The following is a 57,671-nucleotide window of genomic DNA, read 5'->3' as shown; positions in this document are numbered from 1 at the left end:
AAGGCAACCTTTGGTATTTCTAAAGGTCAGTTCAAGAAAGCACTCGGTGGTTTAATGAAAGCTGGAAAAATTAAACAAGACCAGTTTGGTACTGAATTAATTTAGGGAGGCTTATGAGAAAATCATTTTATACTTGGCTGATGACCGAGCGCAATCCTAAAAGCAATAGTCCCAAGGCAATTTTAGCGGATCTTGCCTTTGAGGAATCCGCTTTTCCGAAACATACAGATGATTTCGATCAAGTGAGTCGTTTTTTAGAGGAACATGCTAGCTTTTCCTTTAATATGGGAGACTTCGATCGTATCTGGCAGGAATATTTAGAACATTAAGTCTACTAGATGAGGTTTGGGATAGTAATTTCTCAGCCTCTTTGCTATAATATAGTCATTCAGTTTAACTTTTACTAGCTTCTAATCGACTTTTTAACTACTAAAAGCAAACGAAACATTTTATAAAATTAAAAGAGTTAGAGAGGTTCTTTGTTTGAAGGAACATTCAATAGACATTCAGCTTAGTCATCCAGATGATTTGTTTCATCTTTTTGGTTCTAATGAGCGCCATCTTCGTTTGATGGAGGATGAGTTAGATGTCATCATCCATGCTCGTACAGAGATTGTACAAGTCTTGGGGGAGGAGTCGGCTTGTGAGGAAGCCCGTCAAGTTATCCAAGCCTTGATGGTCTTGGTCAATCGTGGAATGACCGTTGGAACTCCGGATGTGGTGACAGCCATTACAATGGTTAAGAATAATGAAATCGATAAGTTTGTCGCCCTTTATGAAGAAGAGATTATCAAGGATAATACAGGTAAGCCCATTCGTGTTAAAACCCTGGGTCAAAAGCTTTATGTGGATAGTGTCAAGCAACACGATGTGACCTTTGGTATTGGGCCGGCAGGAACAGGTAAGACCTTCTTAGCAGTGACTTTGGCCGTAACAGCCCTCAAGCGTGGACAAGTCAAGCGAATCATACTGACACGTCCAGCAGTAGAAGCAGGAGAGAGCCTAGGATTTCTACCTGGTGATTTGAAAGAAAAGGTTGATCCTTATCTTCGTCCAGTTTATGATGCCTTGTACCAGATTCTTGGTAAGGATCAAACAACCCGTCTCATGGAACGTGAAATCATCGAAATCGCGCCTCTTGCCTATATGCGTGGACGGACTTTGGATGATGCCTTTGTCATCTTGGACGAAGCGCAAAATACGACCATCATGCAGATGAAGATGTTTTTGACACGTTTAGGCTTCAACTCTAAAATGATTGTCAATGGGGATATTAGTCAGATTGACCTACCTCGGAACGTCAAGTCAGGTTTGATTGATGCTCAAGAAAAACTTAAGAACATTCACCAGATCGACTTTGTACACTTCTCAGCCAAGGATGTGGTTCGCCATCCAGTCGTTGCTCAGATTATCAGAGCCTATGAACCTCGACCTGTCAAAGCTGAAGAAAATCAAGAAGAAACAGAATAGTAAAAAAGAGCAGTGGAAGCGCTGCTCTTATTTTTGTAGTTTTATACTCATCGAAAATCTCTTCAAACCACGTCAGCTTCACCTTGCCGTACTCCAGTACAGCCTGCGGCTAGCTTCCTAGTTTGCTCTTTGATTTTCATTGAGTATTAATTTATAAATCATTTTAGACAAGTTCACTGATTGTAGTGAAGTCACGTTCCAAGCCTTCTGCAACAGGCTGGCTGGTGAGGTATCCTTGATAGGTTGTCACACCTTCAAGCAAGCCTGCGTCTTCTAGGATAGCTTTCTTAAATCCTTTTCCTGCCAAGGCTTCGATATATGGAAGAGTCACATTTGTAAGGGCGATCGTAGATGTGCGAGCAACTGCTCCAGGAATGTTAGCAACGGCATAGTGAAGAACACCGTGTTTTTCATAGACTGGTTCATCGTGAGTTGTCACACGGTCAGCTGTCGCTATAACACCACCTTGGTCAACAGCAACGTCAACAATGACAGAACCAGGACGCATTTGTTGTACCATTTCATCTGTCACTAATTTTGGAGCTTTGGCACCAGGAATCAAGACAGCACCGATAACAACGTCCGCTTCACGCACACTTGCTTCGATATTAAATGGGTTAGACATGAGTGTTTGGATTTGGTGACCAAAGACATCTTCTAGGACAGAGAGGCGTTTAGCACTGATATCAAGAATGGTTACTTGAGCTCCCAAACCAAGAGCAATGCGGGCTGCGTGTGTACCAACAACACCACCACCGATGATGGTTACTTTTCCTTTTGGAACACCAGGGACACCACCGAGTAGAACTCCTGAACCACCAGCTTGTTTCGTCAAGAAGTGGGCTCCGATTTGGACTGCCATACGACCAGCTACCTCACTCATTGGAACAAGAAGTGGGAGTTGTCCTTGAGTATCACGGACTGTCTCATAAGCAACACCAGTTGTTTTAGCTGCAAGCATAGCATCAGCTAATTCTGGGGCAGCTGCCATGTGTAAGTAGGTGAAAAGAAGTAAGTCCTCACGCAAGAACTGGTACTCACTAGCAAGGGGTTCTTTTACTTTAACAACTAATTCTGCAGCCCAGGCTTCAGTAGCAGTTGCGACAATTTCAGCTCCTTGCTTTTCATAGTCAGCATCAGCAAAACCAGAACCAAGTCCAGCATTTGTTTCGATGAGGACTCGGTGACCACGACCAACAAGACTCTGTACACCAGCAGGTGTCAAAGCAACACGATTTTCATTATTTTTAATTTCCTTTGGAATTCCAATTAACATAGGATAACTCACTTTCTATTAAGCTGTTTCAATTTATGTATCACATCATTCGTCAGAGTTTTTGTGATGACTTTATTGTATATGAAACCGTTTTAAATTGCAAGAAAAACTTGTAAACCTATTTTTTTTATGTTATTCTTTTAGAAATCTATTTTCGGAGGTGTAATCATGGAATCACTATTTATCAAACTAGCTAAGCATCCCGTTATCGAAACAGAACGCTTAGTACTTAGACCAGTAACACTTGATGATGCAGAAGCCATGTTTGAATATGCTTCAGACAAGGAAAATACACGATATACTTTCCCAACAAATCAAAGTTTGGAGGAAACCAAGAATAATATTGCCCAGTTTTATCTAGCAAATCCATTGGGCCGATGGGGAATTGAACTAAAAAGTACGGGAGAGTTTATCGGAACTATTGACCTGCACAAGATGGATACTGTTCTTAAGAAGGCAGCCATTGGTTATATTATCAATCAAAAATATTGGAATCAAGGTTTGACAACTGAAGCCAATCGTGCTGTAATTGAACTGGCTTTTGAAAAGATAGGAATGAATAAGTTAGATGCCTTTCATGATAAGGATAATCCCGCATCAGGAAAGGTCATGGAGAAATCAGGAATGCGTTTCTCTCACGAAGAACCATATGCTAGAATGGATAAAAATGAACCTGGAAGATTCGTAACAGATGTCCATTATGTCTTAACCAAGGAAGATTATTTTGCAAATAAGTAAGCAGTTGAAAAGTTTTTTCAGCTGTTTTTTCTTTCTCTTACGAATAAGCTAAGAGAGGAGAAAATATGGAAGAACTTATAGAAAAAATCAAAGAATATAAAATCATTGCTATCTGTGCTGGTTTGGGCTTGGTCTTAGGCGGATTCTTCCTCCTAAAGCCATTTTCTCAAACACCTGCTAAGGAAACACAAGTGCAAACAGAAGTTACAACTATACCAAAGGATTCGACGGATGAAAAGGAAGATAAAAATCAGAAAGAAGAAGTGGTGGAGCAGGATCTGATTACTGTCGATGTCAAAGGTGCTGTCAAATCACCTGGAATCTATGACTTGCCAGTTGGAAGTCGTATCAATGATGCTGTTCAAAAAGCTGGTGGATTGACAGATAATGCTGATAGCAAGTCTATCAATCTTGCTCAGAGAATTAGTGATGAAGCACTTGTTTATGTCCCGACTAAGGAAGAAGCTACTAGTCAAGAAATGCCATCAAGTACTTCCAACAGCAAGGAAAATAAGAAAGTCAATCTCAATAAAGCTAGTTTAGAGGAACTGAAACAAGTTAAAGGCTTAGGTGCTAAACGTGCTCAAGACATTATTGACCATCGTGATTCCAACGGTAAATTTAAGTCAGTAGATGAGCTCAAAAAGGTTTCTGGTATTGGTGCAAAAACGATAGAAAAGTTAAAAGAGTATGTCACAGTGGATTAGTCGCTTTCCAATTCCAAAAATCTATCTCAGTTTTCTTTTGCTATGGCTTTACTATGCAATCTTTTCAGCAAGTGTATTGGCACTTTTGGGCTTTGTCTTTTTACTGGTCTGCCTCTTTTTCCAATTTCCATGGAAAACTGTGACCAAGGTCCTCTTGATTTGTGGACTTTTCGGGAGTTGGTTTGCATTTCAAAAATGGCAGCAAGAAGCAGCTAGTCAAAACTTGCTTTCTTCTGTCGAAACTGTTCGAATATTACCTGACACCATCAAGGTAAATGGGGATAGTCTTTCTTTTCGTGGAAAGGCTGACGGTAGACTCTTTCAGGTCTATTACAAACTTCAATCAGAAGCAGAAAAAGAAGACTTTCAACAACTAACGGATATTTATGAAATTACTTTAGAAGGGAAATTAGCTAGTCCTCAAGGAGCCAGTAATTTTGCTGGCTTTGATTATCGCAATTATCTAAAAAGTCAAGGGATTTACCAAACCTTGACTATTTCGAAAATTTCAGATAAGACAGCCACGAGCAGTTGGGATATTGGAGAAAATTTATCTAGTTTGCGAAGAAAAGCAGTTGTCTGGATAAAAAGGAACTTTCCCGACCCCATGCGCAACTACATGACAGGTCTGTTATTAGGGCACTTGGACACAGACTTTGAGGAAATGAATGAACTCTATTCTAGCCTCGGAATTATTCACCTATTTGCTTTGTCAGGAATGCAAGTAGGATTCTTTATGAATGCTTTTAAAAAGTCACTCTTGCGTTTGGGTTTGACTCAAGAGAAGTTCAAATGGCTTGCTTATCCCTTTTCTTTGTTCTATGCAGGCATGACAGGATTTTCAGCCTCTGTGATTAGAAGTCTTCTACAAAAGATCTTGGCCCAGCATGGTTTTAAGGGTTTAGATAACTTCGCTATGACAGTCCTCCTTTTGTTTATAGTCATGCCAAATTTTTTCCTTACAGCTGGAGGAGTTCTTTCCTGCGCCTATGCCTTTATCCTAACTATGACAAGTAAAGAAGGTCAAGGCATAAAAGCTATTGCCAGAGAGAGTTTCATTATTTCCTTGGGAATCTTGCCAATTCTATCTTTTTATTTTTCTGAATTTCAACCGTGGTCCATTCTCTTGACATTTGTCTTTTCATTCTTGTTTGACATGGTCTTGTTACCACTCTTATCCATTCTCTTTTGTCTGTCATGCATCTATCCTATTACCCAGTTTAACTTTCTCTTTGAATGGCTAGAAAGTATCATACGCTTTGTTTCTAATCTATCAAGTCGTCCGATTATCTTTGGTCAGCCGAGTCTTTGGATATTAGTATTTCTTTTAATCTTTTTGGCACTCATCTATGATTATCGTAGAAATTTGAAAAAAATATCAATGCTTGTCATAGTTGCCATCTCATTCTTTTTAGTTACCAAACATCCACTGGAAAATGAACTAACGGTCTTAGATATGGAGCAGGGGAGAAGCATTTTCCTAAGAGACATGGCAGGAAAGACCATCCTACTGGATGTCGGAGAGAAGTCTGAAGTTGAAAAGAAAGAAGTCTGGCAGGAGAAAGTTAATACCAGTAATGCCAAACGTAGTTTAATTCCTTATCTGAAAAGTCGAGGAGTGGCCAAGATTGATCAGCTGGTTCTAACGACTAGTGATACTAAACAGTTAGATCATGTATTCGAAATCAGTAAAGCCGTCGAGCTTGGAGAGATTCTAGTAACTGAAGAAACTTTATCTAAGAGAGAATTTATGGATAAGCTGAAGGAGAGCAAAGTCAACCTACGTTCAATTAAAAAAGGAGACAGCTTATTTATTTTCGGGAGTAGTTTGGAAGCAATCACTAGCCAAAATAGCGATGAAAAGGACTTAATGGTCTTGTATGGAAAGTTACTAAACCAAACCTTTCTAGTTACTGGAAATATAGAGGAGAAGTTTTTAACGAGTCATTATCCAAAAATCCAAGCAGATGTAGTGATAACTCATCAGCAAGCATCGAAGAAAAAGACAGATAACGAAATCTTCAAAAATATACACCCTAAAATCACGGTCATTTCGGTAGACAAGAAAAAAACATTTAAAGTTAAAAATGGGGAGAATAACCAAGAAGATAAAGAACTTGAGAATTTGGTATTAAAAACTGACAAAAAGGGCGCCATTCGTTTCAAGGGCTGGACTACTTGGAATGTTGAAACTGTTCGATAACGTTTTCAGAGAAAACTAAACATTAAAATTGTCTAAACAATCATTCAAGGCTTGATTTTGAATCCTGTTTACTATAAAATAGTTAAGATTGGTGTCAAACTTTTATATTGCAAATAGGAGAAAAAATGACAAAAACTTTGAAACGTCCTGAGGTTCTATCACCTGCAGGAACACTAGAAAAACTAAAAGTAGCTGTTCAATACGGAGCAGATGCTGTCTTTATCGGTGGTCAGGCCTATGGTCTACGTAGCCGTGCGGGAAACTTCACTTTCGAACAAATGGAAGAAGGAGTTCAGTTTGCGGCTAAGTATGGCGCTAAAGTTTATGTGGCTGCTAATATGGTTATGCACGAAGGAAATGAAGAAGGTGCCGGAGAATGGTTCCGTAAGTTACGTGATATTGGAATTGCGGCTGTTATCGTTTCTGACCCTGCCTTAATCATGATTGCAGCAACAGAAGCACCAGGACTTGAAATCCACCTTTCAACACAAGCTAGTGCGACTAACTATGAAACTCTTGAATTCTGGAAAGAACTTGGATTGACTCGCGTCGTGTTGGCGCGTGAGGTTTCTATGGAAGAGTTGGCAGAAATCCGCAAACGTACAGATGTAGAAATTGAAGCCTTCGTACATGGTGCGATGTGTATTTCTTACTCTGGTCGTTGTACCCTTTCGAACCATATGAGTATGCGCGATGCCAACCGTGGTGGCTGTTCACAATCTTGCCGTTGGAAATATGACCTTTACGATATGCCATTTGGTAAAGAGCGTAAGAGTCTTAAGGGAGAAATTCCTGAAGAATTCTCCATGTCTGCGGTTGATATGTCTATGATTGACCATATTCCAGATATGATTGAAAATGGTGTGGACAGTCTTAAAATTGAAGGTCGTATGAAATCAATCCACTATGTTTCAACAGTGACAAACTGCTACAAGGCTGCTGTTGATGCCTACCTTGAGAGCCCTGAAAAGTTTGAAGCTATCAAGCAAGACTTGATTGATGAAATGTGGAAGGTAGCTCAACGTGAATTGGCTACAGGTTTCTACTATGGGACACCATCTGAAAACGAACAACTGTTCGGTGCTCGTCGTAAGATTCCAGAATACAAGTTTGTTGCTGAAGTAGTAGCTTATGATGATGCAACGCAAACAGCAACTATTCGCCAACGTAACGTTATCAACGAAGGAGACCAAGTTGAGTTTTATGGCCCAGGTTTCCGCCATTTTGAAACTTATATCGAAGACCTTCATGATGCCAAAGGTAACAAGATTGACCGTGCACCAAATCCAATGGAACTTTTAACCATCAAGGTTCCACAACCAGTACAAGTAGGTGATATGGTCCGTGCTTTGAAAGAAGGTTTGATTAATCTTTACAAAGAAGATGGAACCAGCGTCACAGTTCGTGCATAGATCAGGAAAGTCAATGGTTCAAGCTCATGGATTACTAGTAGATCATGAAAGCAGATGTGTTCATTACCATAGTGATAAAGATATCGTAGCGCTCCAGTGTTATGAGTGTCAGAAATACTATGCCTGTTATCAGTGCCACAATGCGCTGGAGGAGCACACATTTTCTCCCTACCCTTTAAGACTTAAACAGGATAAACCTATCTTATGTGGTTCCTGTAAGAAGACACTAACTTATGTGGAGTATAAAGAGAAGGGGAGCTGTTCTTATTGTGCAGCACTCTTTAATCCAGCTTGTCAGAGTCACCATTCTTATTATTTTAAATAAGAAACGATAAATCCAGGTTGTAAAACTTGGATTTTTCTTTTCAGAAAAATAGGAAAGATAAGGAAAATAACCTGAAAAGACATTAAAATTTTCTATACAATTGTCTTGAAAATCGTAAAAATAGAAATAAATGATTAGAAGCGCTTTCAACGTGAGTAAAAAGTTGACAAAAACAAATTTTAGGACTAAACTAAGTAAGTAAATTTTAAATAAAAGGAGAATTCGTCATGAATTTAACATTTTTCGGTCTATGTCTTGCCTGTATGGGTGTATCTCTTGCAGAAGGATTTTTGATGAACGGTTTGTTCAAATCTGCAGCACGCCAACCAGATATCATCCCTCAATTGCGTAGTTTGATGATCATGGGGATTGCCTTTATCGAAGGAACATTCTTTGTAACCCTAGCGATGTCATTTGTCATTAAATAGACAACTCTATTTAGAAATGGAGGTGTCAAACCATGGAAGAAAGTTTGAATCCAACCGTTAATATTGGACCAATATCCTTTGATTTGACCCTGCTTGCCATGTCTCTTGTAACTGTTTTGATGGTTTTTGCCTTTGTCTACTGGGCAAGTCGAAAAATGACCATCCGTCCAAAGGGCAAACAAAATGCTCTTGAGATGATTTATGACTTTGTGATTAGTTTTGTAAAACCAAACATTGGAGATTCATACATCAAGGACTATTCCTTGTTTCTATTTTCTCTTTTCTTGTTTATTTTGGTTGCCAACAATATTGGCTTAATGGCAAAAGTACAAACAACAAACGGTTATAACTTGTGGACTTCCCCAACAGCCAACCTTGGATACGATTTATCCCTCTCCTTATTGATCACTTTGATCGCTCATGTAGAAGGAGTTCGTCGTAGAGGCGTTAAAGAATATTTGAGAGCATTTGTTACACCTGGCTTTATGACTCCGATGAACATTTTAGAAGAGTTCACCAATTTTGCCTCTTTGGCGATTCGGATTTACGGAAATATCTTTGCCGGTGAGGTCTTAGCAGGATTGCTATTGGCCTTGTCACAATATGCCTTGTATTGGTATCCTTTTGCCTTTATTGCAAACATGTTATGGACAGCCTTTTCGATTTTCATTTCATGTATTCAAGCTTATGTATTTACCATGTTGTCATCTATGTACATTGGTAAAAAAATAAATGAAGGGGAAGAGTAAGTAGAGGAGGATTAGAAGATGGATTTAACTATTAGTACCATTATTGGTGACTTTATTCTGATCGCTGGTTCCTTCCTTTTATTGATCTTTTTAGTGAAGAAATATGCTTGGGGAAATATTACCAGTGTCTTAGATGAACGCGCTGAAAAGATTTCTTCAGATATTGATGGTGCCGAGGAAGCCCGTAAAAAGGCAGAGGAACTTGCTAGCAAACGCGAAGCTGAGTTAGCAGGTAGCCGTACCGAAGCTAAAACGATTATCGAGAATGCTAAGGAGACAGCTGAAAAGAGCAAATCAGATATTCTGGCTGAAGCGAAGCTAGAAGCTGGTCGCTTGAAAGAAAAAGCTAACCAAGAAATTGCGCAAAACAAAGCTGAGGCTTTACAAAGCGTTAAAGGTGAGGTAGCAGATTTGACAGTTAGTCTAGCTGGAAAAATTATCTCACAAAACCTTGACGGTCATGCCCATAAAGAACTCATTGATCAGTATATCGATCAGCTAGGAGAAGCTTAATGGACAAAAAGACAGTAAAGGTAATTGAAAAATACAGCATGCCTTTTGTCCAATTGGTGATTGAAAAAGGAGAAGAAGATTCTATCTTCTCAGACTTGACCCAGATTAAGCAAGTCGCTGAAGAAACAGACTTGCCTTCTTTTTTGGCTCAGGTAGATGTTGATGAGTCTGACAAGGAAAAAACAGTAAGTTTCTTCCAAGATTCAGCATCGCCATTATTACAAAACTTCATTCAAGTTCTGTTGTACAATCATCGTTCAAATCTTTTTTATGATGTGATTATAGATTGTTTAAACCGTCTTGAGAGAGAAACGAATCGTTTTGAAGTAACGATTATGTCTGCTCATCCCCTAACTGATGAACAGAAAGAACGTCTACTTCCTATTATAGAGAAAAAGATGTCTTTAAAAGTGCGTAGCATTAAAGAAGAAATCGACGATAGTTTAATCGGTGGTTTTGTTATTATCGCCAATCACAAGACAATTGATGTTAGTATTAAACAACAACTTAAAGTTGTTAAGGAAAATTTGAAATAGAAAGTGGTGTTCTTTTGGCAATTAACGCACAAGAAATCAGCGCTTTAATTAAGCAACAAATTGAAAATTTCAAACCCAATTTTGATGTGACTGAAACTGGTGTTGTAACCTACATCGGTGACGGAATTGCGCGTGCTCATGGCCTTGAAAATGCCATGAGTGGAGAGTTGTTGATTTTTGAAAACGGCTCTTATGGTATGGCGCAAAACTTAGAATCAACTGATGTTGGTATTATTATCCTTGGAGACTTTACAGATATCCGCGAAGGCGATACCATTCGTCGTACAGGGAAAATCATGGAAGTTCCAGTTGGTGATAGCTTAATTGGACGTGTCGTGGATCCACTTGGTCGTCCAGTAGACGGACTTGGTCCAATCGACACAAACAAGACTCGTCCAGTTGAAGCACCAGCACCTGGGGTAATGCAACGTAAATCAGTATCAGAACCATTGCAAACTGGTTTGAAAGCTATTGATGCCCTTGTTCCAATCGGACGTGGTCAACGTGAGTTGATTATCGGTGACCGTCAAACAGGGAAAACAACCATCGCTATTGATGCTATCTTGAACCAAAAAGGTCAAGATATGATTTGTATATATGTAGCGATTGGTCAAAAAGAATCAACAGTTCGTACACAAGTAGAAACACTTCGCCAGTACGGAGCTTTGGATTACACAATCGTTGTGACAGCTTCAGCTTCACAACCTTCACCATTGCTTTTCCTTGCTCCTTATGCAGGGGTTGCTATGGCAGAAGAGTTCATGTACCAAGGGAAGCATGTCTTGATTGTTTATGATGACCTTTCAAAACAAGCGGTAGCTTATCGTGAACTTTCTCTCTTGCTTCGCCGTCCACCAGGTCGTGAAGCCTTCCCAGGGGATGTCTTCTACCTTCACAGCCGTCTACTTGAGCGTTCTGCAAAAGTATCTGATGAGCTTGGTGGTGGATCTATTACAGCTCTACCATTTATCGAGACACAAGCAGGAGATATCTCAGCCTATATTGCGACCAACGTAATCTCTATTACGGATGGACAAATCTTCCTTGGAGATGGTCTCTTTAATGCAGGTATCCGTCCAGCTATCGATGCAGGTTCTTCTGTATCTCGTGTAGGTGGTTCTGCTCAAATTAAAGCGATGAAGAAGGTTGCTGGTACCCTTCGTATCGACCTTGCTTCATACCGTGAGTTGGAAGCCTTCACTAAATTTGGTTCAGACTTGGATGCTGCTACTCAGGCTAAATTGAACCGTGGTCGTCGTACTGTAGAAGTATTGAAACAACCAGTTCACAAACCATTACCTGTTGAGAAACAAGTTACTATTCTCTATGCTTTGACCCATGGTTTCTTGGATACAATTCCTGTAGACGATATCGTTCGTTTCGAAGAAGAGTTCCATATGTTCTTTGATTCTCAACATCCTGAGATTTTGGAAACCATTCGTGAAACAAAAGACTTGCCAGATGAAGCAGTCTTGGATGCTGCGATTACTGAGTTTCTCAATCAATCAAGCTTCCAATAAGAATAGAGGTGTCAGATGGCAGTATCTCTAAATGATATTAAAACAAAAATCGCCTCAACAAAAAATACTAGTCAAATCACTAACGCGATGCAGATGGTTTCTGCAGCTAAGTTAGGTCGTTCTGAAGAAGCAGCTCGTAACTTCCAAGTTTATGCACAAAAAGTGCGTAAGTTGGTTACAGATATCCTTCACGGAGATGGTGCCGGCGGATCAACAAATCCAATGTTGATTAGCCGCCCGGTCAAAAAAACAGGCTATATCGTCATTACATCTGACCGTGGTCTTGTTGGAGGATATAATTCTTCCATCTTGAAAGCAGTCATGGAAATTCAGCAAGAATACCATCCTTCAGGTGATGACTTTGAGGTTATCTGTATCGGTGGTATGGGAGCAGATTTCTTCAAATCACGCGGTATTCAACCAATCTATGAATTGCGTGGCCTTGCAAGTCAACCAAGCTTTGATGAAGTTCATAAGATTATCTCTAAAACGATTGAAATGTATCAAAATGAACTTTTTGATGAGCTCTACGTTTGCTACAACCACCACGTGAATACATTGACAAGTCAAATGCGTGTAGAACAGATGCTTCCAATCGTGGACTTGGATCCAAATGAAGCAGATGATAACTATAGCTTGACATTTGAGCTTGAAACAAGTCGTGAAGAAATCTTGGATCAACTATTGCCACAGTTTGCAGAAAGTATGATTTATGGTGCTATTATTGATGCCAAGACTGCTGAAAATGCTGCTGGTATGACAGCCATGCAAACAGCTACAGATAATGCTAAAAAGGTTATCAATGATTTGACTATCCAGTATAACCGTGCCAGACAGGCGGCGATTACACAAGAAATCACAGAAATTGTGGCAGGAGCTAGTGCTTTAGAATAAAGCCATCCTGCTCACATCAATGAACTTAGGACCTAGCAATACTAGGAACCGACAGTATCTTATATAGAATAGGAGAAGGAGATGAGTTCAGGTAAAATTGCTCAGGTTATCGGACCCGTTGTAGACGTTTTGTTTGCAGCAGGTGAAAAACTACCTGAGATTAACAATGCACTTGTCGTCTACAAAAATGACGAAAAGAAAACAAAAATCGTCCTTGAAGTAGCCTTAGAGTTGGGGGATGGTATGATTCGTACCATTGCCATGGAATCAACAGATGGTTTGACTCGTGGAATGGAAGTATTGGACACAGGTCGTCCAATCTCTGTACCAGTAGGTAAAGAAACCTTGGGACGTGTCTTCAACGTTTTGGGAGATACCATTGACTTGGAAGATCCTTTTGGAGAAGACGCAGAGCGCCAGCCAATTCATAAAAAAGCACCTACTTTTGATGAGTTGTCTACCTCTTCAGAAATTTTAGAAACAGGGATTAAGGTTATCGACCTTCTTGCCCCATATCTTAAAGGTGGTAAGGTCGGGCTCTTCGGTGGTGCCGGAGTTGGTAAGACTGTCTTGATTCAAGAGTTGATTCACAACATTGCCCAAGAACACGGTGGTATTTCAGTATTTACTGGTGTTGGAGAACGTACTCGTGAAGGGAACGACTTATATTGGGAAATGAAGGAATCAGGCGTTATCGAGAAAACAGCCATGGTATTTGGTCAGATGAATGAACCACCAGGAGCACGTATGCGTGTTGCCCTTACTGGTTTGACTATCGCTGAATACTTCCGTGATGTAGAAGGTCAAGACGTTCTTCTCTTCATTGACAACATTTTCCGTTTCACACAAGCTGGTTCAGAAGTATCTGCCCTTTTAGGTCGTATGCCATCAGCCGTTGGTTACCAACCAACCCTCGCAACAGAAATGGGTCAATTACAAGAACGTATCACTTCAACTAAGAAAGGTTCTGTAACCTCTATCCAGGCTATCTACGTGCCAGCGGATGACTATACTGACCCAGCGCCAGCAACAGCCTTCGCTCACTTGGATTCAACTACCAACTTGGAACGTAAATTGGTTCAATTGGGTATCTACCCAGCCGTTGACCCACTTGCTTCAAGTTCACGTGCCTTGGCACCTGAAATCGTTGGAGAAGAACACTACGCAGTTGCTGCTGAAGTTAAACGTGTTCTTCAACGTTACCATGAGTTGCAAGATATCATTGCGATCCTTGGTATGGATGAACTTTCTGATGAAGAAAAAACTTTGGTTGCTCGTGCCCGTCGTATTCAGTTCTTCCTTTCACAAAACTTCAACGTTGCGGAACAATTCACTGGTCAACCAGGTTCTTATGTTCCAGTAGCGGAAACAGTTCGTGGATTTAAGGAAATTCTTGATGGAAAACACGATCATCTCCCAGAAGATGCCTTCCGTGGAGTAGGTTCAATCGAAGATGTTATTGCTAAGGCTGAAAAAATGGGATTTTAAGAGGTGATCTATGGCTCAGTTAACTGTCCAGATCGTGACACCAGATGGCCTCGTCTATGATCACCATGCCAGCTTTGTATCAGTTCGAACTCTGGATGGTGAGATGGGGATCTTGCCACGACATCAAAATATGATTGCGGTATTAGCAGTTGATGAAGTTAAAGTCAAACGTATTGATGATGATTCTCATGTCAACTGGATAGCAGTAAATGGAGGAATCATCGAGATTGCAAATGATGTGATTACTATCATTGCAGACTCAGCTGAGCGTGCTCGTGATATCGATATTAGCCGTGCAGAACGTGCCAAACTTCGTGCAGAACGTGAAATTGAAGAAGCACAAGACAAACACTTGATTGACCAAGAGCGTCGTGCTAAGATTGCATTACAACGTGCTATTAACCGAATCAATGTCGGAAATAAACTATAAAAAAATGAGGTTGGGACAAAAAGATCCCGACCTCATTTTTATTAGCAATCAAACTTTGACGCGGTAGCTGATTGAACTTTTGTTCGTCTTTTAGACTCCAAAAAGCTCCTAATCATCCTCGCGGGGCTGGGACTACGAAATCGAGACTTTGTCTATTGATTTCTGTCCCACCTCCATTTTTCTATGTTTAAAAAGTGACGCAAACCGCTTCAGGTACGTGAAAGTCATTGGAAAGTTCTGCAAGACGACCAGTTTCTGGATTGCGTTTAAATACTGTTGCATTATCAGAATCCTGGTGAACGGCGATGAGAAATTCTTGGTCTGGTGAGAGAATAAAATCTCGAGGAGTTTTTCCATTTGTAGGAACGAATTCCAACAATTCTAAACTGCCATCAGCTAGAATTGTGTAGACTACAATAGAATCGTGACCACGGTTTGATGCGTAAAGATATTTTCCATCTTCTGAGAGACGAATTGCAGCAGTTCCATTAAAGTCATTAAATCCTTCAGGGAGTGTAGAAATAACTTGCATTTTTTCAAATGCGCCAACACCATCATAAATCAATACTTCAATTGAACTATTGAGTTCACAGATGAGATAAGCAATCTTGTAGTGGTTATGAAAAACAAGGTGACGTGCACCAGCACCAGGGCTACAGTTGTAAGTAGCTAGCTTATTTAGTTTTCCTTCTGGATTGACATCATAAGTAGTAACCTCATCAGTACCTAAATCGCAAGTGACTAAATACTGATCTGGTGTTAAATCTGTAAAGTGTACATGTGGAGAAGCTTGATTTTCATGAGGACCATGACCGCTGTGTTGAACTGTATCAGCCAATTCTAGACTACCATCTTCTTTACGTTTATAGACCAAAACTTGTCCCTTGTGATAGTTAGCACCATATACTAGGTTACGTTTCTCGTCAACTGCAACGAAGCAGTGAGGAGCACCTTCTGTCACAACATGATTTAGCAAAGTACCATCTGTTTGATAGGCAGCAATTCCCCCTTGTCCATCTTTGCTACCGACAGTGTAGAGGTGATTTTCTTGATCAAATGCAAGATAGGTAGGACTTGGCTCAGCAGCAAATAGTTTAAGATTGGATAGTTGCCCAGTTTCTGTATCAAAATCAGCTTGATAAATCCCTTGGGATAAACGACGTGTGTAGGTTCCGAAATAAATTTTTTCAATCATAGCTATACCTCTAAATAAAGATGTTTCTATTATATCATAAATTAGGAGACATGAAGAAAATAGTGAAAAAAGTATGAAACATCTAAGTATAAAATTAGTAAATGCAAGGTCGCTTTGTCAAAGTTTTCAATCGTCACCTCAACACTTTAAAAACAGTTTATTCCCTGTAAAAATGGTATAATGAAAAGACAAAGGAAAGGAAGTATATATGGAACAAAAAGAGAAACATTTTAATTTATCTTGGTTTTTTAAATGGTTTTTAGATAATAAGGCTGTTACTGTATTTTTGGTAGCCTTGTTACTAGGTCTCAATATTTTTATTTTAAGTAAGATTAGTTTTTTATTTATCCCTGTCGTTGATTTTTTATCAGTGGTCATGTTACCTGTTATTTTATCAGGATTGCTTTTTTATCTCTTAAACCCACTGGTGGATTTGATGGAGAAGTACAAGATAAATCGTGTCTTAGCCATTAGTATTATCTTTGTCATTATTGCTATACTTCTGATTATTGGTCTGGCCGTTGCGATTCCAAATCTTCAACGTCAAGTAGTTATTTTTGCGCAAAATGTACCAAATTATCTCGAAGATGCTGATAGAGTTATTGATGATCTTGTAACTAAGCGTTTGCCAGATGACTTTAGACCTCAACTGGAACAGGTTCTGGCTCAGTTTTCAACACAAGCAACTGCTTGGGCAAGTAATATATCTTCTAAGGCTGTGAACTGGGTGAGTGCTCTTATCAGTGGAACGTCTCAAGTCATTGTCGCTCTAATTATCATGCCCTTTATGCTCTTTTATCTCCTTAGAGATGGAAAAGGTTTGAGAGATCATATCACTCAATTCTTACCAAATAAATTGAGAGAACCAGTAGGTAAGGTTCTAACGGATGTGAACCAACAACTTTCTAACTATGTTAGAGGACAAATTACTGTTGCTATTATCGTGGCAATTATGTTTATCATCTTCTTTAAAATTATTGGTTTGAGATATGCGGTGACTCTTGGTATTACTGCTGGGGTCTTAAATCTTATCCCTTATCTTGGAAGTTTCCTTGCTATGATACCAGCTCTAGTCTTAGGGTTAATTGCTGGACCAGTTATGCTCTTGAAAGTTATTATCGTTTTTATCGTAGAGCAGACAATTGAAGGTCGTTTTGTGTCTCCATTGATTTTAGGTAGTCAGCTAAACATCCATCCAATCACTATTCTATTCGTTTTGTTGACGTCTGGTTCTATGTTTGGTGTTTGGGGAGTCCTATTGGGAATTCCTGTTTATGCTTCAGCCAAAGTTGTTATTTCAGCTATTTTTGAATGGTATAAAAAAGTTAGTGGTCTGTATGAGTTAGAAGAGGAGGTTGAAGGTGAGCAATAGTCAAGAAATGCTTGAAGCTTTGGATCAGCAAGATTTAATAAGAGCTGATTACTATTTTCAAAAAGCATTGGTAGAAGACTCTGATGATCTTCTTCTGGAACTGGCTTATTATCTAGAGGGTATTGGTTTTTATCCACAAGCTCGTCAAATCTATGAAAAACTAGCTCCAATATTTCCAGAAGTAAATCTCAATCTAGCTAGTATCGCAAGTGAAGACGGACAAATTGAAGAAGCATTTGCCTATCTAGAAGAAATTCAACCCAATAGCGATTCTTATGTATCTGCTCTTGTTTTAAAGGCTGATTTCTATCAAATGGAAGGATTGACGGATGTAGCTCGCGACAAGCTATTAGAAGCTCTTAATTACTCTGATGATCCTTTATTGATTTTTGGGCTAGCAGAGTTAGATAGTGAACTTGGAAATGATTTAGAAGCGATTAAGGGCTATGCTCAACTGGATAATCGTGAAATATATGAGCAGACAGGGATTTCGACCTATCAACGAATTGGAACTGCCTATGCTCGACTTGGAAAGTTTGAATCAGCCATAGAGTTTTTAGAAAAAGCTTTAGAGTTAGATTATGAAGATCAGACTGCATTTGAATTAGCAAGTCTTTACTTTGATCAAGAGGAATATCACAAGGCAGTTTTATATTTCAAACAGCTGGATACTATTTCTCCAGATTTTGAAGGGTATGAGTATGGTTATAGTCAGGCTCTACATAAGGAACACCAGACTGAGCAAGCCTTACTGGTAGCTCAACAAGGTTTGGAAAAAAATCCATTCGAAACACGTTTACTACTCCTTGCTTCACAATTATCTTACGAATTGCATCAACCTGAGCAGGCGGAAACTTATCTTCTTCAAGCTCAAGAAGATGCGGAAGACCAAGAAGAAATCCTCTTGCGACTAGCAACCATGTATCAGGAGCAAGAACGGTATGAGGATATTCTAGCTTTAGAAGTATATGAGCCAGAAAATCTCTTGACTAAGTGGATGATTGCACTGAGTTACCAAGAAACTGAAGATTTGGATGTTGCCTATGAATCTTATCAGGCATTGGTTTCAGAACTCAAGGAAAATCCTGAGTTTTTAGAGCAATACATTTATCTATTACGCGAACTTGGAAGGTTTGAAGAAGCAAAAGAACAGATCCAACACTATCTCAAGTTGGTTCCTGATGACATACAGATGCAAGATTTGTATGAACGTTTATGATGATAGCAAAATAGTCGTCTGAGCAGGCGACTATTTTTATAAAATGAAAGATTTTAAAAATCTATAAATTCCATTATAAAAATGAATAGATACAGTATGAATTTTTAGCATTTTTTTGATATAATTGTTATAGTTAAATTGAAAAACTCACTCAAAAAGTGAAACATAGAAAGATTTGAATTATGACACAAGTAAAAATCGTAACAGATTCTTCTGTTACCATTGAACCAGAAGTGGTCAAAGAATTAAATATTACCGTCGTTCCGCTCTCTGTAATGGTTGATAGTGTTCTTTATTCGGATGCTGATCTTGAAGAAGGGGAATTTCTTCGCTTGATGAAAGAGAGTAAAAATCTGCCTAAAACAAGTCAACCTCCAGTTGGACTCTTTGCTGAGATTTTTGATGAGTTAAGTAAAGACGGTAGTCAAATTTTAGCCATTCATATGTCTCATGCCTTATCAGGAACTGTCGAAGCAGCTCGTCAAGGTGCAAGTTTGTCAACGGCTAATGTGACCGTATTGGATAGTTCCTTTACTGATCAAGCCCTAAAATTTCAAGTGGTTGAAGCAGCTAAGTTAGCTCAAGAAGGACAAGACATTGAGACAATTGTGGCTCATGTTGAAGAAGTGAAGAAGAACACAGAGCTCTATATTGGTGTTTCTACCTTGGAAAACCTTGTTAAAGGTGGCCGTATTGGCCGAGTGACAGGTCTTTTAAGCTCTCTATTAAATATTCGCGTAGTCATGCAGATGAAAGATGATGAATTGCAACCAATCGTGAAAGGACGTGGAGCAAAAACCTTTAAGAAATGGTTGGATGAGCTAGTTTCAAAATTGTCAGAACGTTCTGTTGCCGAAATTGGTATCTCCTATTCTGGAACTAGAGACTGGGCAGAAGAGATGAAAGAAATCCTGCAACCATTCGTTGAAAAACCAATCTCTGTACTTGAAACAGGTTCGATTATTCAGACCCATACAGGTGAAAATGCTTGGGCTATTTTGGTCAGATACGAGTCCTAAAAAAATAAAGAAAATAGCAAGAAATAGCGTTTTTGACTTGACCTACAAGAGAATTTAGGATATGATTGTAATTGTTAATTAGAAAATATTTGGAGGAATTATTAACATGGCAAACAAACAAGATTTGATCGCTAAAGTAGCAGAAGCTACAGAATTGACAAAGAAAGACTCAGCAGCAGCAGTTGATGCTGTATTTGCAGCAGTAGCTGATTACCTTGCAGCTGGTGAAAAAGTTCAATTGATTGGTTTTGGTAATTTCGAAGTTCGTGAGCGTGCAGCACGTAAAGGTCGCAACCCACAAACTGGTAAAGAAATCACTATCGCAGCTTCAAAAGTTCCAGCATTCAAAGCTGGTAAAGCTCTTAAAGACGCTGTTAAATAATGAATTTAGAAAAAGCCTATTGTATCAAACTTTCTAGCTTGGTCAGTAGGCTTTTTTTATGTGACTATTAGTCCGTCTCGCTCCGTAAGGTGCGAGACAAATAAACCACCCGCTATGCGGGTGCGCGTCGAAGGTTATACCAAAAAGACTCCAAACGCGATACAATAAAGGTGTTCAAGCCAATTGTAAAGCGAAAGGAGAAAAATATGGCACAAAAGGCACATAGTTTATCACACACAAAGTGGATGTGTAAATATCACATTGTGTTCACCCCTAAGTATAGACGAAAAGTCATTTATAATCAATATCGAAGTAGTTTGGGAGAAATATTCCACTGATTATGTAGTTATAAAGGTGTTGAGATCATCGAGGGTCACTTAATGCCTGATCATGTACATATGTTAGTAAGTATTCCACCAAGGATAAGTGTTTCAAGTTTTATGGGGTATTTAAAAGGCAAAAGTGCACTCATGATGTTTGATAAACACGCCAACCTCAAGTATAAGTTTGGAAATCGGCATTTCTGGGCAGAAGGTTATTATGTGAGCACAGTAGGGCTCAATGAAGCCACAATTAGGAAATATATCCAAGAACAGGAAAAGCATGATATAGCATTGGATAAATTAAGTGTAAAAGAATATGAGGATCCCTTTAGGGATAGTGGTAAGTAATGCGAACACCTCTTTGAGAGGTTTGTGACGAGTCAAGAGCAATGAGGCTTGAACAACGTGAAAGCCAGCGTCTTTAGGCGCTGGCTGGTAATTTGGGCTTATAGCCCTGGTACAAACCACCCGTTTGACGGGTGGTTATGATTGTAGTTTTGGGGCAAGGGAGAACAGTATCTTCTATACCAGTCATAAATTCCAAGCTATACCCATTGGTAATACTCAATTATTTTCAAAAAGCAACCTCGTCCATTGTCTGCTGACAGTGGATTAAAACGCTTTTTTTCCAGTCCTAGAATAACTTCTTGAAGCTTATCAATGATGGCTTCCAATGTTTGGAAAGCCTGACTATCATGAACATTTCCTGCCTCAACCGTATAAGCCAAGGCCCAACCATGCTTATCACAAGCAACTTGAGCAGAATAGGCAAATACTTCCTTATGTTCGCCCTTGTGAAACCAACCACACTCGGGATCTGTCGTTGAGATTTTCTTTTCCTTAGCCTCACTTTCTTTTGCGGGCTTTAAGGACTTTTTTTCGTATTTTTTCCTATCTAGATCAATCTCAACTGCCAATTGTTCACTCATAAATTTAGCTTGTTGGTCTACCATTTCCTTACGGTACTTGTGACTATTAGCTGCCGCTTTGATATGGGTACCATCCACAAATAGTTCAGAAGGATCAATTAAGCCAGCACATAAAGCTTGATTGAGCACTCGCGAAAATATCTCAGAAATGAGTTCTTTATCTTGAAAACGACGGCTGTAATTCTTTCCATAGGTATAAAATGAGGAACCTTATCATCTAAAGTTAGTCCAAGAAACCAGCGATAGGCCACGTTTACTTCAATCTCTTTCATGGTTTGGCGCATGGAACGAATGCCATAAAAACATTTGATCAAAGGAATTTTGACTAACATGACGGGATCAAGACTAGGACGACCATTATCTGGACTATAGGTATCTTCTACCAAATCATAAACAAAGTCAAAATCAACCTTTGAATCTACTTGTCGAAGAAAGTGATCTTCTGGGACCGATTCGTCTATTGTATAGAAACCATATTGGCGACGATTATAATCAGGTTTTTCTTTATGAAACATAGGGAATATCTCATAACTCTTCTTACCACTATTATACGACTTTGCACAAAGAAAAGCCCTTAGAAACTTGATTTCTAAGGACTTTGTCTTCAATCTGAAGAAGGCACAAGCCTTCTTTTTCATAGACTATTTTACAAGCCAGCAAATTCTTTGATTTCTTGAGCTGACATTGAAGAGTCGCAACGGACCTTGATTTGACCGTTTGATACATGGACAAAGCCTGGGACTGTAGGGATTTCATAGCGTGAGCGGAAGTCTTGTAAAGCTTCAAGTTGACTTGGCTCTTCGCTATTAATGAAGTAGATGTGCGCTTTGGTTTCAGCTACGACACCAGCCAATGTACCTGCAAATTTACGGCAGTAAGGACAAGTTTTGCGTCCGATAAAGAAAGTTGCTGTTTCTTGCTTGTCGAGCGCTTCTTGAGCACGGGCAACAGTTGTGACTTCAAGATCTTTAATATTTTCTAAAAATTGTTCCATGAGTTTACCTCGCTTTCATTGATATGTCTAGTATGCCACAAAGTTCCTAAAATTGCTTAGATTTGATACGAAAAAAAGATGAGACTAGTTTATCTCATCTTTATAGAGTGTTATTTCACAAACGTATTGAGTTCCGCTTCGATGTTAGCAATCTTAGCTTGTGAATCTTCGTTGCTTTCACCCACAACGGCAATGTAGAACTTGATTTTTGGTTCTGTACCTGAAGGGCGAACTGCAATCCATGAACCGTCAGCAAGTGTATATTTCAACACATCACTTGGAGGAGTAGTCAAAGTTGTCACAGTACCATCAGCAGCAGTAGCAGTTTGAGCCTTGAAGTCTTCTACGACAGTGATAGCTGTTGTGTTCCATTCTTTTGGAGCATTGTTACGGAACTTAGCCATAATCGCTTTGATTTGTTCTGCACCATCGACACCAGAAAGGGTAACAGAGATGGTCTTTTCAGCGTAGTAGCCGTATTCTTTGTAGATTTCTTCGATACCATCAGCAAGTGTCAAACCACGTGAACGGTAGTAGGCGGCAAGTTCAGCAACGACAAGAACGGCTTGGATAGCGTCTTTATCACGTACGAATGGTTTAATCAAGTAACCGAAGCTTTCTTCAAATCCCATCATGTAAGTGTGATTGTGTTTTTCTTCAAATTCTTGGATTTTCTCTGCGATGAATTTGAAACCAGTCAAAACGTTGAACATGGTTGCGCCGTAGCTTTCAGCAATCTTCGTTACCAAGTCAGTTGATACGATGGATTTGCAGAGAGCAGCATTTTCAGGAAGAGTTCCAGCACTCTTATGAGCTTCCAAGATGTATTTAGCCATGATAGCACCGATTTGGTTACCTGAAAGGTTGAGGTAGCTCCCATCTTTTTGAAGCACTTCAACACCAACACGGTCAGCGTCTGGGTCAGTCGCCACAAGAACATCAGCACCAACTTGACGGCCGAGTTCTTCAGCAAGAGCAAAGGCTGCTTGATTTTCTGGGTTTGGAGATTTCACAGTAGAGAAGTCTGGATCTGGTGTTGCTTGAGCTTCAACGACTTGAACTGAATCAAATCCTGCTTGCGCAAGAGCACGGCGAGCCAACATTTCACCAGTACCGTGAAGAGGAGTGTAGACAATCTTCATGTCCTTACCAAACTCTTCAATCAAAGCTGGGTTGATGTTAACATCTTTAACTTCTTTGAGGTATTCGGTATCGACTGCTTCGCCAATAACTTCAATCAAACCAGATGCTTTTTCTGCTTCTACATCAGCAACTTCAACAGCAAATGGATTTTCGATAGCACGGATGTAAGTTGTCAAAGCATCCGCATCGTGTGGAGGCATTTGACCACCGTCTTCTCCGTAAACCTTGTAACCATTAAATGGAGCAGGGTTGTGGCTAGCAGTAATCATGATACCTGCGAAGCAGTTGAGGTGACGAACAGCAAATGAAAGCTCTGGTGTTGGACGGAGACTTTCAAAAACATAAGATTTAATACCGTGTTTAGCAAGAACTGCTGCAGATTCAAAGGCAAATTCTGGAGAGAAGTGACGGCTATCATAAGCGATGGCTACACCACGTTCTTTTTCGTTTCCACCTTTTGACTCAATCAAACGAGCCAAACCTTCAGTTGCTTGACGAACAACGTAGATATTAATGCGATTAGTTCCAGCACCAATCAATCCACGCATACCTGCAGTACCAAACTCAAGATTGGTATAGAATGCGTCTTCTTTAGTTTTCTCGTCCATTTTATCCAAATCTTGACGAAGGTAGTCTGGAAGTTCTGCGAAATCAACCCATTTTTGGTAGTTTTCTTGGTAAGCCATAGGAAATCTCCTTTAGTATATAATTTAATCGCTTACATTATACCACGATTTGAAGTTTTAGTAAAACGTTAGCATGAGTTTCTGAAAAAGTTATGAAATATATCTACACCGCAAGTCTTGAATGGCTTACCGAAACATGCTATACTAACTGTATGATTATTTTACAAGCTAATAAAATTGAACGTTCTTTTGCAGGAGAGGTTCTTTTTGATAATATAAACCTACAAGTGGATGAAAGAGACCGCATTGCCCTCGTTGGGAAAAATGGTGCAGGAAAGTCTACATTACTCAAGATATTGGTTGGAGAAGAGGAGCCAACCACTGGTGAAGTCAATAAGAAAAAAGATATTTCCCTCTCTTATCTTGCACAGGATAGTCGCTTTGAGTCTGAAAATACTATTTACGATGAAATGCTACATGTATTTGATGATTTGCGTCGTACTGAAAGACAACTTCGCCAGATGGAGTTGAAGATGGGGGAAAAAACTGGTGCAGAATTAGACAAACTTATGTCTGACTATGATCGCCTATCAGAAAATTTCCGTCAGGCTGGAGGATTTACCTATGAAGCCGATATTCGCTCTATCTTAAATGGATTCAAGTTTGACGATTCCATGTGGCAGATGCGAATCGCTGAGCTTTCCGGTGGTCAAAATACCCGTTTAGCCCTTGCCAAAATGCTCCTTGAAAAGCCTAATCTCTTGGTCTTGGACGAGCCGACTAACCACCTAGATATTGAAACGATTGCCTGGTTAGAAAACTATTTAGTTAATTATAGTGGTGCCTTGATTATCGTCAGCCATGACCGTTATTTCCTCGATAAGGTTGCGACCATAACACTCGACTTAACCAAACATTCTTTAGATAGATATGTAGGAAACTACTCAAGTTTTGTGGAGCAGAAGGAGCAGAAGCTCGCAACTGAAGCCAAAAACTACGAAAAGCAGCAGAAGGAAATTGCTGCCTTAGAAGACTTTGTTAACCGAAATCTTGTTCGAGCATCAACAACCAAACGTGCTCAATCTCGACGCAAGCAACTGGAGAAAATGGAGCGCTTGGACAAGCCTGAAGCTAGGAAAAAGTCAGCTAATATGACCTTCCATTCTGACAGGGTATCTGGTAATGTCGTTTTGACAGTTGAAAATGCTGCCATTGGCTATGATGGTGAAATCTTATCAGAACCCATCAACCTTGATCTTCGTAGAATGAACGCTATTGCCATTGTTGGTCCTAACGGTATTGGTAAGTCAACCTTTATTAAATCCATTGTGGACCAAATTCCCTTTATCAAGGGTGAAAAGCGCTTTGGTGCCAATGTTGAGGTTGGTTACTATGACCAGACTCAGAGCAAACTGACACCGAGCAATACAGTCTTAGATGAACTCTGGAATGATTTTAAATTGACACCTGAACTTGAAATCCGTAATCGCCTAGGTGCCTTCCTATTTTCTGGTGACGATGTTAAGAAATCTGTTGGAATGCTGTCAGGTGGTGAGCGAGCTCGGTTGCTTCTAGCTAAACTTTCAATGGAAAATAATAACTTCCTGATTCTAGACGAGCCGACAAACCACTTGGACATCGATAGCAAGGAAGTGTTGGAAAATGCCTTGATTGACTTTGATGGGACCTTGCTTTTTGTCAGCCACGACCGCTACTTTATCAACCGTGTAGCGACTCATGTGCTAGAATTGTCCGAAAATGGATCAACACTTTATCTTGGTGATTATGACTATTATGTTGATAAAAAAGCAGAGCTAGCAGCTAGCCAAGCAGAAGAAGTGACAGCTGTTAGCCAAGAAAAAGAGGCTTCTCCAGTTAATGACTACCAAGCCCAAAAGGAAAGTCAAAAAGAACTTCGTAAGTTAATGAGACAAATTGAAAGTCTTGAGACAGAAATCGAAGAACTGGAAACTCAAGCCCAAGCTATCTCTGAACAAATGCATACCACCAATGATGCAGATGAACTCATGCAATTACAAGCAGAACTGGATAAAATTAGCCATCGTCAAGAAGAAGCAATGCTAGAGTGGGAAGAATTATCGGAGCAGGTGTAAAGATGGAACATCTTGGAAAAGTTTTTCGTGAATTTCGAATCAGTAAAAATTACTCTCTAAAAGAAGCTGCAGGAGAGGCCTGTTCGACCTCCCAATTATCCCGCTTTGAATTGGGGGAGTCGGATCTGGCTACATCTCGTTTCTTTGAAATATTAGATAATATTCACGTGACGATTGAGAATTTTATGGATAAGACTAGAAATTTTCAACATCATGAGCATGTCGGCTTGATGGCTCAGATTATTCCACTTTACTACTCAAATGATATTGCAGGTTTTCAAAAGCTTCAAGAAGAACAACTTGAAAAAGCTAAGAGTTCAACAAATCCCCTCTATTTTGAGCTAAACTGGATTTTGTTACAAGGTCTGATTTGTCAAAGAGATGCTAGCTTCACTATGAAGCAAGGTGATCTGGATAAGGTGGCAGATTATCTTTTCCAAACAGATGAATGGACCATGTATGAGTTGATCCTCTTTGGAAATCTCTATAGCTTTTATGATGTGGACTATGTTGCTCGACTTGGTAGAGAAGTGATGGAGAGGGAGGATTTCTACAAAGAAATTGGACGCCATCGAAAACTGGTCTTGATTTTAGCTCTTAATTGTTACCAGCATTGTTTAGAACATCTTGCTTTTGAAAATGCCAGCTACTTTGAAGCTTATATAGAGAAGATCATAGGTAAGAGCATCAAACTCTATGAGCGTAATGTTTTCCACTTTCTTAAAGGCTTTGCCCTTTATCAGAAGGGACAGTGTAAAGAAGGCTGTAAGCAGATGAAAGAGGCCATGCGTATTTTTGACCTACTAGATCTTCCAGAGCAAGTAGCCTACTATCAGGAACATTACGATAAATTTGTCAAAAATTAATTTCCCAAATAAGGGAAAAATGAGAAACTCCTTCAAGTTTTGATACAATAGTTTCAAAATTTGAAAGGAGTTTTTATGAATCGATATGCAGTACAGTTGATTAGCCGTGGAGCTATAAACAAGATAGGAAATATGCTCTATGATTATGGAAATAGTGTTTGGTTGGCATCGATGGGAACGATTGGGCAAACCGTTCTAGGTATTTATCAAATTTCAGAGTTGGTGACAGCTATACTAGCTAATCCATTTGGAGGCGTGATTTCAGACCGTTTTTCGCGTCGCAAGATTTTGATGACAACAGACTTGGTTTGTGGGATTCTCTGTTTAGCTATTTCTTTTATCAGAAATGATAGCTGGATGATTGGCGCTTTGATTTTTGCTAATATTGTTCAGGCGGTTGCCTTTGCATTTTCTCGTACAGCCAATAAGGCCATTATAACTGAGGTTGTAGAGAAAGACGAGATTGTGACCTATAATGCTCGTTTAGAGTTAGTCTTGCAGGTTGTTGCTGTAAGTTCTCCTGTGCTCTCCTTCATCGTTTTACAATTCGCAAGCCTCCATGCGACTCTTTTACTGGATGCTTTGACTTTTTTCATCGCTTTTGCCCTAGTGGCTTTACTTCCCAAAGAAGAACCAAAGGTTCAAGAGAAGAAGAGTTTTACCGGGAAAGATATTTTTGCGGACATCAAAGATGGCTTGCACTATATCAGGCATCAAAAAGAAATTTTCTTTCTCTTATTAGTGGCTTCCAGTGTGAATTTCTTTTTTGCAGCTTTTGAGTTTTTGCTTCCTTTTTCAAATAAACTCTATGGTGTAGAAGGAGCCTATGCGACTATCTTAACCATGGGTGCAATTGGCTCAATCATCGGAGCACTGATAGCAAATAAATTTAAATCGAGCATGAATACACTTTTATTCTTATTGATCCTCACAGGAGTAGGAGTTTTCATGATGGGCTTGCCACTACCTAATTTTCTTACTTTTTCAGGAAACCTAGTTTGTGAATTATTTATGACAATTTTTAATATTCACTTTTTCACTCAGGTACAGACCAAGGTTGACGGTGAATATCTGGGAAGAGTATTGAGTACCATTTTTACACTGGCAATTCTCTTTATGCCGATTGCGAAAGGTGTAATGACATTTTTACCAAGTGTGCAATTAGCTTCCTTTTTAATCATCGGACTTGGAGTTATATTACTTTCCTTGGTATCAATGTTCTATATTCAAAAACAAGATTAATACAGAAAAAAAACAGCAACTTAGCTGTTTTTATTTACATCTATCCACCCTGAGGGAATCGAACCCCCATCTCAAGAACCGGAATCTTACGTGATATCCATTACACTAAGGGTGGAAACTTTAATTATTATATCAAAAAAGAGAGCTGAACTCAAGTTTTTTCTAAGCTCAGTAAAAGGAGAATAAAAAAGGATTCAGTATTGAATCGAATCCTCTATATGATTATTTTTTCTCAAGAAGAGCTTTGATTTCTTGAAGAACTTCCAACTCAGTTGGACCAGCAGGTGTCTCTTCAGCGACTTCTTCTTTTTTACGAAGATTTTGAGCTTTTTCCATTGCTTTAATCACAAAGAATAGAACAGTACCAACAACTAGGAAGTTGATAATAGCACTCAAGAATTTACCATATGTAACACCATTCCAGGCAAGCTCAGCGATGTTTTGTACTTTCGCAGCTTCCAAGGCTGGGTTCAATAGGAGTGGAGTGATGATATCATTAACAAATGAAGTAACGATAGCACCAAAAGCAGAAGCGATGATCACACCGACAGCAAGGTCTACAACGTTACCGCGGAGCAAAAATTCTTTAAGATCTTTTAACATTTTCTTTTTCCTTTCGAAATTTTTACAATCTAAATTATAACTTAATCATCTGTTGAACGCAAGAAATATGCTTATTGTTTTTTAAAAACAAAAATTTTACTGAAGATGTAATTGAGGACTATGATCGTAACTTGTGCAAAAATAGTCTCAATTGTATTGATAGTATTGAGATTATCACCTACAAACTGACCGATAATATGGGGGCAACTCGTCACAAAAATAAAGGTCAGAAGCAGGTCTAAGAGGAAGGTTATGAATCTTGCAGTCGTAAACTTTATCAGACGCTTGAACCAATGTTTTCGTTTTTGCTTAAAAACAATGGTATCATTGGTGAAAAAAGCAAACAAAATTCCAGCTATATTTCCCAGAGCAGTCGCCCATAATTCTTGTTGGAAAAAATAAAAAATCGTGATACGAACAATGATCGAAACAAGAGTAGTTGCAACTCCGAAAAATAGGTAGGAGAGGATTTCATTATCGAAGAATTTTTTTATGGATGTTTTCATAAAAATAGTATAGCATAAAGGACATAAATGTGCTATACTTGGAAGGTTGACTTGCTCAACCCTTGGTGCTTAGCTTCTTTCACCAAGCATATTATATGTGATATTGTCACTAAAGGAGAAAACATGAAAAAACTAACTATCCGTGATATGGCAGATATTGCCATTGTCGCAGCAATTTATGTGGTTTTGACAATCACACCACCCCTTAATGCTATCAGTTACGGTGCTTATCAGTTCCGTATTTCTGAAATGATGAATTTCCTTGCCTTTTACAATCCTAAGTACATTATCGGTGTTACTCTTGGATGTATGATTGCAAATTTCTTCAGTTTTGGAATCATCGATGTCGCAGTTGGTGGAGGCTCTACGCTTGTCTTCCTAAGTTTAGGCGTATGGTTGTTTAGCAAATACAGCAAAGACTATCTTTTTAATGGATTGATTCGTAAAGATCATTTCGTCTTTTCAATTCTTTTTTCGATTTCAATGATCACCATTGCTGCTGAATTGAATATCGTAGCAGAAGCACCATTCTTCTTAACTTGGTTTACAACTGCTATCGGAGAATTTGCTTCACTCATTGTTGGTGCTATTCTTATTGGAAAAATCGGTAAACGTCTTGATTTGACTAGATAATGAAATCACATCAAGTATTTATGAAAAGGTCTGAACTCTGTTCAGTCTTTTTCTTATTTTTCTATAGACCCAGACTCTCAACAAAAGTGGTATAATAAAGAAAAAAGGGATTATTTTAATATGTATAGTTATCGTATTTCAGTTTTTGAAGTCCTTTGGAAAAATCAGGTCATTAGATTTTTGTTAATTTTTTTAGCACTATTTTATTTCTATCTTTTTTTCCAAAGAGTTAAGACATCCTTGAAAAGTGGTGGGAGTATGTTGGATCCTTTTCATATTGCAAAGGGAAGATTATACATTCACACTCCTATTCTTTTTAGAAAAAGAATTGTTCCTTTAGCTGAAATTAGACAAATTGATATTGATTACGTTCGAGGGTGGAGAATGAATGGGGACAGGTATCATTTGTATTTTACAAGGAAAGATGGAAAATCTTTTACTTTTCATTTTGGAAAAAGCAAAAGAAACGAGGAGTTATTGAAAAATCTTGCCAATGTGGCCAAGAAGTGCCATATTAAAATCTATTATTATTAAGAGTCGATTGCTAAAATTGAATTGTTGTCACTTGTGACAATTGTCAAAGCCAGGAGAGTAGCTAATATGCTTCAACTACAAGTAATAAGAGAAGATAATCAACTGAGAAACTTATTGATGAAAGAATGCGATATTCTCTTTTATGACCAGTTGGAAGAGGTTGAATTTTCTCAGAACAATGAAGTTTATTCTCTATCGCCCATAGCCTTTACTAAAGACGGTAGTGGGGGAGAATATGTAATTCTTGAGGATGAGAGTATCGGCTTTATAGGGAGTGAAGGGCAAGTTGGTCGGGTAGCAGAAAGCCTTGATGACTTGCTTACCTTCTTACTCCATGCTGGTTCTATCACTGATTTTTCTTGTCGTTTACTCTATCAAAACAAGGATTTGTTGGTAAAATTCTGTCAAGGATTTCTCAATAAAGCACGAGAAAACTACCAGTCAAAAGGTGAAGAGTGGGATAAAGTGAGAGCTGGACTTGCACAAGAGTTGGGACTCGAATTTCAGCCAGAGAAACTGCAAGAGTTAGCCTTCAATTTTTATCAATCAGCGATAAGAACTCCACTATTTACTTGTAAATATGGTCATGGTGAGAATGAATATGTCTGCGATTCTGTTTTGTCAGATATTGTCGGCTTGTGGGTTTCAGAGCTGGTAGGGTTGACTGCAGAAGAAATTGAAGCTTTTGCTAGCACTAAAAACAATCAAATGTAAAGGACAAAAATTTATTTCCACTTAAAATATTTTATGTCATAATATTAACAATTATATTTTAAGGGGTTTATATGAGTTCTTCAGAATTTATTTCAAAAATTGATTATTATTATTATTGCCATAAGAAAGAAAGTTTATTTGACCAAAGTAAGTTTTAATATGCCATTCGCTCGATGTTTGCAGGTGCTTTCTTAACCTTTAGTACAGCTGCTGGGGCCATAGGTGCTGATCTACTCAATAGCATTGTTCCAAGTGCTGGTTATTTCCTATTTCCCTTTGTATTTGCTTGGGGACTTGCCTATATCGTTTTCTTGAATGCCGAGTTGGTTACCTCAAATATGATGTGCTTGACAACTGGAACATTTTTGAAGAAGATTGATTGGAAAAAAGCCTTTATCATTTTACTTTATTGTGCCTTTTTCAACTTAGTTGGTGCTCTGTTAGCAGGTTGGTGCTTTCCTAATTCATCGGCTTTTTCACACCTGACACACGACAGTTATCTTCCAAAGATTGTAGCTAAGAAGTTGGCACGACCTAGTGAGTTGGTCTTGTTGGAAGGGATTTTGGCAAATATGTTCGTAAATATTGCCATTCTATCTTCCATTTTGGTTAAGGATAGCAATGCCCAACTCTGGATTATCTTGTCAGCAATTTCTATGTTTGTATTTTTATCAAATGAGCACATTGCTGCAAATTTTGCCTCATTTAGTATTGTTAAATTTAGCATTGTTTCTAATGAAGTTCAGCATTTCGAAATCGCAAATATTCTCCGGCATTGGGGTGTCACCTTTGTTGCTAACTTAATAGGTGGAGGATTCTTGATAGGCTTACCATACGCTTATCTTAATAAAAATGAAGAGACTTATGTTGATTAGTACAAGCTTTTGAAAATATAATGAAAATCAATAATAGAGGAGGTCGGGACTAAAAATCCAGACCTCGATTTTTTTGGCCAAAGAACCTTTTGATAAAAACGTTATTTTCTCTGTCTATAAATTCAAACATATTATTAGTGCATGGATTTTAGCTGAAAACTAAAGAGACTTTTTTGTAAATTCAATATTGATTAAAACAAAAACATATATTAAATATATAGAATAGAGGGTTTAAAAATAAAGGGTCGAAAACATTAAAGATACTGATAAAAAGCAAATGGAAACGATTGCTAAAAGTGATAAAAATATTGTAAATAGAAGAAGAAAGCCTTCCCATAATTTCGATTTTATGTTATAATATTCACAAATAAAAGTTTTAGGAGTTTATATGGTTTCTTCAGAATTTATCTCAAAAATTGAATTTGCTTGTAAGAAAAAGGAAAGTCTTTACAGTCAAAGTAAATTCAAGTATGCTATCCGTTCAATGTTTGCAGGTGCTTTCTTTACCTTCAGTACAGCAGCAGGAGCTGTGGGTGCTGATTTGATTAATAAGATTGCACCAGGTAGTGGACGCTTCCTTTTCCCATTTGTTTTCGCTTGGGGATTGGCTTATATCGTGTTCTTGAATGCTGAGTTAGTTACATCAAACATGATGTTCTTGACAGCTGGTAGCTTTTTGAAAAAAATTAGCTGGAGAAAAACAGCTGAAATTCTTCTATATTGTACTTTCTTTAACTTAATCGGAGCGCTTATCGGTGGTTGGGGATTCGCTCATTCAGCTGCTTTCGCTAATCTAACACACGATAGCTTTATTTCTGGAGTTGTGGAAATGAAATTGGGCCGTTCAAATGAACTCGTTTTGCTTGAGGCAATTTTGGCTAATGTCTTTGTAAACATCGCCATTCTTTCTTTCGTTTTAGTGAAAGATGGTGGGGCTAAACTTTGGTTGGTTCTTTCAGCCATTTACATGTTTGTATTCTTAACAAACGAACACATCGCTGCAAACTTTGCTTCATTTGCTATTGTTAAGTTCAGTGTTGCTGCTGATTCTATTGCAAACTTCGGTATTGGAAATATTCTTCGTCACTGGGGTGTAACCTTTATTGGTAACTTCATCGGTGGTGGTCTTCTGATTGGATTGCCTTACGCTTTCTTAAACAAGAACGAAGATACATACGTAGATTAAAAGTTGGATTGATTCCAACTTTTTCTTTTTGTTTATCCATGCTATAATGAATGTAGTAATGTTAAATACAGAGGAAAATCATGAACGAAATTAAATGTCCAAATTGTGGGGAAGTTTTTACAGTAAATGAAAGTCAATATGCAGAGTTGATTTCTCAAGTTCGAACTGCAGAGTTTGACAAGGAATTGCATGAACGTATGAAGCAAGAGTTGGCCTTGGCTGAGCAAAAAGCCATGAATGAACAGCAGACAAAACTAGCGCAAAAAGACCAAAAAATTGCCCAACTTCAAAGTCAAATTAACAACTTTGACACCGAAAAAGAATTGGCTAAGAAAGAAGTAGAGCAAAGTGCGAGTCAAAGTCTGCTAGAGAAAGAAAAAGAAGTTCAGGTACTTGAAAATCAGCTAGCTACCTTGCGCTTAGAGCATGAGAACCAACTGCAAAAGACTTTATCTGATCTAGAGAAAGAACGGGATCAGGTTAAAAATCAGCTCCTCTTACAAGAAAAAGAAAATGAGTTGTCTCTAGCTTCTGTTAAACAAAACTACGAAGCCCAGCTAAAGGCAGCCAGTGAGCAGGTTGAATTCTACAAGAATTTCAAGGCACAACAATCAACCAAGGCTATCGGTGAAAGTTTGGAACACTATGCAGAAAGTGAGTTCAACAAGGTTCGTAGCTTTGCCTTTCCAAATGCCTACTTTGAAAAGGACAACAAGGTTTCAGCACGTGGTTCTAAGGGCGATTTTATCTTCCGTGATTTTGATGAAAATGGACTAGAATTCATTTCCATCATGTTTGAGATGAAAAATGAAGCAGACGGGACAGATAAGAAGCATAAGAATGCGGATTTTTACAAGGAATTGGACAAGGATCGTCATGAGAAGAACTGTGAGTATGCTGTTTTGGTAACTATGCTTGAGGCTGACGATGATTACTTCAATATTGGGATTGTCGATGTCAGCCACGAGTATGAGAAGATGTATGTCATTCGTCCTCAATTCTTTATTCAGTTGATTGGTCTCTTGCGCAATGCTGCACTGAATTCTCTCAAATACAAGCAGGAATTGGCTTTGGTTCGCGAGCAAAATATTGACATTACGCACTTCGAGGAAGACTTGGAAGCTTTCAAGGTAGCCTTTGCTAAGAACTACAATTCAGCTTCGGTCAACTTCGGCAAGGCCATCGATGAAATTGATAAGGCTATTAAGCGGATGGAAGAAGTCAAGAAATTCTTGACTACATCAGAAAATCAACTCCGCCTCGCTAACAACAAATTGGATGATGTTTCTGTCAAAAAATTGACCCGAAAAAATCCAACCATGAAGGCAAAGTTTGAAGCGTTGAGGGAGGAATAGTTTTTGTACTCAGCAAAGAGCAAAACCTTGTCTATAAATGGAAAAACGATGGATTATGTGACCTTTGGTAAAGGAAAGAAGTCTCTCGTTATCATACCAGGATTGGGTGATGGACTACAGACGGTTAAAGGTATGGCTATGCCTTTTTCAATCACATACCGTCTACTTGCCAAGCGCTATAAAATCTATGTTTTTTCTAGAATCAATGAGTTGAGGCAGGGTTATACGACACGGGATATGGCAGTCGATGTAGCGGAAGCAATGGAGACACTAAACCTAGATGCCGCCTATGTCATGGGGATTTCACAAGGTGGAATGATTGCTCAATGGCTAGCTGCAAACTTCCCAGAAAAGGTTGAAAAGCTAGTTTTGGCTGTAACAACTGCAAAACTAAATAATCTAGGTAGGGAGAGAATTAGTTGCTGGCTAAACCTGAGTCAGTCAGGTATTTATAAAGATCTGATGATTGATATTGCTCGTCACTCTTACACGACTAAATCCTTTGGAAAATTTAAATACCTTTATCGAATAATGGGAATCTTTGGTCATATTAAAGATAAACAACGTATTGATATTCAGGCTTTATCTTGTTTGAAACATGATAGTCTAGCTTTTTTGGAAAAAATCAACTGCCCTACGTTAATCATTGGAGCAGAAAAAGATGATGTTCTTGGCGTAGATGGTTCGCTTGGATTGCAACAGCATATTAAAGGGAGTCAACTGATTATTTTGCCAGGGTGTGGGCATGCGCTCTATGAACAGAATAATGATTTCCAAAGGAGAGTTTTAGTATTTTTAGAAAGTTAATAAATGAACGGTATTATCAACTTAAAAAAAGAAGCGGGGATGACCTCGCATGATGCAGTTTTTAAACTGCGAAAGATTTTGGGAACCAAGAAGATTGGTCACGGTGGGACCTTGGATCCTGATGTGGTGGGTGTTTTACCCATTGCTGTAGGGAAGGCGACTCGCATGGTTGAGTTTATGCAGGACGAAGGTAAGATTTACGAGGGTGAAATTACTCTGGGATATTCTACAACAACCGAGGATTCTAGTGGTGAGGTGGTTGCTGAGACACCAGTATTGTCTCCCTTAGATGAAAAGCTTGTTGATCAAGCGATTGCAAGTCTGACTGGACCTATTATTCAGATTCCCCCAATGTATTCCGCTGTCAAGGTCAATGGGCGCAAACTTTATGAATATGCGCGTGCTGGTCAGGAAGTCGAGCGTCCAGAACGTCAGGTGACGATTTATAGTTTCGAACGAACAAGTTCCATTTTCTATGAAAATAATCTGGCTCGATTTACCTTCCGTGTAAAATGTAGCAAAGGGACTTATATCCGGACCTTGTCAGTTGACTTGGGAGAAAAACTTAGCTATGCAGCTCATATGTCCTATTTAACACGAACAAGTGCAGCTGGGTTACAGTTAGATGATGCTTTGACCTTGAGTGAAATTGAGGAAAAGGTTCAAGCTGGTGAGTTAGACTTTCTTCATCCCTTAGAGATTGGGACAGGTGACTTGGTTAAGGTTTATTTGACTCCAGAACAGGCAGAAGAAGTGCGTTTTGGTCGCTTTATTGAATTGGAACAAACTGAGAAGGAATTGGCTGGCTTTGAAGGTGATAAATTATTAGCCATTTTAGAGAAACGGGATCATCTCTATAAACCGAGAAAGGTTTTCAATTGATTAGAGCTGGTGGTAAAATTGCAAACTGATGTTTAGTTTAAAAAAGCTGAAAGACAATTTAGTTTAGAAGAGAGGTTGTTTTGAAAAAGGGTTGAAAACACGGTGATATTTGACAGTTTTGCTTGCTTATGATAATATTTAAATAAAGAAAAGCTAGAAAACTTTCAGAGGATATTATGAGTATTGAGATGACTGTTAGTGAGATTGCTGAGGTCTTGGGCTTGTCCCGCCAAGCAATCAATAACCGTGTCAAGGAATTACCTGAAGAAGATACGACTAAAAATGATAAAGGAGTTACTGTGGTAACTCGCAGTGGCTTGATTAAGCTTGAAGAAATCTACAAAAAAACTATTTTTGAAGATGAACCAGTTAGTGATGATGTGAAGCAACGGGAGTTAATGGAGATTCTTGTTGATGAAAAGAACGCTGAAATCATCCGTCTTTATGAGCAGTTAAAGGCTAAAGACAAACAGTTAGCTGAAAAAGATGAACAGATGCGTGTCAAAGACCGTCAAATCGCAGAAAAAGATAAGCAATTGGATCAACAACAACAGTTAACCCTACAAGCCATGAAGGACCAAGAAAACCTTCAGTTGGAGTTGGATCAGGCTAAGCAAGAAGTACAAGCAACGAAGAAAGGCTTCTTTGCTCGCTTATTTGGAGGATAAGAAAAAACTGCTTGGTTTCTAGGTATAACCAAGTAGTTTCTTTTTACACATACAGTAAGGAATGGATAAGATGGAAAAATTAAGAGATTACATTTCATTTGATTTGGAATTTAATAAACACCAGGATAAAACTCACTTGATTCAGGTTTCTGCAGTCCGTTTTAAAGATGGTGAAGAAGTAGGAGCATTTGACTCATATGTTCATACCGATGTACCATTGAAAAGTTTTATAAACGGCTTAACGGGTATCACGTCTGAAACCTTGAAAGATGCACCGATGGTGGAGGAAGTTCTTAAGAATTTTCAAGACTTTGTTGGTGAATTACCCCTTGTTGGATACAATGCAGCCAAGAGTGATTTACCAATCTTACTAGAGTATGGATTGGATTATAGTCGTCAATATCTAGTCGATCTCTATGATGAAGCTTTTGAGCGACGGAGTTCGGATCTTCACGGCATTGCAAATCTAAAGTTACAGACTGTTGCTGAATTTCTAGGATTCAAGGGGCAGTCTCATAATAGTTTAGAGGATGCACGTATGACTGCGCGTGTTTATGAAGCTTTTCTAGAATCTGATGAAAGCAGAATTTTACTGGACTCCAAGAGTAGCCTGAACTCTAATCCTTTTGGTGGACTAGATTTGTCACAGTTTTTTGATTAGGAGGTTTTATGAAACCTGAAAAACCTAAAAAATTGGGTTTTAAAAAGATTTACTTAAATCTGGATAAAATCCTCTTTCTATTCTTTCTAATCTTCATGCTAGTTGATTATATTTGGTTGCCACTGAACTCATTGATAGCAGGTTTTTTACTAAGTCAGACGGGCTATTTATTTATTTCCTATAACAATGTTTTTGAAATTTTAAAACATGCGCCTTTAGTCAGCCTTGGTTTTTTAATCTTAATAGCAATTAATCTTTTAGTAGCCTATTTTCAAATTAGTCTCCTCTTCATTGGAGCTCGACACCTTCTCTATCACGAGAAACGAACCTTGATTGAGTATAGTCGCAAGGTATTTCGTGAAAGTATAGCCTTCATGAAACTTCTGACTGTTTCCAAGGCCTTGTTTATCTTCGTATATATTGCTATGATTTTTCCGTTTATCAGGAAGATTTTTAAAATTTATTATTTTAATAAAATAGTGATACCTGATTTTATTCAGACCTACATGGAAGACAAGTATTGGATATGGTGGCTTGCTATTATCATCTTATCAATCCTCTTCCTCTACGTTTCTGTTAAGTTGGTTTTTATTTTGCCAAAAATCTTTTTTGAAAAGATGACGGTTAAGGAAGCAGTGGTTTACAGTTTAGAAAAAACCAGAAATCATTTTTGGTTTTACGCTTGGCATCTCTTTCTCATTGTTGTCAAAACGAATCTTTTCTTTTATTTACCTTTAATTCCTCTATTGATGATCCAGTCTTTAGCAGATAGTCTCACACACCGAGAATCATTGATTCTAGCTATTTCAAACTATATTTTGATTAAAAATATCCACTATATGTCTTTAACCTACTTCTTGGTTAAGTTTACCTCCTTTTTAACTGGTGAGGAGTTGGATATTATGCCAAGACGGAAAAAAGACCATATCATGAGATGGGGTGTAATGGGGTGCGCAAGTATCTTCTTTGCGATTGAAGGCTATATTTATCTCGAAGCACCCGTAGTCAATCCTCCACTTGTCATCTCTCACAGAGGAGTTTCTAATGGGAATGGTGTCCAAAATACAGTTGAATCCTTAGAAAAAACAGCTCAGTTAAAACCAGATTTAGTTGAGATGGATGTGCAAGAAACAAAGGATGGTCAGTTTGTCATGATGCATGATGCTAATCTAAAAAGTTTAGCTGGATTAAATGTAACACCACAAGACTTAACTTTAGATGAGTTGAAGCAATTAGATATTTATGAAAATGGTTATCAGACTAAAATATCTAGCTTTGATGATTATATAAATCGTGCCAATGACCTTCATCAGAAATTGCTGATCGAAATAAAAACGAGTCGAAAAGATAGTGCTCAGATGATGGATCATTTTCTAGATCAATATGGAGCAAAAATTAAAGTCTATGGGCATCAGATGCAATCTTTGGATTATCATGTTATTGAAAAAGTTACCCAGTATGATAAAGAGATTCCAGTCTATTTCATACTGCCCTATAATTCCGTTTTTCCAAGAACAAATGCTACAGGTTATACCATGGAATATTCTACTTTAGATGAATATTTTGTAACCAAGCTTTGGAATACCAAACAAAAACTCTATGTATGGACAATCAATGGTTCGGAATCCTTTGATAAGTCCCTACGTTTGGGAGTTGATGGTATGATAACAGATGATTTGGAAAAAATTAAAGAAGAGCTTGAGACCGCTCAGGAAGATCCTGAATATACGGACTTGCTTCTCAAGAAAGCAACAGAAATATTTACTTTCTAGATAAGACAAAAGAGGCTGAATGGAACATCAGCCTCTTTTAATGCTATTAGAATGGTAATTTACCAGCAAAAGCCCCTAGTTTCTTTTTAGTTGCTTCATCAATTTGTTCAAGAGCAGCATTGACTGCTTGAACTGTCATATCTGATAGAGTTTCAATATCTTCTGAGTCAACAACTGCTGGATTGAAGTCAATCCTAACAATTTTCTTGTCTCCTGTTAGTGTAGCAGTTACAAGGTTTTGGGCTGAAGTTCCAACAAATTCTGTAGCAGCAAGTTCAGCTTGACTTTGCTCCATTTGTTTTTGAAGTTTTTGAGCTTGACGCATCATGTTTTGCATATTCATCATGGTGGTATATAGCTTCCTTTTCTATTATTTTCCCTATTATTTTAACAATTTTAATTAGAAAAGTCTATTCTAATTTTTACGATAAAACATTAAATTTTCTGACAATTCATTGAATAATTAGAAAAACTATGATATAATTTATTAAAAATGGGATTCCCATGATTTAATAGGAGCGTTATATGAAAAAACTTGGTTTTATCCTTTTATCTTCGGCTTTATTGTTATCTGCTTGTGCAGTTCGTTTTGAACAATCGTCAACTACAAGTGATTCATCTCAGGTCGCAAAATTGTCAGAAGATAACCAAAAACTATTGGATAAGGCAACTAGTGACTACAAAACCTTTGTGGAAGAACAGATTGATAAACTTTTAACGGATACAGAAGGTTTTGTTCAACTTTTGAAGGATGGTAAGTTAGAGGAAGCTAAAAAGGCATACCCTTTAATCCGTATGTCTTATGAACGTTCAGAGCCGATTGCAGAGAGCTTCGGTGAATCTGATGTGAAGATTGACTTTCGTTTGGCAGACTACCTAGATGAAAATAAGACTGAAGAAGGTTGGTCTGGTTTCCATCGTATCGAGCGCATTCTTTGGGAGGAAAACACAACCAAAGGAACTGAGTCTTATGGTGACCAACTGGTAAATGACATCAAGGAATTGAAGGCTAAGATTGCAACTGTAGATGTTGATTACAAGATTATGCTAACTGGGGCTGTTGACCTTCTAAATGAAGTAGCGACAAGTAAGATTACTGGTGAAGAGGAGATTTATTCTCATACAGATTTGTATGATTTCCGTGCCAATATCCAAGGTGCTGAAAAGATTTTCCAACTCTTTAAACCTTTACTTGAAAAATCAGATGCAGCCTTGGTTAAGGAGTTAGAGGAAGATTTCAAATCTGTCAATAGTTTGTTAGACAAACACATGACGGACAAGGAACACTATAAGCTCTATACAGACTTAACGAAAGAGGATACCAAAGAATTGTCTGAAGCAGTCACAAAACTTGGTGAACCATTATCACAAATGGGTAAATTTCTTGGTGGAGAATAAGTAATATGACAAACAAAGGCGAAAAATTTTTTGAACAAAAAATGGACCGTCGAGAATTTCTAAAAAAAGCAGGTATCGGAGGGGCTGGTCTCGCACTTGGGCTTTCAGGTGCGTCTGCTTTTTTCGCACCTAAGCTTGATGGTCAAGAGAAAATCTCGTACGGGGATGAAAAAATAGCCTTCTATGGCAAACACCAAGCTGGCATTACAACTGTCATGCAGAAAAACATCTATTTTGTTGTCTTGGATTTGCATACAACTGACAAAGAGAAAATCATCCAGTTATTTAAAGATTGGACGGATTATAGTGCCAAACTTGTAGAGGGAGAATTGGTTAAAAAAGATGGTAACAATAGCCTCTTACCTCCAAGTGATACTGGAGAAACAGTTGGGCTTAATCCTCATCGTTTGACCCTGACCTTTGGAGTTTCGGCTAGTTTCCTAGAAAAAATGAAACTAGAGAACAAACGTCCAAAACTTTTTAGAGATTTACCTCCATTTCCAAAGGAACAGTTACGAGAAAAGTACACGGGTGGAGATATAGTTATCCAAGCTTGTGCTGATGATGAACAGGTTGCTTTTCACGCTATTCGTAACCTTATCCGCAAGGGTAGAAATGCCGTTACTCTCCGTTGGAGTCAATCAGGGTTTGCAGCTATTGGCAATCGTATGGAAACACCTCGGAATCTCTTTGGATTTAAAGACGGAACTGCTAATGTCACTACTGAGAAAGAATTTGATCAGGTTGTTTGGGCTGACAGTAAGGATTGGATGGAAAATGGTTCTTACATGGCAGTTCGGCGCATCCAGATGTTCCTAGATACTTGGGATCGAACCAATCTCGAGGAACAAGAAAATACCTTTGGTCGTTATAAAGAAAGTGGCGCTCCCTTTGGCAAGAAGAACGAATTTGATGAGGTTGATTTAAGCCTTCTTCCTGATGATTCTCATGTACGCTTAGCTAAAGAAGTGGATAAGCCTCTCTTGCGTCGCTCTTATTCTTATTCTGATGGAATTGATGAAAAGACTGGTCAGTTTGACACTGGTTTGCTCTTTATTTCCTTCCAAAAGGACCCAGATAGCTTTGTTAAAGTTCAGACCAATCTGGGTGCTACGGATAAAATGAACGAATATGTTACCCATATAGGTAGTGGTATTTTTGCTTGCTTTGGTGGAGTGGAGAAGGGAGGTTATATTGGGCAGAAATTATTTGAATCCTAAAAGTATCATCCTCCTATTTGCTTGTTTCTTTCTGTTGATTTTTCCGGTAGGAGCCAAGGAAAATTTGAGTCCCTACTTTGTGAAAATAACTGATGCAACTAAAGCTGTTAAAGAAGGCAAACAAGATCAGGCAAGAAAACTAATCGATGAAATTACCAAAGATTTCGAGAAAGTCGAGAATTCTGATTCTGAAGCAGGACGTCAAGTTCAAGAAAAGTTAGCCTTAACTGGTGATGTTACTGAAGACCAGCTAACTCAGATTTCTTTAGCCCTTTTGTCATTTGAGAAAGAGCAAAATCCAGTCGACCTTGATGCAGAAAAAGAGAAACTTGTTTCACGTTTAGAACCTCGTTTTGAAGCCTTAGACATGGTAATCGCTTCTCAAGATCTGGAAGCAGTAAGAGAAGCCTATAAAAAAATGAATTCAACCTGGACCATCAATGAAGCAGTGGTTCGAGACCATAGTACAGCTCATTATGAGCAAGTGGAAACAGCTATTTCATTTCTGCGTAGTAGCATTGAGACTGAACCAACGAACTTTGATACTATTCAGGCATCGTTTGATGATTTGAAAAAAGCCATTTCTAACTTTGTTGAAGGTACAGAAGTTGCGACAACATCATCCAACCTGACACTGAAGGATGGGATAGATCTTTTAAAGAAGGCTTTGACCCAATTTCAAGCTGGTCAAGATAGTGAAGCAGCTGCAAGCATGAAGGAGTTTATTACTATTTGGCCCACCATCGAGGGTTCTGTAAGTACAACCAATCCTTCGCTTTATACCAAGGTTGAAAGTGAAAGTCCTGTCATCATGGTTAAGGGAAAGGATAGTGAGTATCAAGAAAAGCTTTCTAGCTTGATTACAGAGCTATCACAAATTGATACTAGCGCTTCCTATAATGCATTTGACGCCATGCTCATCTTGCTCCGAGAAGGTGTAGAAGCACTCTTGATTGTCATGGCGCTTGTGACAACTTTGAAAGCTGCTAAGATGAGAAAGGGACTCAAGTGGGTATATGGTGGTGCATTTGCTGGTATAGTGGCCAGTCTTTTAATTGCCTATATCCTACAGATTGCCTTTCCAGCAGTCACCTCAGGAACTAACCGTGAAATCATCGAAGGTGCAGTCGGGATTTTTGCGGTTATCATGATGATTTTAATCGGTATTTGGCTCCATAGCAAATCCTCTGTAAAAAAATGGAATACTTTTATGGAATCACAAATGCAAACTGTCACGAAAACAGGATCTTTCCTTTCCATGTTTGCTCTGAGTTTTCTAGCCGTGTTCCGAGAAGGTGCTGAGACGATTTTATTCTATGTGGGGATTCTGCCAAGGATTTCTAGTTTTGACTTTGTCTTAGGAATTTCTCTAGCCCTCTTAGTCTTAATCGTGATTGCTTTTGTGATGAACAAGGCCAGTCAATTTTTTCTACCTCATAAGGTTTTCTTTATCCTGACTTGGATGATTTATGCTTTAGCCTTTAAGATGACGGGAGTCAGCATTCATGCCTTGCAGTTGACAAATATGATCCCCAATCATCTGATCTCAGGAATACCAACTATTGATATATTGGGAATTTACCCTAGTTGTGAAAGTTTGGCAGGACAGGCTCTCTTTATTCTTGTGGTGATTCTTGTTACTATTAGACAGGGTGAAAAATGATGAATCGAAAGGAATTGACAATTATAGAACATTTGGTAGAATTTAGAAAGAGATTGCTAGCAGTAGTTGTTTGTTTCTTTCTAGTATTCTGTGTTTCACTATTATTTGCCGATCAGGTTTATCAATTTATCACACAAGGTTTTAATCAGAAGTTAATCGTCTTAGGACCGAACGATATTTTATGGATTTATGTCCGTTTAGCAAGTTTGATGGCCTTTAGCCTTACCTTACCTTTTACGGTCTATCAAATCTGGAGTTTCGTTCGACCAGCCCTTAAAACTGAAGAAGCAGGGGCGATTTTTGCTTATATCCCTGCAACTTTCCTTTGTTTTATCTTAGGATTAGCCTTTGGATTTTATTTTGTAACACCAGCTTTACTTCAGGTCTTGCTAGGACTGGGTGAAAACTTATTTGAGACGCAGTTAACAGCACAAAATTATCTAGCTTTTGTCTTTCAAACTACTGTACCACTAGCATTTATATTTGAATTGCCAGTTATCATTGCTTTTTTAACCTCAATTGATTTAATTGGGCCTGGACTACTCGTTGCTTATAGACGTCATGCCTACTTCATTTTATTGGTATTGGCTGTTATATTGACGCCGGCCGATTTTATTAGTGATTTAGCGATGACTGTTCCCCTAATCCTTTTGTATGAGGTTAGTATCGCTATGAGTAAATGGATTTTTAAGAGAAAAAGGAAAGGAGAAAAAGATGGGAATCTTACGTGATATTGGTGCACCAGGCTTGATCGTCATTGTCCTTGGCGCACTGTTGATTTTTGGACCAAAGCGCTTACCAGAGTTAGGCGAATCAGTAGGAAAGATGCTTGCCGAATTTAAAAAAGCTGTTAAGGGCATCGGCGAGCAAGAAGAAAAATAAACGAATAATGATTGAATGGAGTTGAGAATTGTTAGAATGGAGTTGTCTCTGGCAAATATTCTCAACTCTTTATATTTGGTTTAAGGTTTCTTTAAGTTTTCTATACTATTCTAAAGAACTCTATATTTGTTGAAAATATGGTTGAGAATTTTTTTATCATTCAAGTTCCTTTTCCTAAAGGCATGCCTAGCGCTCTTTCTGACTAGAGAAATCTAGTATTTATTTCGAGAAAGAGCTAGGTTGTGATATAATAGTAAACAATGAGTTTTTAAAACAAACCAAAGGAGTATCAAAATGATTTACGCTGGAATTTTAGCAGGTGGAACCGGCACGCGCATGGGGATTAGTAATTTACCCAAACAATTTCTTGAGTTGGGAGATCGCCCAATCTTGATTCATACTATTGAAAAATTTGTTTTGGAACCAAGTATTGAAAAGATTGTAGTTGGAGTTCATGGGGACTGGGTTACACATGCAGAAGATTTAGTTGAAAAATTCCTTCCACTCCACAAGGACCGTATCATCATCACAAAAGGTGGTGTGGATCGTAATTCGAGTATTGAAAAAATTATTGAAGCTATTGATGCTTATCGTCCACTGACAGAAGATGATATCGTAGTCACTCATGACTCAGTTCGTCCTTTTATCACACTTCGAATGATTCAAGATAACATTACTCTTGCACAAAATCATGATGCTGTTGATACTGTAGTTGAAGCCGTGGATACCATTGTTGAAAGTACTAATGGGAAATTTATTACAGATATTCCAAACCGCGCTCATCTCTATCAAGGGCAAACTCCTCAAACCTTCCGTTGTAAAGACTTTATTGATTTGTATGGTTCTTTATCAGCAGAAGAAAAAGAAATTTTGACAGATGCATGTAAAATTTTTGTTATCAAGGGGAAAGATGTAGCCTTAGCTAAGGGTGAATACTCAAATCTAAAAATCACAACAGTTACAGACTTGAAGATTGCTAAAAGCATGATTGAGAAAGACTAAAAACATGATTAATCAAATTTATCAACTGACAAAACCAAAGTTTATCAATATCAAATACCAAGAAGAAGAGATTGATCAAGAGAATCATATCCTCATTCGACCAAATTATATGGCGGTTTGTCATGCGGATCAACGTTACTATCAAGGAAAACGCGATCCCAAAATATTATCTAAAAAGCTTCCAATGGCTATGATTCACGAGTCTTGTGGGACTGTTATTTCTGATCCCACAGGTACCTACAAAGTTGGCCAGAAGGTTGTCATGATTCCCAATCAACCACCTATGCAGAGTGATGAGGAATTTTATGAAAACTATATGACAGGAACTTATTTCTTGTCTAGTGGTCATGATGGCTTTATGCGAGAATTTGTTTCTCTACCTAAGGATCGTGTGGTAGCTTACGAGGACGTCGAAGACACAGTTGCTGCCATTACTGAGTTTGTCAGTGTGGGAATGCACGCTATGAATCGCTTCTTGACGGTTTCACATAGCAGACGTCAGCGTATTGCAGTTATTGGTGATGGTAGTCTAGCTTTTGTCATGGCTAATATTATTAACTATACCTTGCCTGAAGCAGAGATTATTGTTATTGGTCGTCACTGGGAGAAATTAGAACTCTTCTCCTTTGCTAAGGAGCTTTACATTACGGACAGTATTCCAGAAGATCTTAGTTTTGACCATGGTTTCGAATGCTGTGGTGGTGATGGATGCGGGCCTGCTATTAATGATCTCATTCGTTACATCAAACCACAGGGAACCATTTTGATGATGGGTGTTAGTGAGTACAAGGTAAATATCAATACTCGAGATTCATTGGAAAAAGGTTTGTTACTGGTAGGTTCTTCACGTTCAGGACGTGTTGACTTTGAAAAAGCTATCCAAATGATGGAGATTAAGAGATTTGCCAATCGTTTGAAAAATATCATTTATTTAGAAGAACCAGTCAGAGAAATCAAAGATATTCACCGAGTTTTTGCAACTGACTTAAATACCGCATTTAAGACAGTCTTTAAGTGGGAAGTCTAATGGAGGAAGATTGTGGAAAAAATCATTAAGGAAAAACTTACCTCTTTACTATCAACTGATGATGATATTCTGAGTGTTGAACAATTAGGTGGAATGACCAATCAAAATTATTTGGTTAAAACATCCTCAAACCAGTACATCGTTAAGTTTTTCGGTAAAGGTACGGATAAATTAATTGACCGCCAGAATGAAAAGTTCAATCTTGAATTGTTGAAAGATTTGAAATTAGATGTAGAGAATTATCTTTTCGATATTGAAGCAGGAATTAAGGTTAATCAATACATTGAAAATGCTGAGACACTTGATTCAGCTACCATTAAAACCAAATTTGAAAAGATTGCACCAATTCTACAAACCATTCACGCTTCTGGTAAAGAATTAAAAGGAGAGTTTGCTCCTTTTGAGGAAATCAAAAAATATGAAACCTTGATTCAAGGGGAGATTTCCTATCCAAACTATGAAGTTGTCAGACAGTCTGTATTTTCTTTGAAAAATCAACTTGAACAAATTGGAATTGATCAAAAATCATGTCATATTGATTTGGTTCCTGAAAATTTCATAGAAGGGCCAGATGGACATCTTTATCTCATTGATTGGGAATATTCCTCTATGAATGACCCTATGTGGGATCTGGCAGCCCTCTTCCTAGAATCAGAGTTTACAAGTGCAGAAGAAGAAGACTTTTTAAGTCATTATGAAAGCGAACAGACACCAGTTTCTCGGGAAAAAATTCGTATTTACAAAATCTTGCAAGACATTATTTGGAGCCTATGGACCATTTACAAAGAAGAAAATGGTGCAGATTTTGGAGATTATGGAATCTCTCGTTACAATAGAGCTGTAAAAGAATTGCAGTCACAGGGAGGTATTGATGAAAACTAAAAATGGAGTTTCCTTTGGACTTATCTCAGGTATTTTTTGGGGATTAGGGCTAACGATTAGTGCTTATATCTTCTCTATATTTACTGACTTGTCACCTTTTGTAGTAGCAGCAGCGCACGACTTTCTTAGTATTTTTATCTTGCTAGGATATCTTCTAGTTAAAGAAGGAAAGGTACGTTTTTCAATCTTCTTGAACATTCGAAATGTCAGTGTTATTATCGGAGCACTATTGGCTGGGCCAATTGGCATGCAGGCCAATCTCTATGCAGTCAAGTATATCGGTAGTTCTTTAGCATCATCTGTTTCAGCGATTTATCCTGCAGTTTCTGTACTTCTTGCCTTCTTTATTCTTAAGCATAAGGTTTCGAAGAATACAGTATTTGGAATTTTATTAATCATTGCAGGAATTATTGCTCAGACTTACAAGGTTGAACAAGTTAATTCCTTCTATATCGGAATACTCTGTGCCTTGATCTGTGCCCTTGCTTGGGGAAGTGAAAGTGTTCTGAGCTCATTTGCTATGGAAAGTGAACTCAGTGAACTCGAAGCACTCTTGATACGACAAGTCACATCTTTCTTGTCCTACCTTGTCATTGTTCTCTTCTCGCATCATTCATTTGCAGAAGTGGCAAATGGACAATTATTTGGTCTATTAATTGTCTTTGCGGCATTTAATATGATTTCTTACCTTGCCTACTACATTGCTATCAATCGATTGCAACCAGCAAAAGCAACTGGTCTAAATGTCAGTTATGTAGTATGGACTGTTTTGTTTGCAGCAATTTTCTTGGGTTCGCCCCTTAATTTACTGACCATCATTACTTCACTTATCGTAATGGCTGGTGTTTACATTATTATTAAAGAATAAAGGAGAAAGCGCGTGAAAGCGATTATCTTAGCAGCTGGCTTGGGAACTCGTTTGAGACCCATGACAGAAAATACTCCCAAAGCCTTGGTTAAAGTTAATCAAAAACCTTTGATTGAATATCAAATTGAATTTTTAAAAGAACGTGGTATTGATGATATTATCATCGTTGTAGGTTATTTGAAAGAACAATTCGATTACCTTAAAGAGAAGTATGGAGTTCGTTTGGTCTTCAACGATAAGTATGCTGATTACAATAATTTTTACTCACTTTACTTGGTAAAAGAAGAGTTGGCTAATAGCTACGTTATCGATGCGGATAACTATCTTTTCAAAAATATGTTCCGTAATGATATCGAACGTTCAACATATTTCAGTGTTTATCGTGATGACTGTGACAATGAATGGTTCCTAGTTTACGGAGAAGATTACAAAGTTCAAGATATCATCGTTGATAGTAAGAATGGTCGCATCCTGAGTGGAGTTTCATTCTGGGATGCTCCAACAGCTGAAAAGATTGTTGGATTTATCGATGAGGCTTATGCAAGCGGTGAATTTGTAGATCTCTACTGGGACAACATGGTTAAAGATAATATCAAAGAACTGGATGTTTACGTTGAGGAATTGGAAGAAAATTCTATCTACGAAATCGACAGTGTCAAAGATTATCAAAAATTGGAGAAGATTCTCTCTTCACAAAAATAAGTAAACTAAAATACGTCAGACACCTTACCTATTTTTGATTGACTTTTTAGGGTTGATACAGTATACTAGTAAAAAATTAACCTTTAAGGGAAGTCCAGAGAGGCTCACAAGGTGTCAGATAGAAAATAGATTACACAAACTTCGAATAAACACAGTTTATTTGATTCTTTTCTGTAAGTATCTTACTGAAACCTTGCGATTGCAAGGTTTTTCTTTTTCTGAACCCCTTAAAATTTAAGGAGGAAACGGTATGAATCCAAATTGTAAAAAACGCATGGGTGCTATTCGCTTGGAAACTATGAAAGTAGTGTCTCAAAAGGAAATCGCACCAGTAATCTTTGAACTCGTACTTCAAGGAGAAATGGTTGAAGCTATGAAAGCTGGACAATTTCTACATTTGCGTGTACCTGATGATGCCCATCTCTTGCGTCGTCCGATTTCAATCTCGTCTATAGATAAGGCTAAAAAACAATGCCATCTTATTTATCGTATCGAAGGTTCTGGTACGGCAATTTTTTCAACCTTAAAAACAGGTGATAGCATAGATGTTATGGGACCTCAAGGAAATGGCTTTGACTTATCTGATTTAGACAAGCAGAGTCATGTTCTCCTAGTCGGTGGAGGAATTGGTGTGCCTCCTTTACTTGAAGTAGCGAAACAATTAGATGAACGTGGTGTAGATGTCACAACAGTTCTAGGATTTGCTACTAAAGATGCAGTTATTTTGGAAGATGAATTATCCAAATTTAGTCAGGTCTTTGTAACGACTGATGATGGATCTTATGGTATTAAAGGAAATGTGTCAGTAGTCATTAAGGAATTTGACACAGAATTTGATGCCATCTACTCTTGCGGTGCGCCTGGTATGATGAAATACATTAATCAAACATTTTACGACCATCCCAGAGCTTACCTATCCCTAGAATCTCGTATGGCTTGTGGCATGGGGGCTTGCTATGCTTGCGTCTTGAAAGTACCTGATAGTGAAACGATAAGTCAACGTGTCTGTGAAGATGGCCCTGTATTTAAAACAGGCACAGTAGTTTTATAAGGAGAGTGTCATGACTGCAAATCGATTACAAGTTTCTCTACCAGGCTTAGAGTTAAAGAATCCTATCATTCCTGCTTCAGGCTGTTTTGGCTTTGGTCAAGAATATGCCAAATACTATGATTTAGACCTTTTAGGCTCTATCATGATTAAGGCTACTACACTTGAACCACGTTTTGGTAATCCAACTCCACGAGTGGCAGAAACACCAGCAGGTATGCTAAACGCCATTGGTTTACAAAATCCTGGTTTAGAAGTCGTTCTCTCTGAGAAACTGCCTTGGCTTCAAAAAGAATATCCAAATCTTCCCATTATCGCCAATGTTGCTGGCTTTTCAAAACAAGAATACGCAGCCGTTTCTCATGGTATTTGCAAGGCAACTAACGTGAAAGCTATTGAGCTCAATATCTCTTGTCCCAACGTTGATCACGGTAATCATGGGCTTTTAATTGGACAAGATCCTGAGTTAGCCTATGATGTGGTGAAGGCTGCCGTAGAAGCATCAGAAGTGCCCGTTTACGTCAAATTGACTCCAAGTGTTACTGACATTGTAACCATTGCTAAGGCTGCAGAAGATGCTGGAGCTAGTGGACTCACCATGATTAATACCCTTGTAGGGATGCGTTTTGATCTCAAAACTAGAAAGCCGATTATTGCAAATGGAACAGGTGGCATGTCTGGGCCTGCAGTATTTCCTGTAGCCCTAAAACTAATCCGGCAAGTAGCTCAAACAACTAAGCTTCCAATCATTGGTATGGGAGGAGTGGATTCAGCTGAAGCTGCCTTAGAAATGTATCTGGCTGGTGCATCAGCTATCGGAGTCGGTACAGCAAACTTTACCAATCCCTATGCTTGTCCAGATATTATCGAAAATCTACCAAAAGTCATGGACAAATATGGTATTGATAGTCTAGAGCAACTCCGTAAAGAAGTCAAAGAAGGTTTACTTTAAGTTTCCTACTTTAAGTTTTATATGCTGAATTCAGCCTAAATTGTTTTGAAAGCGCCATTTTTTTGGTATAATAAATACTATGATTATTACAGTACCTATTAAAACAGAAAAAGATATTGCAACACCAGGACCAAACGTCCTTGTACTTGGTTATTTTGATGGAGTTCATCTTGGACATCAAAAATTGTTTGAAATAGCTTCTAACATTGCTGCTGAAAAGCGCCAGGGAGTAGCTCTAGTAACTTTTAACGAATCACCAAAACTAACTCTGAATCAATACTCACCTGAACACTTATTGCATATTTTGAATGCTAGTGAACGTGAACGTCGATTGAAGCGAGCTGGAGTTGAGAGCTTGTATTTGATGGATTTCACTAGTCGAGTAGCAAATATGACTGCCCAAGAATTTATTGATACATTTGTCAAGGAAGCGAAGGCAGATACGATTGTAGTTGGTTTTGACTATACTCTTGGTTCAGATAGAAAAACAGCTGAGGATTTAAAAGAACTCTTCCATGGTGAAGTGGTTATTGTTCCACCAGTTGAGGATGAAAAGGGGAAAATTAGTTCAACGCGTATCCGCCAAGCTATTCTAGAAGGAGATGTAAAAGAAGCAGGCAAACTTTTGGGATTTCCTTTACCAACGAGAGGAGTAGTGGTTCACGGAAATGCTCGAGGTCGAACTATTGGCTTCCCGACAGCTAATCTAGTCAACTTGGATCGGACATATATGCCAGCTGATGGTGTCTATGTTGTTGATGTTGAGATTCAAAGAAAAGTCTATCGTGGTATGGCGAGTCTAGGTAAAAATGAAACCTTTGATGGCGAAGAAGAGCGTTTTGAAGTTCATATCTTTGATTTTTCTGACGATATCTATGGGGAAACTGTCATCGTTTCCTGGTTGGACCGTATCCGTGATATGGTAAAATTTGATAGCGTTGATCAATTAGTTAAGCAACTAGAAGAAGATGAAAAGATAGCTAGAAGATAAGCTAGCATCTGGAGAGGACAAGCGTTGTCCTCTCCATTTTTATATTCAGAGCGATGAAAATTCGTTTCTTAAAGTTGTTAGAGAGGATGAACCTGATTTAGATTGTCCTCAATGAGTCCGATAAATTTATCCGACTTTTTATTCTGAAAGTGAAGAAGTGAGAGCTGATAGAGATGTTGAATGGCATTTTAGGTTAGTTTTTAAAACTTATGTTGTAGTAATTTAGAAGATTGACAGACGTCTTCTGCAGGTATTTTAGAAATGCCCAGAAGCTTAGGAATCTTTTCTCCGTAAGTAAAAGCAAAAAGTTCATAGGCTGACTTTCCATTCAAAGCAGCACGTTTGACACTGTTGACATGAGAACAGACGAGATTGATGTCCTCTTGAGTTAAGTTGTCAAAGGAAGTTCTCTTAGGTAGAATGTCGCGAATCAGCGTATGATTTTTCTCAATTCTCCCTTTCTGGTCAGAGCGATTAGTGTCACAAAAGAAGAGTTTACTCTCTCCTCGAACATCCATTTCGATATCATCAACCCTGGCAAACTCTCCACCATTATCTGTCAGAATGACAGGAAAGAGTTGACAGAAATCTTTGTCCGCTTGGTGAAGGGTATTCTTAATATTATAGAGGTGTTTGGTAACCTCAAGGGCAGTTTTATTTTCCAGAAGCCTAGCGAAGATAAAGTTACAGAAAGACAGGTTGAAGGTAAGTAGGACTTTGCCTCCAGTCCTGCCCATAACGGTGTCCATTTCTAACCAAGAATTCAGTTGCTTAAGAGCCAAATAATTTAGGAAATCCTCATAGGAACGGCCTTTTTTGGCATCATTAGGGATGGAAGGTAGATTATTTTTTCTTCTTTCTTTAAATTTAACGGCTCTAGCAAGATCAATCGGAGCGATAGACAGGTAACCTTTTCGAATGTGTCGATAGACGGTTGAGGAGCTGACATCAAGGTTATGAGTTTTGAGGATATGATAGATGTGTTGTCCCTTTTTAACACCCTCAGAAATAACTTTGTCCATGTCCCAGAAAGTCTTAGAATTGAGAGGAGTTCCTTCACGAGCTTCGACAAGAGTTTGTTCGTATTGTTTTTGAGCTTTCTTAGCAAGGTAGAAGAATTTCTGATAGCCACATTTTTGTCTTCTTTTAGGGCAACCATTACAGAAAAAGGGAGCCTTATCGAGTAGAGGGCAAGGAAGGTTATCACAGGTAGACTCTCTGACTAGTCTGTTTCGTTTGACTTCTTTGGAAACAGTAGTTGGATCTTTTAGTATAAATTGCCCAATAGCTTTGAAGGTTTCCCCGCGCTCTAAACCTAATTGGATATCATTACGGTCTGACAGGGTAAGGTGTTTATGTTTTGTCATAGTGAGCCTCATTTCTAACTCAAACGTCTCACACTTAATTCCACCATAAAAATCCGTTTTAGACTAATTTCCACTTTGACCAGCCAAGCGGAAGTTACTTTGAGAAGTTTCTCTTTATAATTTTTTTGTGAAATCAATGGAAAAATTTGTTAAAAAATGGTAAAATGAAGGGAAACTCGATTTTAATAATTGAAAGAAAAACGGGAAGGTATTTACATGTTTTTTAAAAGAAATGAAGGTCAATTTAGAGAGACAGACCGTGTTACAAGATTTAAGTTAATCAAGTCTGGTAAGCACTGGTTACGTGCCTCTACTTCCCTTTTTGGTCTGTTTAAAGTCATTCGTGGTGGTGTCGATACTGCTCAAGTGTCAACAGAAGTTGTTGAAGAGCGTTCTTCCACACCATTAACAGGAATCGATGTCCTTAAGGGGATAGTTGCGGCCAGTTCGGTTATCGGTGGCGGAGCGATCGTTCAAACACAGGTTCATGCTAGTGAACAAACTGCTGTTGAAAAAGTCATTGAAACAGATGATACGCTAGTTACTTCAGATAAAGTTGTTCTAGGGACAGTTGGGCAAGATGATCAAGGAACTCCAGCTTCAGATGTGACTTCTCAGTCTACTAGTGAGAGTGTTTCAGTCTCTGAAAGTCAATCCCTATCAGAGTCTTTGTCTTCATCAGTGTCTGCAAGTACATCTGCGTCAGCGTCAGCTTCAACATCTGCATCTACGTCAACTTCAGCATCTACCTCAGCTTCAACTTCAACTTCAACCAGTACCTCTGAGTCACTTACAAGATCAGAAAGCCTCTCAGAAACGAGTTCTACTCGTTCTGTAGTCACAAACTCAACAAGTAAGGGTTCTACTGGTGAAACTTCTAAGGTAGAAGAAGTAGTAGCGAATAAAGATGGTGCTACAATTACCTATAAGTCAACTCCGGCTAACTTGAATACTGCTTCAGTAAGCGCAGGTGTTTCTGATAAAGTCAATGGCAACACTGCTGATATGTTAACAACAGTAGCGGCAGGGGTAGTAACTGCGACTGAGACTGACAAAAAACGAGCAGAGCAGGAGAAAAAACTCAAGAGTCTTTCAGATGAGATCGGAACCTATCTCGGTCATCTGGGAAATCGTGAATGGGCGGAAAGTGCCCTTCTAAAAGGAAAGGCTACGATTGAAGCAATTCAAAATGCTTTGACAGATCCAAATGCTGACCTCAACGATCTTATCTCGGAAGCTACTAGAACACGTAATACCGTGGTTAATACAGAGTTACGTGCAAGTTCTGGTGCTCGTGATTACCGGAATGGCGCACGGATTACGGCTGCCAATACCTTACGTGCATCCTACGATACGAATGCTTCACTGGGAAATGCAAGTTATGATTCTAAGGCGCATTTGATTGTAACCAATAAGAACCAATCCACCTATTTCAAAACAACTGGATCGGCTTCTCTAAGTAATGGGACCTTGACCTTGACACCAAGTGCGCCAGGTCAGGCAGGTGCTTATACCCTAAACACGAAGATTGATATGAACGAAAGTTTCACTCTCACAGGGAAAATCAATCTTGGTGAGGCTTATGAAGGGCGCCCTAAAAACGGTCATGAGGGTGGTGATGGAATCGCTGCGGTATTCTCAACGGGTGCTATCGGAGAAATCGGAAATGCCAAGGGTAATGGATCAGGTGCCAGTCTTGGGATGGGAGGAAATAACCTCAAAGGTTCTTTCGGTTTCAAACTAGATACTTGGCATAATACGGGTAACCCATCATCGAATAATAAAGCTTCAGCCGATCCTAAGTATTCGGGTTATCAAAAGGGAGCTTTTGGAGGCTTTACCTATAACTACAATGGATCTAGAAGTGATGCCAAAGGTTCTGTTTACCCTGTTATCCGCACCATTAAGAAGCTAAATAGGGAAGGCCCAACAGATAATTCATTGAAGGACTATAAGGTTGTCTATGATGGGGATACCAAGGTGATGACGGTCACCTATAATGGACAAACTTGGTCTATGAATCTAAACTATGATTCCATAGCTGTTAATGCTGATATGGAAGTTCTTGGACATCCAAATGCAAGTGTCATAAAAAACGAGAATAAGAGCAGAAGCCTGTTACAAAATGCGGGATACCCTGATGAAATGGCCTTTGCGCTCTTTGGATCGACGGGTTCCGGTTATAATTTACAGCAATTCCAATTGGAGAAGTTTGATTATTCAGCTCAGGGTGCCTACATTACGGTGAAATTCATCGATGCAGACACTGGGGAAGAGATTCCTGGAAAAAATGAAGTATTGATTCAGAAAACTGCTGGAACGACTGTAGATTTAGGAGAATACCTTTCTATTAGTGGTTATACTCTAAAAGCGACAAACGTTGCTACGGCTAAGGGCTATGTTTTTGGTAATACTGTGAAAGTTGTTACGGGTCACCAAGGAATTACCTATGCTTTCCATAAAATCAGACAAAACGAGATTTACACAGCCTCTGCCAAAGCAACAACTGTGTACACGTTGCAGGGTGAAACAGCTTCGGATCTTTCTGATGTAAGTAAATTTGTGACGGTTGCTTCAAATGAAAGTACAACACCTGCAGCCTCTGGATATAGTCTTGCTTGGTCAACACCGATTTCAACGACTACTTCGGGGAATCAGACAGCTGTTGCAAAAGTAACCTATTCAGATGGTTCTGTGCAAACCGTTAATGTAAATTACAAAGTTTTACCTAAGATTGAGGCTAAAACACCTATTTATGATTTTAAAGGTCAAAATCTTCACAATGGTTCAAATGCAGATGCGTATCTCTCATCTGATGTGACAGACCAATCTTACACAACCAAATGGACCAATAACTCTACATCTTCAACAACGACAACTCTACCATTGTCAACGGCAACGGCAGGTGAATTTAACTATACGATTACACGGACCTATGATGTTGGTCGTTATGGGACAACTTCAAATAATTCAGAGTTGTTAGTGAGCACAACAACACTGAAACATAAAGTTATCGAGGTGACGGGCATTTCTCATACATTTGAACAAGATGTTGATGATGATGATTATTATAATAGCTATACGCCAAGTGAATGGTATAGTGCTGATTCTGTTTCAGCATCAGCCATCTTATCTGCAAATTTTGTCAGCTCAGACTTACCAGATATTAGTACTCCTGGACAATTCACTTATTCTGTTAGATTTACCACCTTACCTGACGGGACAGGCCTTAGTAGCACTTACGAATTGCCGGTAACCTATACAGTTATCCCTAATAGGGATAGTATATCAACCTCAACAAGTGCATCAGAATCAGAGTCATCCTCAACGTCTGCATCAGAGTCAGCAAGCACATCGGCTTCTGAATCAGCCTCAACAAGTGCCTCAGAATCAGCAAGCACCTCAATAAGCACATCGGCTTCTGAATCAGCCTCAACAAGCGCCTCTGAATCTGCATCAACGTCTGCCTCAGAGTCAGCAAGCACAAGCGCTTCTGAATCAGCATCAACAAGTGCGTCAGAATCAGCAAGTACAAGCACCTCTGAATCTGCATCAACATCAGCTTCAGAGTCTGCATCAACAAGTGCGTCAGAATCAGCCTCAACAAGTGCGTCAGAATCAGCATCAACGTCAGCTTCTGAATCAGCGTCAACAAGCGCCTCTGAATCTGCATCAACATCAGCTTCAGAGTCAGCGTCAACAAGCGCCTCAGAGTCAGCAAGCACATCAGCTTCAGAATCAGCGTCAACAAGCGCCTCAGAGTCTGCATCAACGTCTGCCTCAGAATCAGCAAGCACAAGCGCTTCTGAATCAGCCTCAACAAGTGCCTCAGAATCAGCAAGTACAAGCGTCTCTGAGTCTGCATCAACAAGTGCGTCAGAGTCAGCAAGCACATCAGCTTCAGAATCAGCAAGCACATCAGCTTCAGAATCAGCATCAACGTCTGCCTCAGAGTCAGCAAGCACATCGGCTTCAGAATCGGCATCAACGTCTGCCTCAGAGTCAGCGTCAACAAGCGCCTCAGAGTCAGCCTCAACGTCTGCCTCAGAGTCAGCAAGCACAAGCGCTTCAGAATCAGCCTCAACAAGTGCATCAGAGTCAGCGTCAACAAGTGCCTCAGAATCAGCGTCAACAAGCGCTTCTGAATCTGCATCAACATCAGCATCAGAATCAGCTTCAACAAGTGCGTCAGAGTCAGCGTCAACAAGTGCCTCAGAATCATCGTCAACAAGTGCGTCAGAATCAGCAAGTACATCAGCATCTGAGTCAGCCTCAACAAGTGCGTCAGAGTCAGCAAGCACAAGCGCCTCTGAATCTGCATCAACAAGTGCGTCAGAGTCAGCAAGTACATCAGCTTCAG

Annotated in this window: 55 protein-coding genes, 1 tRNA gene, 4 pseudogenes and 1 riboswitch (1 of these 61 running past the window's edge); of the genes and pseudogenes, 49 read left to right on the top strand and 11 right to left on the bottom strand. The window is 38.8% G+C overall.

Features of this window, described 5'->3' with window-relative positions; all coding sequences use genetic code 11:
- The 3 genes from cvfB to O3633_RS09165 all read left to right on the top strand — a co-directional run.
- Nucleotides 1-105, top strand: the 3' portion of a protein-coding gene (gene cvfB / locus O3633_RS09175; RefSeq protein WP_371621084.1) for an RNA-binding virulence regulatory protein CvfB. It extends 750 nt beyond the left edge of the window; 105 of the gene's 855 nt are visible here — the last part of the coding sequence; the start codon falls outside the window, past its left edge; it ends in the stop codon at nucleotides 103-105.
- A gap of 8 nt (nucleotides 106-113) precedes the next feature.
- A complete protein-coding gene (locus O3633_RS09170) occupies nucleotides 114-329 on the top strand; it encodes a YozE family protein (RefSeq protein ID WP_001232087.1) in 216 nt (71 codons plus the stop codon).
- A 154-nt stretch (nucleotides 330-483) separates the two neighbouring features.
- Nucleotides 484-1,470, top strand: coding sequence for a PhoH family protein (locus O3633_RS09165; protein WP_049529477.1), 987 nt, complete (start codon nucleotides 484-486; stop codon nucleotides 1,468-1,470).
- Between the two features lie 163 nt (nucleotides 1,471-1,633).
- Here the strand turns inward: O3633_RS09165 and ald are convergent, their stop codons facing one another.
- Nucleotides 1,634-2,746 carry an alanine dehydrogenase gene (gene ald, locus O3633_RS09160; protein WP_371621083.1) on the bottom strand — a complete coding sequence of 371 codons (1,113 nt, stop codon included), beginning with the start codon at nucleotides 2,744-2,746 and terminating at the stop codon, nucleotides 1,634-1,636.
- A gap of 168 nt (nucleotides 2,747-2,914) precedes the next feature.
- On the opposite strand from ald, the gene O3633_RS09155 reads away from it, so the two are divergent.
- The 13 genes from O3633_RS09155 to O3633_RS09095 all read left to right on the top strand — a co-directional run bounded on the left by O3633_RS09155 (nucleotide 2,915) and on the right by O3633_RS09095 (nucleotide 14,689).
- Nucleotides 2,915-3,484 carry a GNAT family N-acetyltransferase gene (locus O3633_RS09155; protein WP_371621082.1) on the top strand — a complete coding sequence of 190 codons (570 nt, stop codon included), beginning with the start codon at nucleotides 2,915-2,917 and terminating at the stop codon, nucleotides 3,482-3,484.
- Nucleotides 3,485-3,549: 65 nt separating this feature from the next.
- Nucleotides 3,550-4,191, top strand: a complete 642-nt coding sequence (locus tag O3633_RS09150; RefSeq protein WP_371621081.1) for a helix-hairpin-helix domain-containing protein — start codon at nucleotides 3,550-3,552, stop codon at nucleotides 4,189-4,191.
- Nucleotides 4,175-6,394 carry a ComEC/Rec2 family competence protein gene (locus O3633_RS09145; RefSeq protein WP_371621080.1) on the top strand — a complete coding sequence of 740 codons (2,220 nt, stop codon included), beginning with the start codon at nucleotides 4,175-4,177 and terminating at the stop codon, nucleotides 6,392-6,394. Before O3633_RS09150 ends, O3633_RS09145 begins: the two co-directional genes overlap by 17 nt.
- A 125-nt stretch (nucleotides 6,395-6,519) precedes the next feature.
- Complete coding sequence (locus O3633_RS09140) at nucleotides 6,520-7,806, top strand: peptidase U32 family protein (RefSeq protein WP_371621079.1); 1,287 nt, start codon at nucleotides 6,520-6,522, stop codon at nucleotides 7,804-7,806.
- A gap of 13 nt (nucleotides 7,807-7,819) precedes the next feature.
- Complete coding sequence (locus tag O3633_RS09135; RefSeq protein WP_371621078.1) at nucleotides 7,820-8,131, top strand: CHY zinc finger protein; 312 nt, start codon at nucleotides 7,820-7,822, stop codon at nucleotides 8,129-8,131.
- A 227-nt stretch (nucleotides 8,132-8,358) separates the two neighbouring features.
- Nucleotides 8,359-8,559 (top strand): F0F1 ATP synthase subunit C, encoded by a 201-nt coding sequence (locus tag O3633_RS09130; RefSeq protein ID WP_001054551.1) that lies wholly within the window; start codon nucleotides 8,359-8,361, stop codon nucleotides 8,557-8,559.
- A 32-nt stretch (nucleotides 8,560-8,591) separates the two neighbouring features.
- A complete protein-coding gene (atpB, locus tag O3633_RS09125; protein ID WP_000392939.1) occupies nucleotides 8,592-9,308 on the top strand; it encodes a F0F1 ATP synthase subunit A in 717 nt (238 codons plus the stop codon).
- An 18-nt stretch (nucleotides 9,309-9,326) separates the two neighbouring features.
- Nucleotides 9,327-9,821 (top strand): F0F1 ATP synthase subunit B, encoded by a 495-nt coding sequence (atpF, locus tag O3633_RS09120; RefSeq protein ID WP_371621077.1) that lies wholly within the window; start codon nucleotides 9,327-9,329, stop codon nucleotides 9,819-9,821.
- A complete protein-coding gene (locus tag O3633_RS09115; RefSeq protein WP_000359023.1) occupies nucleotides 9,821-10,357 on the top strand; it encodes a F0F1 ATP synthase subunit delta in 537 nt (178 codons plus the stop codon). The genes atpF and O3633_RS09115 overlap by 1 nt, the downstream gene beginning before the upstream one ends.
- Nucleotides 10,358-10,371: 14 nt before the next feature.
- A complete protein-coding gene (gene atpA, locus O3633_RS09110; RefSeq protein ID WP_371621076.1) occupies nucleotides 10,372-11,877 on the top strand; it encodes a F0F1 ATP synthase subunit alpha in 1,506 nt (501 codons plus the stop codon).
- Between the two features lie 15 nt (nucleotides 11,878-11,892).
- Nucleotides 11,893-12,771, top strand: a complete 879-nt coding sequence (locus O3633_RS09105; RefSeq protein WP_371621075.1) for a F0F1 ATP synthase subunit gamma — start codon at nucleotides 11,893-11,895, stop codon at nucleotides 12,769-12,771.
- Nucleotides 12,772-12,852: 81 nt separating this feature from the next.
- Nucleotides 12,853-14,259, top strand: a complete 1,407-nt coding sequence (atpD, locus tag O3633_RS09100; protein WP_371621074.1) for a F0F1 ATP synthase subunit beta — start codon at nucleotides 12,853-12,855, stop codon at nucleotides 14,257-14,259.
- 10 nt (nucleotides 14,260-14,269) lie between these two features.
- Nucleotides 14,270-14,689, top strand: a complete 420-nt coding sequence (locus O3633_RS09095; protein ID WP_049503620.1) for a F0F1 ATP synthase subunit epsilon — start codon at nucleotides 14,270-14,272, stop codon at nucleotides 14,687-14,689.
- 187 nt (nucleotides 14,690-14,876) lie between these two features.
- Here the strand turns inward: O3633_RS09095 and O3633_RS09090 are convergent, their stop codons facing one another.
- Entirely contained in the window at nucleotides 14,877-15,884 is a 1,008-nt protein-coding gene (locus O3633_RS09090) for a lactonase family protein (RefSeq protein ID WP_000570573.1), read from the bottom strand.
- Between the two features lie 208 nt (nucleotides 15,885-16,092).
- On the opposite strand from O3633_RS09090, the gene O3633_RS09085 reads away from it, so the two are divergent.
- The 5 genes and pseudogenes from O3633_RS09085 to tnpA all read left to right on the top strand — a co-directional run bounded on the left by O3633_RS09085 (nucleotide 16,093) and on the right by tnpA (nucleotide 20,547).
- Nucleotides 16,093-17,256 (top strand): AI-2E family transporter, encoded by a 1,164-nt coding sequence (locus O3633_RS09085; RefSeq protein WP_049503623.1) that lies wholly within the window; start codon nucleotides 16,093-16,095, stop codon nucleotides 17,254-17,256.
- A complete protein-coding gene (locus O3633_RS09080; protein ID WP_371621073.1) occupies nucleotides 17,246-18,475 on the top strand; it encodes a tetratricopeptide repeat protein in 1,230 nt (409 codons plus the stop codon). Before O3633_RS09085 ends, O3633_RS09080 begins: the two co-directional genes overlap by 11 nt.
- 182 nt (nucleotides 18,476-18,657) lie before the next feature.
- Nucleotides 18,658-19,494 carry a fatty acid kinase binding subunit FakB gene (gene fakB / locus O3633_RS09075; protein ID WP_049529489.1) on the top strand — a complete coding sequence of 279 codons (837 nt, stop codon included), beginning with the start codon at nucleotides 18,658-18,660 and terminating at the stop codon, nucleotides 19,492-19,494.
- Nucleotides 19,495-19,600: 106 nt separating this feature from the next.
- A complete protein-coding gene (gene hbs / locus O3633_RS09070; protein WP_001284633.1) occupies nucleotides 19,601-19,876 on the top strand; it encodes a non-specific DNA-binding protein Hbs in 276 nt (91 codons plus the stop codon).
- Between the two features lie 206 nt (nucleotides 19,877-20,082).
- Nucleotides 20,083-20,547: pseudogene (gene tnpA, locus O3633_RS09065) on the top strand (IS200/IS605 family transposase).
- A gap of 323 nt (nucleotides 20,548-20,870) precedes the next feature.
- Here tnpA and O3633_RS09060 read toward each other — a convergent pair.
- From O3633_RS09060 to O3633_RS09050, 3 genes and pseudogenes are all read right to left on the bottom strand, one after another.
- Nucleotides 20,871-21,643 (bottom strand): annotated as a pseudogene (locus O3633_RS09060) (IS1182 family transposase); the annotation flags it as partial.
- Between the two features lie 131 nt (nucleotides 21,644-21,774).
- A complete protein-coding gene (locus tag O3633_RS09055) occupies nucleotides 21,775-22,122 on the bottom strand; it encodes a DUF6568 family protein (RefSeq protein ID WP_371621072.1) in 348 nt (115 codons plus the stop codon).
- A gap of 110 nt (nucleotides 22,123-22,232) precedes the next feature.
- Nucleotides 22,233-23,951 carry a phospho-sugar mutase gene (locus O3633_RS09050; protein ID WP_371621071.1) on the bottom strand — a complete coding sequence of 573 codons (1,719 nt, stop codon included), beginning with the start codon at nucleotides 23,949-23,951 and terminating at the stop codon, nucleotides 22,233-22,235.
- 152 nt (nucleotides 23,952-24,103) lie between these two features.
- On the opposite strand from O3633_RS09050, the gene O3633_RS09045 reads away from it, so the two are divergent.
- From O3633_RS09045 to O3633_RS09035, 3 genes are all read left to right on the top strand, one after another.
- Nucleotides 24,104-26,005, top strand: a complete 1,902-nt coding sequence (locus O3633_RS09045; protein WP_371621070.1) for an ABC-F family ATP-binding cassette domain-containing protein — start codon at nucleotides 24,104-24,106, stop codon at nucleotides 26,003-26,005.
- A 2-nt stretch (nucleotides 26,006-26,007) separates the two neighbouring features.
- Complete coding sequence (locus O3633_RS09040) at nucleotides 26,008-26,871, top strand: XRE/MutR family transcriptional regulator (RefSeq protein ID WP_371621090.1); 864 nt, start codon at nucleotides 26,008-26,010, stop codon at nucleotides 26,869-26,871.
- A 75-nt stretch (nucleotides 26,872-26,946) separates the two neighbouring features.
- Nucleotides 26,947-28,113: an MFS transporter gene (locus O3633_RS09035; RefSeq protein WP_371621069.1), complete on the top strand. Its 1,167-nt coding sequence runs from the start codon at nucleotides 26,947-26,949 to the stop codon at nucleotides 28,111-28,113.
- Between the two features lie 43 nt (nucleotides 28,114-28,156).
- Here the strand turns inward: O3633_RS09035 and O3633_RS09030 are convergent.
- From O3633_RS09030 to O3633_RS09020, 3 genes are all read right to left on the bottom strand, one after another.
- Nucleotides 28,157-28,228: transfer RNA gene (locus O3633_RS09030), tRNA-Arg, on the bottom strand.
- Nucleotides 28,229-28,335: 107 nt separating this feature from the next.
- Nucleotides 28,336-28,716: a large conductance mechanosensitive channel protein MscL gene (gene mscL / locus O3633_RS09025; protein WP_371621068.1), complete on the bottom strand. Its 381-nt coding sequence runs from the start codon at nucleotides 28,714-28,716 to the stop codon at nucleotides 28,336-28,338.
- 71 nt (nucleotides 28,717-28,787) lie between these two features.
- Nucleotides 28,788-29,222 carry a GtrA family protein gene (locus tag O3633_RS09020; protein ID WP_371621067.1) on the bottom strand — a complete coding sequence of 145 codons (435 nt, stop codon included), beginning with the start codon at nucleotides 29,220-29,222 and terminating at the stop codon, nucleotides 28,788-28,790.
- A gap of 28 nt (nucleotides 29,223-29,250) precedes the next feature.
- A riboswitch (PreQ1 riboswitch) is annotated at nucleotides 29,251-29,348 on the top strand.
- On the opposite strand from O3633_RS09020, the gene O3633_RS09015 reads away from it, so the two are divergent.
- The 11 genes and pseudogenes from O3633_RS09015 to O3633_RS08965 all read left to right on the top strand — a co-directional run bounded on the left by O3633_RS09015 (nucleotide 29,346) and on the right by O3633_RS08965 (nucleotide 39,309).
- A complete protein-coding gene (locus O3633_RS09015; protein ID WP_371621066.1) occupies nucleotides 29,346-29,855 on the top strand; it encodes a QueT transporter family protein in 510 nt (169 codons plus the stop codon). It overlaps the preceding riboswitch by 3 nt.
- Before the next feature lie 120 nt (nucleotides 29,856-29,975).
- Nucleotides 29,976-30,389, top strand: a complete 414-nt coding sequence (locus O3633_RS09010; RefSeq protein ID WP_371621065.1) for a hypothetical protein — start codon at nucleotides 29,976-29,978, stop codon at nucleotides 30,387-30,389.
- A gap of 66 nt (nucleotides 30,390-30,455) precedes the next feature.
- Nucleotides 30,456-31,103: a hypothetical protein gene (locus O3633_RS09005; RefSeq protein WP_371621064.1), complete on the top strand. Its 648-nt coding sequence runs from the start codon at nucleotides 30,456-30,458 to the stop codon at nucleotides 31,101-31,103.
- Between the two features lie 71 nt (nucleotides 31,104-31,174).
- A pseudogene (locus O3633_RS09000) lies at nucleotides 31,175-31,978 on the top strand (formate/nitrite transporter family protein).
- A 388-nt stretch (nucleotides 31,979-32,366) separates the two neighbouring features.
- Nucleotides 32,367-33,164, top strand: coding sequence for a formate/nitrite transporter family protein (locus tag O3633_RS08995; RefSeq protein WP_371621063.1), 798 nt, complete (start codon nucleotides 32,367-32,369; stop codon nucleotides 33,162-33,164).
- A gap of 80 nt (nucleotides 33,165-33,244) precedes the next feature.
- Nucleotides 33,245-34,519 carry a DUF2130 domain-containing protein gene (locus O3633_RS08990; protein ID WP_371621062.1) on the top strand — a complete coding sequence of 425 codons (1,275 nt, stop codon included), beginning with the start codon at nucleotides 33,245-33,247 and terminating at the stop codon, nucleotides 34,517-34,519.
- A gap of 3 nt (nucleotides 34,520-34,522) precedes the next feature.
- Nucleotides 34,523-35,326 (top strand): alpha/beta fold hydrolase, encoded by an 804-nt coding sequence (locus tag O3633_RS08985; RefSeq protein ID WP_371621061.1) that lies wholly within the window; start codon nucleotides 34,523-34,525, stop codon nucleotides 35,324-35,326.
- A 3-nt stretch (nucleotides 35,327-35,329) separates the two neighbouring features.
- Nucleotides 35,330-36,208: a tRNA pseudouridine(55) synthase TruB gene (truB, locus tag O3633_RS08980; protein WP_371621060.1), complete on the top strand. Its 879-nt coding sequence runs from the start codon at nucleotides 35,330-35,332 to the stop codon at nucleotides 36,206-36,208.
- A 176-nt stretch (nucleotides 36,209-36,384) separates the two neighbouring features.
- Complete coding sequence (rocS, locus tag O3633_RS08975) at nucleotides 36,385-36,876, top strand: chromosome segregation protein RocS (RefSeq protein ID WP_000021254.1); 492 nt, start codon at nucleotides 36,385-36,387, stop codon at nucleotides 36,874-36,876.
- A 70-nt stretch (nucleotides 36,877-36,946) separates the two neighbouring features.
- Nucleotides 36,947-37,537, top strand: a complete 591-nt coding sequence (locus tag O3633_RS08970) for a 3'-5' exonuclease (RefSeq protein ID WP_049504978.1) — start codon at nucleotides 36,947-36,949, stop codon at nucleotides 37,535-37,537.
- 8 nt (nucleotides 37,538-37,545) lie between these two features.
- On the top strand, nucleotides 37,546-39,309 hold the full coding sequence (locus O3633_RS08965) for a glycerophosphodiester phosphodiesterase (protein WP_371621059.1): 1,764 nt from the start codon (nucleotides 37,546-37,548) through the stop codon (nucleotides 39,307-39,309).
- 46 nt (nucleotides 39,310-39,355) lie between these two features.
- Here O3633_RS08965 and O3633_RS08960 read toward each other — a convergent pair whose 3' ends face one another.
- Nucleotides 39,356-39,655, bottom strand: coding sequence for a YbaB/EbfC family nucleoid-associated protein (locus O3633_RS08960; protein ID WP_371621058.1), 300 nt, complete (start codon nucleotides 39,653-39,655; stop codon nucleotides 39,356-39,358).
- A 179-nt stretch (nucleotides 39,656-39,834) separates the two neighbouring features.
- Between O3633_RS08960 and efeO the strand changes: the two genes are divergently transcribed.
- From efeO to O3633_RS08895, 13 genes are all read left to right on the top strand, one after another.
- Nucleotides 39,835-40,707 carry an iron uptake system protein EfeO gene (gene efeO / locus O3633_RS08955; protein ID WP_000732970.1) on the top strand — a complete coding sequence of 291 codons (873 nt, stop codon included), beginning with the start codon at nucleotides 39,835-39,837 and terminating at the stop codon, nucleotides 40,705-40,707.
- Between the two features lie 5 nt (nucleotides 40,708-40,712).
- Nucleotides 40,713-41,927, top strand: a complete 1,215-nt coding sequence (gene efeB, locus O3633_RS08950) for an iron uptake transporter deferrochelatase/peroxidase subunit (RefSeq protein ID WP_371621057.1) — start codon at nucleotides 40,713-40,715, stop codon at nucleotides 41,925-41,927.
- Nucleotides 41,902-43,590 carry an FTR1 family iron permease gene (locus O3633_RS08945; protein ID WP_371621056.1) on the top strand — a complete coding sequence of 563 codons (1,689 nt, stop codon included), beginning with the start codon at nucleotides 41,902-41,904 and terminating at the stop codon, nucleotides 43,588-43,590. Before efeB ends, O3633_RS08945 begins: the two co-directional genes overlap by 26 nt.
- Nucleotides 43,590-44,321 (top strand): twin-arginine translocase subunit TatC, encoded by a 732-nt coding sequence (tatC, locus tag O3633_RS08940; protein ID WP_371621055.1) that lies wholly within the window; start codon nucleotides 43,590-43,592, stop codon nucleotides 44,319-44,321. The genes O3633_RS08945 and tatC overlap by 1 nt, the downstream gene beginning before the upstream one ends.
- On the top strand, nucleotides 44,305-44,472 hold the full coding sequence (locus tag O3633_RS08935) for a twin-arginine translocase TatA/TatE family subunit (protein ID WP_000512114.1): 168 nt from the start codon (nucleotides 44,305-44,307) through the stop codon (nucleotides 44,470-44,472). Before tatC ends, O3633_RS08935 begins: the two co-directional genes overlap by 17 nt.
- A 294-nt stretch (nucleotides 44,473-44,766) precedes the next feature.
- Nucleotides 44,767-45,474, top strand: a complete 708-nt coding sequence (locus O3633_RS08930; protein WP_049529626.1) for an IspD/TarI family cytidylyltransferase — start codon at nucleotides 44,767-44,769, stop codon at nucleotides 45,472-45,474.
- Between the two features lie 4 nt (nucleotides 45,475-45,478).
- Complete coding sequence (locus tag O3633_RS08925; protein WP_049529627.1) at nucleotides 45,479-46,501, top strand: ribitol-5-phosphate dehydrogenase; 1,023 nt, start codon at nucleotides 45,479-45,481, stop codon at nucleotides 46,499-46,501.
- Nucleotides 46,502-46,513: 12 nt separating this feature from the next.
- The gene (locus O3633_RS08920) at nucleotides 46,514-47,383 is read left to right on the top strand and encodes a phosphotransferase (protein WP_371621054.1); all 870 of its coding nucleotides are present in this window, start codon (nucleotides 46,514-46,516) and stop codon (nucleotides 47,381-47,383) included.
- Nucleotides 47,373-48,251: a DMT family transporter gene (locus O3633_RS08915; protein WP_371621053.1), complete on the top strand. Its 879-nt coding sequence runs from the start codon at nucleotides 47,373-47,375 to the stop codon at nucleotides 48,249-48,251. The genes O3633_RS08920 and O3633_RS08915 overlap by 11 nt, the downstream gene beginning before the upstream one ends.
- 12 nt (nucleotides 48,252-48,263) lie before the next feature.
- A complete protein-coding gene (locus tag O3633_RS08910; protein WP_371621052.1) occupies nucleotides 48,264-48,953 on the top strand; it encodes a sugar phosphate nucleotidyltransferase in 690 nt (229 codons plus the stop codon).
- Nucleotides 48,954-49,203: 250 nt separating this feature from the next.
- The gene (locus O3633_RS08905; protein WP_371621051.1) at nucleotides 49,204-50,004 is read left to right on the top strand and encodes a dihydroorotate dehydrogenase electron transfer subunit; all 801 of its coding nucleotides are present in this window, start codon (nucleotides 49,204-49,206) and stop codon (nucleotides 50,002-50,004) included.
- Between the two features lie 10 nt (nucleotides 50,005-50,014).
- A complete protein-coding gene (locus tag O3633_RS08900) occupies nucleotides 50,015-50,953 on the top strand; it encodes a dihydroorotate dehydrogenase (RefSeq protein ID WP_371621050.1) in 939 nt (312 codons plus the stop codon).
- 79 nt (nucleotides 50,954-51,032) lie between these two features.
- A complete protein-coding gene (locus tag O3633_RS08895) occupies nucleotides 51,033-51,944 on the top strand; it encodes a bifunctional riboflavin kinase/FAD synthetase (RefSeq protein WP_371621049.1) in 912 nt (303 codons plus the stop codon).
- 1 nt (nucleotide 51,945) lies between these two features.
- Here the strand turns inward: O3633_RS08895 and O3633_RS08890 are convergent.
- Nucleotides 51,946-52,117: pseudogene (locus O3633_RS08890) on the bottom strand (ISL3 family transposase); the annotation flags it as partial.
- A 27-nt stretch (nucleotides 52,118-52,144) separates the two neighbouring features.
- Nucleotides 52,145-53,311: an IS30 family transposase gene (locus O3633_RS08885; RefSeq protein ID WP_371621048.1), complete on the bottom strand. Its 1,167-nt coding sequence runs from the start codon at nucleotides 53,309-53,311 to the stop codon at nucleotides 52,145-52,147.
- Nucleotides 53,312-53,527: 216 nt separating this feature from the next.
- Between O3633_RS08885 and O3633_RS08880 the strand changes: the two genes are divergently transcribed.
- Nucleotides 53,528-57,671 (top strand): accessory Sec-dependent serine-rich glycoprotein adhesin (locus O3633_RS08880; protein WP_371621047.1); only part of this gene is annotated, 4,144 nt, incomplete at its 3' end.

The organism is Streptococcus sp. 27098_8_22 (assembly GCF_041432415.1).
Lineage (GTDB): Bacteria > Bacillota > Bacilli > Lactobacillales > Streptococcaceae > Streptococcus > Streptococcus pseudopneumoniae_M.
The sequence above is the reverse complement of the archived record's forward strand: the minus strand, read 5'-3'. Positions and strand labels throughout refer to the sequence as shown.

Coding starts and splice junctions, on each gene's coding strand:
- O3633_RS09170 (WP_001232087.1), top strand. CDS start 114: ATGAGAAAATCATTTTATACTTGGCTGATGACCGAGCGCAATCCTAAA.
- ald (WP_371621083.1), bottom strand. CDS start 2,746: ATGTTAATTGGAATTCCAAAGGAAATTAAAAATAATGAAAATCGTGTT.
- O3633_RS09155 (WP_371621082.1), top strand. CDS start 2,915: ATGGAATCACTATTTATCAAACTAGCTAAGCATCCCGTTATCGAAACA.
- O3633_RS09150 (WP_371621081.1), top strand. CDS start 3,550: ATGGAAGAACTTATAGAAAAAATCAAAGAATATAAAATCATTGCTATC.
- O3633_RS09145 (WP_371621080.1), top strand. CDS start 4,175: ATGTCACAGTGGATTAGTCGCTTTCCAATTCCAAAAATCTATCTCAGT.
- O3633_RS09140 (WP_371621079.1), top strand. CDS start 6,520: ATGACAAAAACTTTGAAACGTCCTGAGGTTCTATCACCTGCAGGAACA.
- O3633_RS09135 (WP_371621078.1), top strand. CDS start 7,820: ATGGTTCAAGCTCATGGATTACTAGTAGATCATGAAAGCAGATGTGTT.
- O3633_RS09130 (WP_001054551.1), top strand. CDS start 8,359: ATGAATTTAACATTTTTCGGTCTATGTCTTGCCTGTATGGGTGTATCT.
- atpB (WP_000392939.1), top strand. CDS start 8,592: ATGGAAGAAAGTTTGAATCCAACCGTTAATATTGGACCAATATCCTTT.
- atpF (WP_371621077.1), top strand. CDS start 9,327: ATGGATTTAACTATTAGTACCATTATTGGTGACTTTATTCTGATCGCT.
- O3633_RS09115 (WP_000359023.1), top strand. CDS start 9,821: ATGGACAAAAAGACAGTAAAGGTAATTGAAAAATACAGCATGCCTTTT.
- O3633_RS09105 (WP_371621075.1), top strand. CDS start 11,893: ATGGCAGTATCTCTAAATGATATTAAAACAAAAATCGCCTCAACAAAA.
- atpD (WP_371621074.1), top strand. CDS start 12,853: ATGAGTTCAGGTAAAATTGCTCAGGTTATCGGACCCGTTGTAGACGTT.
- O3633_RS09095 (WP_049503620.1), top strand. CDS start 14,270: ATGGCTCAGTTAACTGTCCAGATCGTGACACCAGATGGCCTCGTCTAT.
- O3633_RS09090 (WP_000570573.1), bottom strand. CDS start 15,884: ATGATTGAAAAAATTTATTTCGGAACCTACACACGTCGTTTATCCCAA.
- O3633_RS09085 (WP_049503623.1), top strand. CDS start 16,093: ATGGAACAAAAAGAGAAACATTTTAATTTATCTTGGTTTTTTAAATGG.
- fakB (WP_049529489.1), top strand. CDS start 18,658: ATGACACAAGTAAAAATCGTAACAGATTCTTCTGTTACCATTGAACCA.
- hbs (WP_001284633.1), top strand. CDS start 19,601: ATGGCAAACAAACAAGATTTGATCGCTAAAGTAGCAGAAGCTACAGAA.
- O3633_RS09055 (WP_371621072.1), bottom strand. CDS start 22,122: ATGGAACAATTTTTAGAAAATATTAAAGATCTTGAAGTCACAACTGTT.
- O3633_RS09050 (WP_371621071.1), bottom strand. CDS start 23,951: ATGGCTTACCAAGAAAACTACCAAAAATGGGTTGATTTCGCAGAACTT.
- O3633_RS09045 (WP_371621070.1), top strand. CDS start 24,104: ATGATTATTTTACAAGCTAATAAAATTGAACGTTCTTTTGCAGGAGAG.
- O3633_RS09040 (WP_371621090.1), top strand. CDS start 26,008: ATGGAACATCTTGGAAAAGTTTTTCGTGAATTTCGAATCAGTAAAAAT.
- O3633_RS09035 (WP_371621069.1), top strand. CDS start 26,947: ATGAATCGATATGCAGTACAGTTGATTAGCCGTGGAGCTATAAACAAG.
- mscL (WP_371621068.1), bottom strand. CDS start 28,716: ATGTTAAAAGATCTTAAAGAATTTTTGCTCCGCGGTAACGTTGTAGAC.
- O3633_RS09020 (WP_371621067.1), bottom strand. CDS start 29,222: ATGAAAACATCCATAAAAAAATTCTTCGATAATGAAATCCTCTCCTAC.
- O3633_RS09015 (WP_371621066.1), top strand. CDS start 29,346: ATGAAAAAACTAACTATCCGTGATATGGCAGATATTGCCATTGTCGCA.
- O3633_RS09010 (WP_371621065.1), top strand. CDS start 29,976: ATGTATAGTTATCGTATTTCAGTTTTTGAAGTCCTTTGGAAAAATCAG.
- O3633_RS09005 (WP_371621064.1), top strand. CDS start 30,456: ATGCTTCAACTACAAGTAATAAGAGAAGATAATCAACTGAGAAACTTA.
- O3633_RS08995 (WP_371621063.1), top strand. CDS start 32,367: ATGGTTTCTTCAGAATTTATCTCAAAAATTGAATTTGCTTGTAAGAAA.
- O3633_RS08990 (WP_371621062.1), top strand. CDS start 33,245: ATGAACGAAATTAAATGTCCAAATTGTGGGGAAGTTTTTACAGTAAAT.
- truB (WP_371621060.1), top strand. CDS start 35,330: ATGAACGGTATTATCAACTTAAAAAAAGAAGCGGGGATGACCTCGCAT.
- rocS (WP_000021254.1), top strand. CDS start 36,385: ATGAGTATTGAGATGACTGTTAGTGAGATTGCTGAGGTCTTGGGCTTG.
- O3633_RS08970 (WP_049504978.1), top strand. CDS start 36,947: ATGGAAAAATTAAGAGATTACATTTCATTTGATTTGGAATTTAATAAA.
- O3633_RS08965 (WP_371621059.1), top strand. CDS start 37,546: ATGAAACCTGAAAAACCTAAAAAATTGGGTTTTAAAAAGATTTACTTA.
- O3633_RS08960 (WP_371621058.1), bottom strand. CDS start 39,655: ATGATGAATATGCAAAACATGATGCGTCAAGCTCAAAAACTTCAAAAA.
- efeO (WP_000732970.1), top strand. CDS start 39,835: ATGAAAAAACTTGGTTTTATCCTTTTATCTTCGGCTTTATTGTTATCT.
- efeB (WP_371621057.1), top strand. CDS start 40,713: ATGACAAACAAAGGCGAAAAATTTTTTGAACAAAAAATGGACCGTCGA.
- tatC (WP_371621055.1), top strand. CDS start 43,590: ATGAATCGAAAGGAATTGACAATTATAGAACATTTGGTAGAATTTAGA.
- O3633_RS08935 (WP_000512114.1), top strand. CDS start 44,305: ATGGGAATCTTACGTGATATTGGTGCACCAGGCTTGATCGTCATTGTC.
- O3633_RS08930 (WP_049529626.1), top strand. CDS start 44,767: ATGATTTACGCTGGAATTTTAGCAGGTGGAACCGGCACGCGCATGGGG.
- O3633_RS08925 (WP_049529627.1), top strand. CDS start 45,479: ATGATTAATCAAATTTATCAACTGACAAAACCAAAGTTTATCAATATC.
- O3633_RS08915 (WP_371621053.1), top strand. CDS start 47,373: ATGAAAACTAAAAATGGAGTTTCCTTTGGACTTATCTCAGGTATTTTT.
- O3633_RS08905 (WP_371621051.1), top strand. CDS start 49,204: ATGAATCCAAATTGTAAAAAACGCATGGGTGCTATTCGCTTGGAAACT.
- O3633_RS08900 (WP_371621050.1), top strand. CDS start 50,015: ATGACTGCAAATCGATTACAAGTTTCTCTACCAGGCTTAGAGTTAAAG.
- O3633_RS08895 (WP_371621049.1), top strand. CDS start 51,033: ATGATTATTACAGTACCTATTAAAACAGAAAAAGATATTGCAACACCA.
- O3633_RS08885 (WP_371621048.1), bottom strand. CDS start 53,311: ATGACAAAACATAAACACCTTACCCTGTCAGACCGTAATGATATCCAA.